The sequence below is a fragment of the Paraburkholderia sp. BL21I4N1 genome, assembly GCF_002973525.1.
In the GTDB taxonomy this organism is placed as follows: Bacteria; Pseudomonadota; Gammaproteobacteria; order Burkholderiales; family Burkholderiaceae; genus Paraburkholderia.
In genome coordinates this window covers 173,014-230,684 of sequence record NZ_PVEN01000010.1, presented here as the reverse complement: position 1 = coordinate 230,684, position 57,671 = coordinate 173,014, and the positions used below count along the sequence as shown (strand labels likewise).

Sequence of the window (57,671 nt, the reverse complement as noted above, 5' to 3'; positions counted from 1 at the left end):
AAGCCGCCCAGCGAAGCCCCCGGCCAGATCAGACTCCACAGTCCGCCGAGCACAATCGCGAGCAAGGCGCCATTCGCGAGCCCCGGCGTCAGCAGACCGCCCTCGGCACCCGCGCGCAAACTGCTGACGGTAATCACGACCTTCAGCACCAGCAACATCGCGGCAAGGCCGATCGTCAAGCCACCGTCGAACGCGAGGCCCGCCGGCCCTTTGCCGTTGCCGAGCAATTGCGGAAAATGCATGGCCAGCACGCCGACGATCGCGAAGTTCAGCAGCGACAACACCGGCAGACGCCAATCCTTCGGTGCCGCCGCGCGCGAACGCTTCGTGATCTCGGTGAACCCCCACGCCGCCGCGCCGAAAATCGGCCCGCACACCGCCGACCACACCACCAGCGACGCGCTTAGCGTCAGCGACGGCACCAGGTACTGATGCTCGTTGCCCAGCCCCGCCTGCGCGACCAGCGCGGCCACCGCCGACGTCACGATTGCCGGCACCAGCGCCGTCCAGCCGAACGTGCCGAGCAGCACTTCGAGCACGAACACCGCGCCGCCGAGCGGCACGTTATAGACCGCGGCGAGACCGGCGCCCGCGCCGCACGCCACCATGATGCGGCTCTGCGCGACCGACAATCCCGCGCGCCGCGACAACCAGCCGGCCAGCATCGAGCCGATTTCGCGCGGCGCCACCTCGCGGCCGAGTGGCGAACCCAGCGCGACCGTGACGATCTGCAGCACGGCGTGCACGCTCGTGCTCAACAGCGGCATTTGCGGATCGTCGGATTTGACAGCTTGGCGGATGCTGACGAGCGGGCGGCCGAAACGGTACAGCGCCCACCAGCCGAGCCCCGCCACCAGTCCGCACAGCGTCAGCACGAGTACGCGACGTTCGGGCGTCGCCGCACTCACGCCCTGCAGAAAACTTTCGCCGCTAATCAGGTGCGTGATGCTGTAACCGTAGGCGAGATGCTGAATGCCGTGCAGCAGCAATGCGAGCAGCATGCCGCCAAGACCGGCGCCGAGACCGGTGAGCAACGTGACCACGGCCAATGCCGGCAACGAACCCCGTTCGCGGCGCACCGGCTGTGAAATGATGGATTTGACGGACATGGCGCGTAAGCGGAAGCAAAGTGGAGAGAATCTCGCCATACTATTTCGCAACGCAACATGAGTCCAATTGATTTTTAATCTCGACTAATGCGTTCCACGCATAGATAAAACGGCCTGCTTTGCCCGCCTCGTTTCGGTGACGGCACAGGCCGCCTCGCCGAAACAACGCACGTCCCGGTCGATCTCAGTGCACGCTCAGTGCGCCGACACAAAGAACATCGACACCACGCACGCCACGCCGGCAAGCCACGCCAGCGAACGCAGCGACGCCAGGTTCGCGACATAAAAAACGCCATGCAACACACGGATGACGACAAACGCAATCGCCAGCGCGTTGACCCACGGGTTCGTCCCGCCCGTCTGCCCGGCCACGACGATCGCGGCGGTGAACATCGCCAGCGCTTCCCAAGCGTTCTGATGGGCGGCTTGTGCACGTGCGCGCCAGCCCTCGAGACCGGCGAGATACGCCCGCGGCGCACGGTTGTCGTAGCGCTTGCTGCCTTTCGCGAGCATCGTCCACGGCAACGGCAGCAGCGCAACGATCAGCAGGCATAGATGCGGAGTGGTCATGAGTTGTCGGTCTCCTCGGTCGATGCGGTCAAAGCGACGCGGATGCCGCGAGCCGTTGTTATACCTGTCGCCCTCGCCCGCCGCAAACCGGCATCACGCGAGCGGGGCTTCTACCCGCGATGCCCCGCACCGCCCTTTCGCTGTCGAATCGAGCGTTTCCCAACTCAAACCGGCATCAAATTCGCTTTACAAATACCCCACTTAAAATCAGACAAAATTACTACAATAATTACATTAAGCAAACATAAAGCCTGCATTGCAATGCGGCATCAATTCCGTTCCAGGGATTAATACGGATAAAAGTGCGTTCATCCATGCAAGCGCTTAACGCTCGGCGTACACTCGCTCGAAGCCCATGCCACGGGGCTGCGGGGCTGCAGAGCCGCCCGTCGTGAAACGCGGGTTATTAGAGACTCAGGAGAACAATCAATGAGCTGGACACGGGAACAGAGAAACGTCACGATCGCCGCCTATCTGGGCTGGACACTGGACGCATTCGATTTCTTTCTAATGGTGTTCGTATTGAAAGATATCGCGGCGGAGTTCAATACGAAAATCCCGGCGGTCGCCTTCGGCATCATGCTGACCTTGATGATGCGTCCGGTCGGCGCATTGATTTTTGGCTGGCTTGCCGACAAATACGGCCGCCGTCCCACGCTGATGGTCAACATCGCGTGCTTCTCGCTGCTGGAATTGCTGTCCGGCTTCTCGCCGAATCTGACCACCCTGCTCGTGCTGCGCGCATTGTTCGGTATCGCGATGGGTGGCGAATGGGGCGTCGGCGGCGCCTTGACCATGGAAACCGTGCCGCCGAAATCGCGCGGCTTCGTCTCCGGTCTGTTGCAGGCCGGCTACCCCAGCGGCTACCTGCTCGCGTCGGTGGTGTTCGGCGTGTTCTATCAATACATCGGCTGGCGCGGCATGTTCTTCGTCGGCGTGCTGCCCGCGCTGCTCGTGCTGTATGTGCGCGCGCACGTGCCGGAATCGCCCGCGTTCCAGACGCTCGAAAAGAAAGCCCGTCCGGGTCTGGTCGCCACGCTCAAGCAAAACGTCGGCCTGTCGATCTACGCGATCATTCTGATGACCGCGTTCAACTTCTTCTCGCACGGCTCGCAGGATCTGTATCCGACCTTCCTGCGCGTGCAACATCAGTTCGACGCGCACACGGTGTCGTGGATCACGATCACGTTGAACGTCGGCGCGATTTGCGGTGGCCTGTTCTTCGGCTCGTTGTCGGAGAAGATCGGCCGCAAACGCGCCATCTTCATCGCCGCGTTGATCGCGTTGCCGGTGCTGCCGTTGTGGGCGTTTTCGAGCACGCCGATTCTGCTCGCGCTCGGCGCCTTCCTGATGCAGATCTCGGTACAAGGCGCATGGGGCGTGATTCCAGTACACCTGAACGAAATCTCGCCCGATGAAATCCGCGCCACGTTCCCCGGTCTCGTGTATCAGCTCGGCAATCTGATCGCGTCGGTGAACGGCCCGCTGCAAGCCAGCGCCGCGGAAGCGCACGGCAACAACTACGCGCTCATCATGGGCACGGTGATCGGCATCGTCGCGGTGGTGATCGCGGTGCTGATTCCGTTTAGCCGCGAACGTCGCGGCATCGACATGACGCAGTCGGCGAAAGAGGTCGCGGCCTAAAGATTCAAGCGTTCGAACTAAACAGCGATTTTGCTGGCCCGCTCGCGGTCGCATTAGGGCACAATAGGCGCACAGGCGGCTCGATCCGCCACGACGTGAAGCCAGCGTCGCCTACAGAATGCAGCAGTAAGCCGGGCCAAACAGAGTAGCAATGCCATACGAGGCCGTTCCGATTTCTATCGGAACGGCCTTTTTTATTTCCGCGCGTTTTGACGCACCGCGCAAACCGGGAAAGCCAGGCCTTCGTCAGGTCTTCTAGAGGAGTTAGTCCATAGCGGACACTTGATCGCAGTCCTCATCCTTCTTATCCTGAAAAAAACGGCTGTTTCAAATAAACATTTGAATCGCTTGTTTGCGGGCCGGACGCCCGGCAACTGGGAGACGCAACATGGCAGTTCGCACAACGGGCCGGCACGCCGGCGATACGAAGTCCCGCATCCTCGACGCCGCCGAAACCCTGTTTATCGAATGCGGCTACGAGGCGATGTCGTTGCGCCAGATTACTTCGCGAGCCGAAGTGAATCTCGCGGCAGTCAACTATCACTTCGGCAGCAAGGAATCGCTGATTCACTCGATGCTGTCGCGCCGCCTCGACAAGCTGAATCAGGAGCGCCTCAAGCTGCTCGACCGCTTCGACGAGATGCTCGGCGCGCGTCTGACCTGCGAGCACGTGCTCGGCGCGATGTTTATTCCGGCACTGCGTCTGTCGCGCGATCCGCGCGTGGGCGGCAAGGCGTTTCTGCGCCTGCTGGGACGCGCATACACGGACCCGTCGTCGTTCATTCGCGACTTTCTGAACGCGCATTACGAGTCGGTGGCCGTGCGCTTTTTCGACGCGTTCCAGCGTGCGTTGCCGCATCTGCCGCGCGAGGAACTCGGCTGGCGTCTGCACTTCGCGATCGGCGCGTTGTCGGGTGTGCTGGCCGGCACCGATACCGACAGCCTGATCTCCGAGTTCTCGCAGGGCAAGTCGATGAACGACCTGCAATTGATCGCGCGTCTGGCGTCGCTGATGGTCGCCGCACTCAAGGCGCCGCTGCCCGACAGCACGCAACTGGCCGCGTTCGCCGCGGTACTGGGCGACGCGACGGAGAGCGGTGCGGACTGTCCGCTGGAAAGCGCCGCGCAGGCGGCGAGCCCGGCCGGCGCGACGCAGTCGTCGGCGCAAGGCGCGGTGCAATCGACAGAATCGGAGGCAACGGATGCGCGAGACGGCGAACATCGCGGCGGCGCCATGGACGCCGGTTCGTTTCAGCACGCGCTGCACGGCACGGCTTGACCGCAACCCACCTGCGGAGCAAGGCGAAAAGCAACGCACTACGTCGAGCAGTTCAACGTGGACGGCACCGCGACGGTCCGTCCACGCGCAACCCGGAATGAAACGTGCTCATGACAAACCCAGAGTCGAACGGCCCGTCTAAAACCCGCACCTAAGCGACGTTGCGGTGTCGAACCGAGACACGACACCGGCAACGTCGCCCGCGAATCGAAGCAACGGAATCAACAGAACGCGAGCCCGTCCGCGCCCCGTGGAGGCGTTCGCACGCACCATCGAAACAGGAGGAAACGTCATGCCGTGGTTCATCCTAGTGCTCGTCATTGCCGCCCTGGCGCTCGTCTACGTTCAGGCGCGCGCCGCCTGGTGGCTGGCCTTCCTGATCGTCTGGGTCGCGGCCGCGCACGTCAGCGGCGCGGCGGGCGCGGTGGCGACGACGTTGCTGGCAATCGTGTTCGTCCTCCCTGCCCTCGTGCTCGCGGTCAGGCCGCTGCGTCGCGCGTGGCTCACGAAACCGGTGCTCGACGTGTTCCGCAAGATCCTGCCGGAGATGTCGCCGACCGAGCGCGACGCGATCGAAGCCGGCACGGTCTGGTGGGACGCCGAACTATTCTCCGGACGCCCGCACTGGGACACGCTGCTCGGCTACGGTCCCGCCACGCTGACTGCGGAAGAACAATCCTTCCTCGACGTCGAATGCGAACAGCTCTGCGATCTCGCGAACGACTGGGAAACGACCATGGTCTGGCAGGACCTGTCGCCGCAAACCTGGCAGTACATCAAGGAACGCGGCTTTCTCGGCATGATCATTCCGAAGCAGTACGGCGGCAAACAGTTCTCCGCCTACGCGCATTCGCAGGTCATCATGAAGCTCGCCACGCGTTGCTCGGCCGCCGCCGTTTCGGTGATGGTGCCGAACTCGCTCGGCCCCGCCGAATTGCTGATGCACTACGGCACCGAAGAGCAAAAGAACCACTATCTGCCGCGCCTCGCGCGCGGCGAGGAAATCCCCTGCTTCGCGTTGACGAGTCCGTACGCGGGTTCGGACGCGGCGGCGATTCCCGACGTCGGCATCGTCTGCAAGGGCACTTTCGAAGGCCGCGAGACGCTGGGTTTTCGCGTCACGTGGGACAAGCGCTACATCACGCTCGGCCCGATCGCCACCGTGCTCGGTCTCGCGTTCCGCGCGCTCGATCCGGACCACCTGCTCGGCGCGAACGATGAACCCGGCATTACCTGCGCGCTGATTCCGACCGACCATCCGGGCGTGAATATCGGCCGTCGTCACTGGCCGTTGAACGCGGTGTTCCAGAACGGCCCGAACTCGGGCAAGGACGTCTTCATTCCACTCGACTGGGTGATCGGCGGCCGCGCGCAGGTCGGCAACGGCTGGCGCATGCTGATGGAATGTCTCGCGGCGGGCCGGGCGATTTCGCTGCCGTCGTCGAATGTGGGCATGGCGAAAATCGCCGTGCGCGGCACCGGCGCTTATGCGGCGGTGCGCCGCCAGTTCCGCACCGCCGTCGGCAAGTTCGAGGGCGTGCAGGAAGCGCTCGGCCGCATGGGCGGCAACCTGTACGTGATGGACGCCGCGCGGCGTCTATCCGCGCATGCGGTCGATCTCGGCGAAAAACCGTCGGTGATTTCGGCGATCGCGAAGTATCACATCACCGAGCGCGCCCGCATGGTCATCAACGACGGCATGGATATCGCCGCCGGCAAGGGCATCTGCATGGGGCCGTCGAACTTTCTGGCGCGTGCCTACCAGCAGGTGCCGATCGCGATCACCGTGGAAGGCGCGAACATTCTCACGCGCTGCCTCATCATCTTCGGCCAGGGTGCGATTCGCTGCCATCCGTACGTGCTGAAGGAAATGGCCGCGACCCGCGAAACCGATCACGCGAAAGCCTTGCGCGATTTCGACGACGCGTTCTTCGGCCACGTCAGCTTCACGCTCTCCAACGTGGTGCGCAGTCTGGTCTACGGCGTCACGGGCGGGGCGGTGATCGCCGCACCGCGCTCGGCGTACGCGCCGCTGCACGCGTACTACCGCGCGGCGACCCGTCTGTCGACCGCCTTCGCGCTGCTCGCCGACGTCTCCATGTTCGTGCTGGGCGGCGACCTGAAGCGTCGTGAGCGCATCTCGGGGCGATTGGGCGACGTGCTGTCGCAGCTCTACCTGATTTCGGCAACGCTCAAGCGTTTCGAGGACGAAGGCCGTCAGCAGGACGACCTGCCTTTGGTGCGCTGGGGTGTCGAGGACTCGCTGTACAAAGCGCAACACGCGCTCGACGGCGTGCTCGCCAACTATCCGAACCGCCTCGCCGCGGGCCTCGTGCGCGTGCTCGCGTTCCCGTTCGGGCTGCCGTACCGCGAGCCGTCCGACAGTCTCGGCAGCGAGATCGCGGAGTTGATGCAGACACCCGGCGCGGCACGCGACCGTCTGGTATCGGACTCGTACGTGCCGCATCCGGACGTCGACGCGCTCGGCTACGGCGAGCTGGTGTTCCAGTTGAACCCGCGCTTCACGCAGATCGACCAGAAGCTGCGCGAGGCCGTCAAGCAGGGCCTGCTCGAACCGATGCCGCAAAGCCTGCCGCAACTGGCCGCGTGGACCGACGCGGCGCAGCGTCAAGGCCTGATCGACGCCGAGGAGCGCCGCGTGCTGGACGACTACGCGCGCTATGGCGCGCACGTCGTAAAGGTCGACGACTTCCCGGCCGACTTCGATATGTTCGCGAGTTTGCAGAAGCGCAAGGAGTCGCTCGACAAGGCGTTGGAACTGGCGGCCTGAGCGCGGATGGAACCGTATGAAAAAAACATCCTCGGAGGGCGCACCCGTGGCGCCGAACTCAGTGCACACTGACACACGTTTGACGTCCCCCAGGGGCGCTTCCTTAGGGGTGCACCTCGAAGCGGCGCGCAACGCGGCATGCCCCCATGGCGCAAGCCGCGTTGCGCCCGCCGGGAGAAGCGCGTACGGGACGTGGCCAGCGGAGCAAATCACTCTATGAACGACTCATACCTGAACTTCGTCAATTCGCCGTTCGGCGCGCGCCTGGCGCGTTCGCTCGGCTTGCCGAAGCCCGAGGTGCTGCACCGCTATCGCGCGGACCAGCCCGAATTCGGCGGCATGGTGGCGCTCGGCGCGGGCCGCGAACCGCATCTGCTGGAAGCGCTCGCGAATCTCGTGGCGAGCATCGGCGTGACCAGCGTCGCACATGAAAGCGCGGGGCTGTGGGTGCCGCTCGCGAATCGCCGCGGTTTGATGACCGGACGCTTCGAAGCCGCCGATGGCGGTTCGCACGGCCGGCTCGCCGCCCTGTTGTTCGATGCCAGCGGCATCGAGGACAGCAGCCAGCTCGAACCGCTGCATGGCTTCTTTCACGACACGCTGCGCTCGCTCGGCAAGTGCGGTCGTATCGTCGTGCTGGGGCGGCCGCCGGAAAGCTGCGCGAATCCGCGCCAGTGGACCGCACAGCGCGCGCTCGAAGGTCTCACGCGCTCGCTCGGCAAGGAGGCGCGGCGCGGCATCACGTCGAACCTCGTTTATGTCGAGCGCGGCGCTGAAAGTGGAATTGAAGCGACCTTGCGATTTTTTCTGTCGCCACGCTCGGCGTATGTGTCGGGTCAGGTGGTGCGGATCGGCTGCGTGAACGAAAGCAGCACCGCCAACAGCCCCGCCTTGCCTTCATCCGCCTTCGACTGGGCCCAACCCCTCGCCGGCCGGCGCGCGGTCGTGACGGGCGCGGCACGCGGCATTGGCGCCGCGATTGCAAGCGCATTGGCGGCCGAAGGCGCGCACGTGATCGGCGTCGACATTCCGTCGGCACGCGACGCGCTCGAGGCCACGTTGCGTCAACTGAACGGCACCGCCCTCGCGTTCGACATCGCCGCACCCGAAGCGCCCGCGCAGATCGCCGCCGCGCTCGACGAACAGGGCGTCGACATCGTCGTGCACAACGCCGGCATCACGAAAGACAAAACCATCGCGAAGATGACCGATGCCGCGTGGCAACACGTCATCGACATCAACCTCAGCGCGCAGGAACGAATCGACGACGCGCTGCTCGCCGCCGGCATTCTGCGCGACGGCGGCCGGATCGTCACGGTATCGTCGATCAGCGGTATTGCGGGCAATCTTGGCCAGACCAATTACGCGACATCCAAAGCCGGCGTGATCGGCCGGGTGCAGAGCATGGCGCCGCATTTGCGCGCGCGCGGCATCACGATCAACGCGGTCGCGCCCGGCTTCATCGAGACGCAGATGACCGCGAAGATTCCGCTCGCCATCCGCGAAGCCGGCCGCCGCATGAATTCGATGAGCCAGGGCGGCCAGCCGGTCGACGTCGCGCAGACCATTGCGTGGCTCGCGCATCCGGGCTCGGCTGGGGTCAGCGGCCAGATCGTGCGCGTGTGCGGCCAAAGTCTGATTGGAGCGTGAGCATGGCGGAGCCAGGCGATCCGTTCGACGACAGCGGCGCTCCCGGCGCGTTCGGCGACCCGCGGAACGACGCGGTGCGGCCGAAAACCGTCGTCGTCGAGCCGCTGCCCGCGCCGGCCAAACTCTATGCGCGCGCGTTGTCCGGCATCGTCAAACGCGGCCGGCCCACGCAATTGCCCGCGCTGCGCCTCGTGCGCCCCGCCGTTGCGCTCGATCCGGGCACGGTCTGGCGTTATGCGCGCGTGTGCGGCTTCATCCCCGAGCACGGTGTGCCGCTCACCTATCCGCATCTGCTGGCGTTTCCGTTGCATCTGCTGATGCTGACCGATCCCGCGTTTCCGTGGCCGGCGCTCGGGCTCGTGCATCTGGCCAATCACGTGCGCCTGCGCCGCCCGCTCGCGTATAAAGACCTGCTGCGCGTGGAAGTCGAATTCGGCGCGTTGCTGCGTCACGACAAGGGGCAGGCGTTCGTCCTGCACACGCGTCTGTACCGGCGCGGCGAAGCGGTGTGGGACGGCGACAGCGTCTATCTGAAACGCGGCGTGCCGGCGACCGGAAGCACGCTCGCGCCGCTCGAAGCCGGGTCCGACGCGCTGCAGCGCATCGCGCGCTGGCAGTTGCCGTCGCAACTGGGCCGCGACTACGCGAAAGTCTCCGGCGACTACAACCCGATTCACCTCAGCGCGCTGTCCGCGAAAGCGTTCGGTTTTCCGCGCGCGATCGCCCACGGCATGTGGACGCTGGCACGCGCCGCCGCCGCGCTGCAACCGCCCAAGCCGCTCGCCGAAGGCACGCTCAGCGCCGAATTCAAATTGCCGATGCTGCTGCCCGGGGAAGCCACGTTGTGGAGCGCGTCGGCTTCGCTGATCGAACGCGATATCGAAGTGCGCGATATCCGCGGCGAAAAACCGCATCTGCGTGGCCGCATGCAGTGGAAACTGCTATGAGCCGCCTCATCACAACGAGAACCTCAAGGAGCCGAGCATGACTCACCCGCAGCCAGCCGTGCGCCGCGTCGCCATTGTCGGGGGCAACCGGATTCCGTTTGCCCGCTCGAACACCGCGTACGCGACCGCGTCGAATCAGGACATGCTGACCTTCACGCTGCAAGGCCTGATCGATCGCTACAACCTGCACGGCGAGCGGCTGGGCGAGGTCGCGGCGGGCGCCGTCATCAAGCATTCGCGCGACTTCAATCTGACGCGCGAAGCGGTGCTGTCCACCACGCTCGCGAAGGAAACGCCCGCCTACGACGTACAGCAAGCCTGCGGCACGGGTCTCGAAGCGGCGATCCTCGTCGCCAACAAGATCGCGCTGGGACAGATCGAAGTGGGTATAGCGGGCGGTGTGGATACGACCTCGGACGCGCCGATCGGCGTCAACGAACGGATGCGCAAAATCCTGCTCGAAGTGAACCGCAGCCGCAGCACGGGCCAGCGCGTCGGCGCGCTGACCAAACTGCGGCCCGGCATGTTCTTCAAGCCGCTGTTGCCACGTAATGGCGAACCGCGCACCAATCTCTCGATGGGCGAGCATTGCGAGCTGATGGCCAAGCGCTGGAACATTTCGCGCGAAGCGCAAGACGTGCTCGCGTACGACAGCCATCGCAAGCTCAACGAAGCGTACGCACGCGGCTTCGTCAACGATCTGATGACGCCGTATCGCGGTCTCTCGCGCGACAACAATCTGCGCGCCGACCTCACGCTCGAAAAACTCGCGAGCCTGAAGCCGGTGTTCGATCGCGACGCCGGCACGCTGACCGCCGGCAATTCGACGCCGCTCACCGACGGCGCCTCCGCCGTGCTGCTCGCGAGCGAGGACTGGGCGGCTCGACATGGCTGGCCGGTGCTCGCGTATCTGAGCTGGTCGGAAACCGCCGCGGTCGACTTTTTCGACAAGAAAGAAGGCCTGCTGATGGCGCCTGCCTACGCGGTGCCGCGCATGCTCGCGCGCGCCGGTCTCACGCTGCAGGATTTCGACCTGTACGAAATTCACGAAGCGTTCGCGGCACAAGTGTTGTGCACGCTCACCGCGTGGCAGGATGACGAGTATTGCCGCACGCAGCTCGGCTTGCCTGGACCGCTCGGCGCGATCGACCGCACCAAACTGAACGTGAACGGCAGCTCGCTCGCTACCGGCCATCCGTTCGCCGCGACTGGCGGTCGCATCGTCGCCGGTCTCGCGAAGATGCTTGCGCAACTCGACACACCGGCCGGTACCGCGCGCGGGCTGATCTCGATCTGCGCGGCGGGCGGCCAGGGCGTGGTGGCGATTCTAGAGCGCTGAGCCGGCGCGCCTCGTTCGCCTCACCGACTAGTGTTGCTTCACGAAAGATTGCTGCAAACTTTGCTTTGGATTGCTTCGACGCACGCCCGGATGACTGGCCACACGACCAGCACACAAACAGATGAAGCCACCGCTTCTGGAGACGACCGATGACCCAGCCCGCTCAAACCCCGCTCCCGTCCGCCGATCAGGCGTCGGCCGCCGTGAATGCCGCTAACGCCCGGAGCGCCGCGCCGAACACCGACGGCATCTGGTACGCGTCCTACCCATCCGATGTGCCGCATGACATCGATGTCGGGCAATACGAATCGATCGTTCAGTTCTTCGACGAGTGCATCGCGAAGTTCCGCGAACGGGTCGCGTATGTGAGCGTGGGCGCGAGTCTGACCTACGGCGAACTCGGCCGCAAGGCCACGGCGTTCGCCGCGTATCTGCAAAGTATCGGCGTGAAACCCGGCGAGCGTATCGCGATCATGCTGCCGAATACATTCCAGTATCCGGTGTCGCTGTTCGGCGTGCTGAAAGCCGGCGGCGTGGTGGTCAACGTCAATCCGTTGTACACCGTGCGCGAGCTCGCGCATCAGTTGAAGGACAGCGGCGCGACCACCATCATCGTGTTCGAGAACTTCGCGAAGACGGTCGAAGACGCGCTGCCGGGCACCAAGATCCAGAACGTGATCGTGACGGGTCTCGGCGATCTGCTCGCCGACGGCCTGAATCTGAAGGGACGCCTGCTCAACTTCATGCTGCGTCACGTGAAGAAGATGGTGCCCGCGTACACCCTGCCGCAAGCGGTGCCGCTGCTCGGCGCGCTCGCGACCGGCTACACGCGGCCGGTCACGCCCGTGCGTCTCGCGCACAACGACATCGCGTTTCTGCAATACACCGGCGGCACCACCGGCGTCGCCAAGGGCGCGATGCTCACGCATAAGAACATCATCGCCAATCTGCTGCAGGCGAAGGCGTGGTCCGAAACGCAATTGACCGGCGAGATCGAAACCGTGCTCACGCCGCTGCCGCTTTATCACATCTACTCGCTGACAGTGAACGCGCTGATCTTCATGGGACTCGGCGGGCGCAACATTCTGATCGCCAATCCGCGCGACATGAAACGCGTGATGATGATTATCCGGCACGAGAAATTCACCGGCATGACCGCCGTGAACACGCTCTACAACGCGTTCCTCGACAACGAGGAATTCTGCAAACGCGACTTCTCGAACCTGAAACTCGCCATGGCCGGCGGCATGGCCACGCAAAAATCGGTGGCCGAGCGTTTCAAGGCGGTCACCGGCAAACCGATTATCGAAGGCTACGGGCTCACCGAATGCTCGCCGATCGTCTCGATGAATCCGGTCGACCTGAGCAACATGCGCGACTTCGAAGGCTCGATCGGCCTGCCCGCGCCGTCCACCCAGGTGCGCTTCCGGAAAGACGACGGCAGTTGGGCCGGCATCGGCGAAGCGGGCGAATTGTGTGTAAAGGGCCCGCAGGTGATGAAAGGCTACTGGAATCGCCCGGACGAAACCGCCAAGGTGATCGACGACGAAGGCTGGCTCGCCACCGGCGACATCGGCGTGATGGACTCGCGCGGCTTCATTCGCCTGATCGATCGCAAGAAGGACATGATCCTGGTGTCGGGCTTCAACGTCTATCCGAACGAAATCGAAGACGTGATCGCCGCGCATCCGGACGTGCGCGAAGTGGCCGCAATCGGCGTGCCCGACGAAGCCCAGGGCGAGCGCGTGAAGGTGTTTATCGTCAAGCGCAACCCGTCGCTGACCGCGGAACAGGTGATCGCCCATTGCCGCAAGAATCTGACGGGCTACAAGGTGCCGAAGCTCGTCGAGTTCCGCGACGAGTTGCCGCAAACCAATGTCGGCAAGATTCTGCGCCGCGCGCTGCGCGACGAGGAACTCGCGAAGCAAAAGGCTGCCTGACAGGCAAGGCGCTTTGCGTCGCTTACCTTTCGGAGAGATTCATGAAGCACCGCCTGTCCGCACGCTCACGCCGCTCCCCGGCGGCCACGGGTCTCGTCCGGCGCAGCGCATGGCGCATGACCGCGCCGCGCGCCCTGCTGGCCGGCGCGTTGGCGGCATTGGCCTTCGGTCTCGCCGCGCCGTCCGCGTTCGCGCAAAACGACGACACCCCGCCGCCGCTCGACACGGCCTCCAGCGTCAAGGCGCCCACCACGCCGTCTTCGCAGGTCGGCAAGCTGACGCTGGACCAGCAGGTCAAATGGCTGCGCGCCGCGCAACAGAGCGGCGCGCTGGAAAAGCTCGACGACGCGCAACTGGTCGCGCTATTCCAGTCGCTCGATCCGCTGACCTTGCCGCGCTATATCAAGGAAGGCCCGAACGGCTACCCGTCGTACGAGTTCACGATGGCGCGCTCGGAACGCATTCACGGCCAGTGGCCCGACAAGCCCGATCACATGCTGGTGCGTCTCGCGCACGACCCGCTGCGAATCTACGCGAAGTGGCTGCCCGACGGCGCGCATGCGGGCCAGGAAATTATCTACGACGAGTCCAAACGCACGGACGAAATGTACGGCCACCTGGGCGGCATCATGAACGTGATGCCGTTGTGGACCTCGCTGAACGGCGCGCTCGCTCGCGCGCAATCGAATCACCAGGTGCGCGATCTCGGCACCGAGTACGTTGCCGCGCAGTACCTGTCCGAAGGCAAGAAATATGTCGAAGCCGGCTTGCCGCGCTCGACTCAGGTGGAAGTCCAGACGATCGACGGCGTCCGCGTGGTCGCGTTCACCTTCGAAACGCCGACCGGCCAGCCGCAGTTCTACGCGAAGAAGGAAACGCTCGGGCTCGACCTGCGGCATCCGTATTTCCGCACCGTCGAGTCGTATAACAACGACGGCAAGCTCTTCGAGAAGATCGTGTTCGAAACCATCACGCCAAAAACCTTCGACGACTCGACCTTCGATCCGAAGAACAAGGCATACAAGTTTTAGCGTTGCGGGTGGGCGGTGAATGTGAAGGCGACGTAAGCTAACCGCGAGATTGATGCCGTGCTTCGCTCGCCGCGCGCCTCGACCCGATACCCTGCGCGTATGGCGAGTTGCTTGAGCACGAAGTAATCGGAAGCACGCGTGAGGCCGATCAACGATGGCTGCGTGAGCAACGAAGTTCGCTCATCGAGCAGCGGCGCAAGTGTCGTGTACCAGAGCGCGCCGATGTCGTCGCCCGGTTCGAACAGCGGAAGCTTAAGACGGCTAGCGTATTCGGCGACTGCGAGGCCGTGTGCCATGCTGGTGTCGACAATCGCCAGCGTATGGCGACGCGCGTCGGCATGCACGAGCGACGGCCACGCCCCACCCGCTGCCGCGCTCGACAACCACGCGCCGCTCGTCATGAAAGTGCGTCGGTCCATTGCCTGATCCTGTCGCCGCGATTCGCGCACCTACGCGGCACGCTTACGTATAGCCCCGCCGATCCCGCCATTTCTCCGGCCAGATCCCCTGCTTGCCCGGCGCGAGAATCCCGTTCGGATCGAGCGCGTCCTTGATCGTTTCCGACAGCCGCAGCAACGCGCCATCGTTGAATCCATACTGCGCGGCCGCGAAATCCATATACGCCAGATGCGCGCGATACTGACCGTAACCCGCCGCGCGCGCATCGCTCATTAGAGAACGCAATAACGCGCCGGCCTGCTCGAGCTGGTTCGCGTCGTCACGATCGAAAATCGCCGCGAAAATGTGATGCAGATGGCGCACGCCCGCCGTAAAACCGCCGTAGTAGTCGAAGCCGTATTCCGCGGCGCGCGTCTTTATCATCATGTATTGGCGCAATGCGTCGCGCCCGCTCGCCGGACACACCGGCGCGAAGTCTACATGCGCGCCCGCGCCGCCGCGCCAGTCGAGCATGCGAAACGCGCTCATCGCCGGGATGCCGGCGAGGTTGCGATCGCCGCCCGCAACCGGCTGCGCATCGCCCGTATAGCGTGTGGCCGACAAGCTCGCCCGCGGCACGCGCGCGAAGGCACGCTGCACGATCGCGTAGCGCGCGTCGATCAATTCCGGCGTGCCGTAAAGGGCGAAATGCAGATTCCAGCGTCCTATAGCCAGTTTCTCCAGCATGGCCGTCACCGCATGCTCGGGCATTGCGCCGGCGCCTGCGTACCACTGGGAGCGCGAAGAGAGTCCCGCCGCGCGGCGCAAACCTCCTTCGATCACCGCGTTGTTGCGGATCGTGTCGTCGAGCCGCAATGGCCGCAAAATGTCGACGATCGTCTCGAGATCCGTTTCGTGCTGAAACTGGATTTCGCCGAGCAGATACGCGGGCGGCGCGGGCTTCAGCCAGACCCCGAGCTTGGTGACGATGCCGTAATTCGACTGCGTGAACATCGCGTCGAACGACGGCCCATAGCCCGGCCGATACAACTGCCATGCAGTGCCAATATCGATCCCGCCCATGCCGGTGCGCAACACGTCGCCGTTGGCAAGCACCACCTCCATGCCGCATTGCGTCGCCGCGTGATCGCCGTAGTCGGTGTAGCCGAAGCCGCGTTCGAGCGTATTGCCGACCACGCTGCCCCAACCCGCCGCGGGCGGATCGACCCATAGCCGGTAACCCTTGTCGCGCAGATACGCGTGCAGATCGAAGTAACTCACGCCCGGTTCGACCAGCGCATAGGCGAGCGTCTCGTTCACTTCGATGATGCGGCTCATCCGTTGCAGGTCGAGCACGACCGATCCGGACAAACGCGGCGCGGCGCCGCCGTAGGCGAAATTGCGGCCGGTCGAGACCGTCCAGAGCGGAATGCGGAATTCGTTGGCAATCCGTAGCACGGCGCGGATTTCATCGACGGAGGCCGGCAGCAGCGCCGCACTTGCCGAAAACGCCGTGGGCTCGCCGGGCGCGAACGGATCGAGATACGCGGCGAGTCCCGCCGCCGACGTCACCACGTGCGACTCGCCGACGCTAGCCCGCCAACCGGCGAGCGCGCGGTCGAACTGCGCGGCGGATACTTCGGGCGGCAGGCTGCGGGTCAAGATGTCTCCCCGGCCGGTGACAACCGCGGCGCGCTAACGACGCATGCCACCACCCATATGCGCCCCACCGCCCCACACATGCACGGACGACCCGCCGTGCCAGCCGCCGCGCCCACCCGCGCCATACGATCCACGCACATAGCGGACATGATCCATGTGATGAAAATGATGAAACCGGTCGACGAAAATAACCGACATGCCGACCCCGAACACCACCGGCGGCCCCCAGTACCACGGATCGTAGTAATAGGCCGGCGCAAGCGCGCCGGCGTCGTCCTGAACGATCTGCCAGCTGCCGTCCGGTTGCAGACACGCGCGTCCGCTGACCTGCTGCATGACGCCGTCGATTTCCGCCTGACCCACCACGAACCGGCACGTCGACGTATCGACCAACGACGCGTCCGCGTCCGTTTGTGCGCCGGCTGGTGCGGCGCAAAGCGCACTCAGACACAGACAGGCTACGCCGGAACCGAGCCGCGTGCCGAACCGATGAAATGTGAGCATGATGTCGCTGCCTCGACGCGTCGGCGTTGCGACGCGAAGGACGCGTCGACACCGTAAAGACCCCGTCGGTTTGCCTTGCCCGAAATCCCGCGATGAAGTTGCGCATGCATGCATCGGGGCATGCGCTTGCAGGATCCGGCAACGAGTAAACGAAGCGTCGCGCGATGCTATTCCGGTCGTATGAGCGAAGCGCGGCGAATTTCTGTTACCACGTGTTGCAGCGCGAGCGGCCTGTGCTGGACCCGCGCGTTGATATCGTTCAAGTCGTACCGCGAGAGCTCACGCAACATGCGGCGCACGGACCCGCTTGCAAAATTACTGCCACGTCTCCGGTTTGCCGCCGAGCGCGCTGCAGACATCGACGGCAATGGAGCGCAGCTTGCCCTCCGCGATCGGTCCTGACAACGCGTAGCCCATGCCGTCGCTGATCCAGTAGAAGGTGCGCCGGTTGCCGTCGCGGAACAGGCGGAACGCGGTCTCGTCGCGCGCGGTGCCGGTCACGTACAGCGTGAGCCGCGCGCCGCCGGCGTTTTCGTACATGAACTGCGCCGCCGGCCCCGCCTCGCCCGGCAACAAACGCCCACCGACGAGCGAGTAACCGTACTCCTGCAACGACGGCACCGACAGCGGCCGGTTCAGGCGTTTGGAAAGCCAGTTGATCAGATGTTCTTCGTCGCTCGCGGCCACTTCCACGGGATGACGCCGCTCCGGCGTGTACACCGCATAGGCGACATCCGCCCGCTCGGCGAAGCTCGGCGGCTGGCCGCCCAGGCCGCCCCATGCGCCGCCCGTCAGGCGCGGCGCGAGCGGCCCCAAAGCCAGCGCGATTCCTGCTCCAGCGACCAGCCAGCACGCCGCGAGGCCGACACGCTGCCACCACGGCGCCGCACGACGCACGACGATGAAGGCGGGCTCCGGAGTAACGCCGAAGCGGCCGCCGGGTTCGCGGCGGTCGCGGTCGCCGCGCTCCTCATGTTCGCGAAGCTCGCCACGTTCCGTACGGTAGCTACGTTCGGCGCGGTCGCCGGGTTCGGCACGTTCGCCACGCTCGGCGCGCTCGCCCCGTATCGGCGCCCCACACAACGCCCGCAGCGCAGCCTTCTGCGCGCGCCACGCCGCCACCCGCGCGGCGGCCTGCGGATGCTGCTCGAGTTTGGCTTCGAGCGCGGCGCGTTCGGCAGCGGGCAATTCATCGTCGACCAACGACGACAGCGCTCGCAGATCGAGGCCGTCGGGCAGGCCGGCTTCGTGGTCGTCGTTATTCATCACGGATTTCTCACCACTTTCAACGGCGGAGTTTTGCGCGCCGGCTCCTGAGCCGGCCCTTCCGTCAACAACACGCGCAAATGCTCACGCGCGCGCGAGAGCCGCGACATCACCGTGCCGACCGGCACGCCGAGCGCACGCGACGCTTCCTGATAGGACAGTTCCTCCACCCCAACCAGCAACAGCACTTCTCGCTGCTCGAGCGGCAGGCAGTACAGCGCGCGCTGCAAATCGCGCAACACCAGACCGTCCACCTCGCCCTGCGGCGCTTCGAGATTGCGCCACGGCGCGCTGTCGTCGTCGACGGTAATCTCGCGGCGGCCGCGCAGTTGATCGATATACAGATGCCGCAAAATCGTGAGCAGCCACGCGCGCAGATTGCTGTTCGGGCGGAACGCCGTCCAACGGGCGAGCGCGCGCTCCGCCGTATCCTGCACGAGGTCGTCGGCCCATGCGCTGTCGCCCGTCAGCGCGCGCGCGTAGCGGCGCAACTGCGGCAACCAGGAGATTACTTCCGCTTCGAAGTTCATCCAGTCCGCGACGCTCCCAGGAAATGACCGGGCCGTGCCAGCTTGAACGGGCTGCGCCCGGAAGAACTCGCGCGACATGCCAGGTTAATGCGCACCCGGAACACGTGTGGCACTCGGGCCATTCAATACCCGCCGCCGCTGCCGTTACCGCTGCTGCTCGACGCACCGGTGTCGGTGGCCGAGGTGCAGGCGCTCGTCGCAAGCGAACCTAGCGCAAGCGCGAGCAGCACGAAAATGGCGGAAAGAACGCGGGACGATTTCATGTTGAGTCTCCTCACTGCCGGCGACCGGCGTCAGCCTGGCATCCAGTCGGCCTCGCGCACCATGCGACGCTGCCCTACCTGTCTTAACGCACACGAGCGATGATTTATTCCGCTCGCGGCCTCGTCGCGCGCTATCTTTTTCCCGCCAACGACGCCCCGAACAGCCGGGCATGGCGGAACAATGCGCCATTCATCGGCAGATTCGTAACGCAACGTTACAGCCAGGCGTTATCGGATGCTTATGTGCGCACAAGCCGTTATAGTGGACGGAGTTCGCCCGCCGACGCGTTCCGCCCTGACACAGGGTAGAATCGCGGCGAACAACCGTCTTTCTAACCTGAATTGTCCATGGCTTCCGCAGAATCGCATCCGCAAAACGACTTCATGAACGCAGCGCGCAAAGAACGAAAGCGCGTGGAGATTTATCTCGTCAACGGCATTCGCCTGACGGGGTGCATCGAGTCGTTCGATCAGTACCTGGTGATGCTGCGCACGCCTGTCGGCCTGCAAGGCATCTACAAGCGCGCGATCTCGACGATCCAGCTCGACACCGGCACACGTCCGGCGCCGCGCACGGGGCGCCCGTCACATGGCGAGCACACCACGCGGGGTCCGCACGGTTCGCGTGAGCCACGTGACCATCGTGAGCCGCGCGAACCGCGTGAACCGCGCGAGTCGTATGGCGCACCGTCGTCGGACCGGCCCGCACCCGATCGCAGCGGCAGCACGTCAGACGGCCCGGTGGTCGTCACGCGCCGCCGGCGTCTGTTCGGCACGGGCGGTGGCGACGGTGGCAACCACGGCGGCGGCAATCACGGCGGTCATGGCAGCAACGGTGGTAATGGCAACAATGGCGGCAACGAGTAAGCAGCCGCTTCGGCGCTCGGCTACTCCTTAGGGTGGCCGAGCCGCATCAAGATTTTCTCCAGGCGCAGTAACTGCTGCTCTGTCAGTTCGAATCCACATTTCACCGCCATCACGCGGCGACGCCAGTACCCGGCGTCCAGCATGCGTAGCGCCGGTTGTCGCGTGGCCCAATCCAGGTGTTCCAGTTCTGCTTCCACGACGTGCAACGCGTTGAAGCGTGGCCCGCTCGCGGGTTTTTTCCGGTTCATGTCAGTCGCTGCCTGGTGATTCGCGAGGCTGCGCGGGGTTCAGCTTGCGTGCCTGCCGATGGGACACTGCCGGTTCATGTCGTGCGGCAGGGTGTGAGCGCCGGCCCACGCGGCCGGTGAATGTCGCCGCCCTTGCTTGCCGTTGATGCCGGGCGACGACACACGGAAAACGAGTCGATGCCGGATGATTTGAAGTGGTGTTGGGCCGATGCTCGTCGACGGCCGCCATGCGCTATGCTGGGGAACCGCCTCTCTTCGAACGGAGCCTGTCATGACCAGCAAGAAGCATCCCGCCGCGCATCCCGCGCCAGCGCAGCCGCCCGTCGAGTCGGACGACAGCCGCCTCGACGAGGCGCTGGACGAAAGCTTTCCCGCCAGCGATCCGATCGCCGTCGACACGACCGATCCGCACCACTCGTCGGAAAAGGAAACTTCTTCGCAGGGAAAGAAGCGGCATTAGCGATAACGCCACCGCAGAACGCGGCCGCCGAGGGAGACCCACAATGCATCAGGCGGCCCGAAAGCCGCCTGATTATGTCTGCATAGATAACGGCTCGAAGACAATGGTGATGCAGTCAACCCGCCTCACCTTCCCGGCAAACCACGCAGCGCGATCACACCGCCCTACCGGTCTGCCAGGTCTTCAGACCGTCGCACTCAGTGCAACGGCAAGCCGCTTTCCAGTTGACGCTGCAGATCGCGCACCTGGCGTTGCGCGGCGCGCAACTGGTCTTGCGCGGCAGCCTTCTGCTGAGCGAGCGCCGAGGCTTCCGCACGGCTCTGCTGCTGCTGGCTCGCCACGATGCTCTGCTGCTGACGCGCCACGTCGAGGTCGGCCTGCAGACGATTCGCGCGGTCCTGCGACAGCGCGATCATGCGCTCCGTGAAGGCCTTCTGCGCTTCGAGCTGCGTGCGGCGAATTTCGACGTCCGACAGTTGCAGTGTCTGGCGCACGAAATCCTTATAGATCATGTCGGCCCGCGTGGCGTCTTGCGTCTTGATGACGCGCCAGAAATTCTTCTGTTGGAACAACGCCACGTAGTACGTCATTTCCTTGCCATAAAACAGCAGGCTCGCGCCGTAACTGCCGTTGTACGTGGTGCGCAATTCCGCCAGATCCGAGCCGTGGATCATCTGCTGCAATTCCGCGACATTACCCGCGGCGGATTGCTTCGCCTCGTCCGGCGTCAAAGCGGTGGTCTGGGCCGCTCCGGTTTGCGCTGTGGCCGGCAACGCGGTCGTCGTGCCCGGCTGGGAAACGACGCCAGCACCGCCGCCAGCACTCGCACTGCCGTCCGGCAGAGCTTGCGCATACACGCCTTGCACGGCCCCCAACGCGATGAAAGCGGCCAGGGTGATCTGTCGTAGTTTCGACTTGTGGTCCATGTAATTCCTGCTTAAACAGTTTTTGTTTTAGTACAACCGTCTCATTATTACTCACTTTCGCGGGTTTCGGGCTCTTCGTCGAAAATTTGGTACTTGCGCATCTTCTCCCACAAAACCTTACGGCTAATGCCCAGATAGAGCGCCGTATCCTGGCGACGCCAACCGTTTGCGTCGAGCGCGGCGAGCACGCGGTTGCGCTCCGCCATGTCCCATTTGCTGCGGTCCACCAGCACCTCGGCCGCGCTCTCGGCGGGCACCGACTGCGTGCTGCGCGCCAGTGCCAGCAACCGCTGCAGGCGGGCCGCGTCCCACGCGCCGATCTGGCGCACCGTCACGCCGATCCGCTCGGCGAGATTGCGCAGTTCGCGCACGTTGCCGGGGAAGTAAGTGTCGGCGACCGCATCGGCGAGCCAGTATGGCAAATCGGGTAACGCCGACAGACGCTCGTTGCCGACCACCTGCGCAATGAACGCCTTGAAGATCGCGATCTTGTCGACCGCGCCGCGCTCTTCCAAAGACGGAATCTTCAACTCGATCACCGCCAGCCGGTAGTAAAGGTCCGCGCGGAACGTGCCGTCCTTGACCAGTTGCGGCAGCACCTTGTTGGTGGCCGCCACCAACCGGAAATCGAGCTTCACCGGCGTGGCCGACCCGATCCGCGTGACCGCGCTGTCTTCGAGCACACGCAGCAGCTTGACCTGCTGGTAGAGCGGCAGGTCGCCGATTTCATCGAGGAACAGCGTGCCGCCGTCGGCCTGCTCGAAATAGCCTTTATGCGCGACGACCGCACCGGTGAACGAGCCTTTCGAGTGGCCGAAGAACAGCGATTCGAACAGCCCGTCCGGAATCGCGCCGCAGTTCACCGCGACGAACGGGCCCTGCCCGTAGCGGGTGTGTTTTTCGTGCAGCAGTTGCGCGATGCGCTCCTTGCCCACACCGGTCTCGCCATGCACCAGCACGCTCGTGTCGCAGTCGGCGAACGTGTCGACCTCGTGCAGCAGCGCCTGCATGCACTCCGAGTTGGCGATCATCGCGTCGGATTCGTGCGTCTTGGCGCTGTGCGCGCGAATCTGCGCGACCAGCTTCATCACCATGCCGCGCAGCTCGGCGCAGGTGAAGTCGAGCGGCAGGATGTGCGAGTACTCGGACGGATAGCTGGCCGGATCGTGGTCGCGCGGCGCGGCGCCGACCCACACGACCGGAATGCCGTGCGCGGCCTGCCAGTCGCGCAGAATCAGCGCGCCGCTGTCGATCACCGAAACGCTGATAATCGCGAGCGACGGCCGCATCGCGGTCCGTTCCGGCGAGATCGCGATATCGTCGGCGCGGATCACTTCGACGTCGAAGCTCGCCATGCAGCGCGCGACCCGGTCGACGATATCGGCCTTGCCCTCCCAGACGTAGATATCGAGTTCCTCGATTTTGGTGGTGGTTCTCATCGTGGATAGGCTAGTTGACCAGTTGCGGGACGCCGCATGTCAGCGACATGTTGTGGACGGTGGCCGTGCCGACCTGAATGCCGAGCAGCGAGAGCGTCGGGACAATGACCGTGTCGAGCAGGGCGAAGACAGGTTGCAGCAGAGGGGTCAAGGCGCTCGTCACAGCGTCGACGATCGGCGTGAGGAGCGACGAAATATCGATCAGATTGTTTAAAAGCGACACCTTGAGTAGGGTGCCCAGACTGCCGAGCAATTGCGTGGTCAACACCGAACCATCGCTGCCGAGCGCGTTGGAGTTCGCACTCTGGCTGTAGTCGAAGCTCCCTGACGAGCCATTGAAGACCAGCGGCGTAGTCGTACCGGGATTAACCGGCACGCGCACGTTGTTCAGGACGACATTGGCGACCTGCACGGTGAGACCGAGGAGCGTCGCCGTGACCGTCGCCACGTTGACCGGTTTACTACACGACGCATCGCCCGCAATGCAGGCGTTCAGAATGCTCGGCGCCACCTGAATCGTCGCGGTGGTGGCCGCCTTGGTGCTTTCACAGTCGACCGGGTTCAACGTCGCGGTACCAGAGGCCACGCCCAGCGTCACCACGAGCGGCGTATTCAGCGTGGCGATCGACGCAGATACCAACGGCGGCACACCCACCGTCAGCGTCGGCAACAACGCCGGTAGCAGGTTGATGGTCACGTTCGCCACCGCCGTGCGCGCCATCGTACGGCCCGTGGTCACACCATTGACCGTCGTCGTCCCGCCCTCGCCGACCGCCAGCACCGGCGGATTGATGATCTGCAACGAAATGCCGGCCACCCCGAGCAGTCCCGTCGTCACGTTGATCACCGGCCCCGTGCCGTTCGGGTTGCTCTGCGCGATCTGCGCGGCGACCATCACCGCATCGAGCGCGTCGATCGTCGCGGTCGCCGCGGCGTTCGGGTTGGACAGGCCCAACGCGAGCAGCCCCGGCGCGCTCTGCCCGTTGTCCCCGATGGTGATGTTCTGTCCGCCCGGCACCGTGACAGCCAGCGTCTGCAGGATCGCGGCATCGACGGTATCGCCGCCCGCCTGCAGCGCCTGGACCATCGCCAGCATCAATTGCTGATAACTCACGGTGGTCGAAAGCAGGCCCTGCATCGACGAAGCACCCAGCGCCACCATCAGATCCGACAGCTTGATTGTCGCCCCCGCGAGACTCTGGAAATTACCCACGGTCAACGCCACACTGGTATTCAGCAAACCACCGAGAATCGCGTTGAGCAACGCCGACTGTTGGGTATTGATCGTGGCGATGCCGGTGCTGAGCGAGAACGCGTCGATGTTGGATGCCAGCGCGGTCGCCGTGGCCGCGACGGTGCGGCTCGGTCCAAGGAAAAAATACGGGATCACCTGGCTCGTCTGCACTTGCACCGCGTTCAACGGATTGCCGGTCGTGCCGAAGTAGGTATTGGTGCTGGTGTCCCAGCGTCCGCAGGTGGTGGCGATCGTCGTTGTGCCGCCAACGCTGAAGCCGTTGGCCGCCGCGTTCTGTTGCGCGGCGGTGGTGGCGGCCGTGCAGCCGCCTGACGAGCTGATCATCTGCACCGCCGCCAGCGCCGCCAGATCGGCCGTGCGCTGCAAGGACCGGCGCGCGAAATACACGTTGCCGACGTCCAGCACGCCGAGCGCCGCGATCGCCACGCTCAGCCAGATCACCGCGAGTACGGCGATCGCGCCACGTTGACCGTGCATGCGCGTGCCGGCGCGGCGCACCGCACGCGGGTGCGCGCAGCGGCCGGAGCGAGTCACGGACGACGGACGGCCACGCATATCAGTTCGCGCCACCGCCGGTCGCGGCACCCGACCCGCTGCCGCCGCTGCCACCGCCGCTGCTGTTGAGCATCGAACCGTACAAATCGGGAATTTTGCTCTTGAACGATTCCATGTACCGCCGGTAGGCGAGGCCAGCTTCCGCGCCGAGCATCGGCAGTGCCGGCGCCGCTTGCGCGTTGCTGCTCTGCAGGTCGAGCCACGTGCGCGTGCTATGTCCCACTTCGCTGGCGCGCACCGGTTGTTGCATCGTCGGCGAAGGCTGAGCGGCCTGCGCTGCGTCGTCCGTCTGCGCAAGCGCACCGACGGAACCGCCGATCGACGCCGCCAGCGCGGCGCCCATGCCCAGCCGCCGCGCCACCCCACCCCATGTTCGTGTTCTGTCTGTCATGTCCGCCCCCTGATTTTCCGACCGGCATTCGTGCGACGCTCGCATTGCCATCGCTCGGTCACTGCGCGAACCGCTGCAGCAAACGCGGCGCCGGTTCGATACCCTGCACGCTCGCCACGGTCCCCATCTGTCCGGCTCGTGGCTGCGCCGGCGCTGGCGCGCCGCGCGTCTGAACCCGCCCGGCCGCCGCCACCTTCGCCGCGTCGCTGCGAATCGCAGCGCGCACGTCCGGCGTCAATTTCTGCTGATTCATCACCGCCAGCGCCTGTGCCTGCTCGCCATTGGCGAGCAGATAAAGCACCACGTTGCTAACGATCTTCGGATTGTTCTGATCGAGCTCTCCCGCTTTCATCAGTGGCACGCGCGCGCCATCCACATCGCCGTTACGCAGTCGCGCATAGCCGAGGTCGGACAGCGTCACCGCGTCGGTCGGCTCGAGTTGCGACGCCTGCTCCAACGCTTGCGCGGCGCGCGCGAAATCGCCGCCCGCACCGGCGATCAACCCCAGCCCCCGGTAGCCGCGCGCGGCCAACGGCGTCTTCAGCAGAAGACCGTATGCCTGCGCCGCCGCGTCCGGCTGATCGGTCATGCGCAGCGCGTCGGCACGCAGCAGATGGGTGTCCGGACTCGCGCCATACTGCTTTTCGTACGCGTCGATATGCGCGAGCGACGCGAAGTAGAGCCCTTGCGCCTGCATCTTGTCGATCAGGCCGAGATACACGCCGGGCGTGTCCGGCGCGGGATCGCGATTAGCTTGCTGCTGAGCCATCGCCGCCCGCTCGGCCTGCGGCCCGACGCCGTAACCTGTCAGCACTTGCGACGTGCAAGCGCCAAGCAGCATGCAAGCGGCGACAGCCGGCGCGTAACGCAACACGCGCCGGGTGAGATCGAAAGGCAGACACTGAACCATGGAGCAATCCTTACTGATGCACCGAATGAAACGAACGCGTGACGGCCAGCACGCCAGGACCCGCAGTGACAATCATCAGCGCGGGCAACAGCGTCACGATCATGACGCCCGTCATCTTCACCGCGAGCCGGCCGATGCGTTCGCGCAGCATCGCGCGACGCGTTTCGCGCAGACGGTCGCCGAACTGCTTGAGCGGCTCCTGCACCGCGCCGCCGTGCCGGTCGACCTGCACCAGCAGGCGGATGACCGCGCGCAGATCCTCGTTGTCGTAGCTGCTGGCCAGCCGGTTAAGCGACTGCTCGCGCGTGCGGCCCGTGGCGAATTGGCGCTGGGCGATTTCGAGCTCGTTCGAAAGCACCGGCAACACGCTGCGAAAATCGTTGACCATCACCTGCAAACTTTGATCGAGCGACAGACCCACGCCTTGCAGCAGCCGCAGCAAATCGACCAGCAGCGGCAACTCATCGACCACGCGACGGCGGCGCTTGCCGGCGCGGCGCTTCAGCAGGATCTTCGGCAGCATGAAACCCGCCATCATCGCGATGACCACCAGCACCACGTAGCGCGTGCCGTCCACCTGTCCGCGCGCCAGCGTACCGGCCACCACGGGCGCCACCAGCGCGCCCAGCAGGCGCGACACCAGGAACAGTCCGCGCGTGCGCGTATCGACGAAACCGCACTGTTCGAGCAGGCGCCGATCTTCTTCGGCCACCACTTGGCGTCCGAACGGCGTATCGAGCCAGCGGATCCCTACATGCACGAGATGCTCGAACAAACCTTTGAGACCCGTCGGCCGCGCGGCGCGCACTGTCGTCTTCGACGCGGCGGGCGCGCCGTCCGTGGCGCGAGCCGCCGCGGCAGTCAGCGCCGCCGCCTGCAATGCGCGTTCGTCGAGCGCATGACCCAGGGTACGTTCCGTGCGCCGCTGCGCGGCCACCCGCGCGAGCACCAGACCGGCGACCAGCAGCAACGCGAGCGCCGCGAGCGCCAGCGCGAGTGCAAATAGTTGATGGGCTTGCATCGTCAATCCCTCAGGCTCGCCATGCGGTACAGCAGCCAGGCGCCGACCACCTGCAACGCGAACGCCAGATAAACCAGTTGCCGCCCGCTCGGATCGAACCACATCGAAGCGAAATAGGAGGGGTTGGAGACGATCAGAAAACCGCCGATGCCCACCGGCAACGCCCCCAGCACCCAGGACGACAGCCGTGTCTCCGACGACATCGCCACGAGTTCCCGTTCGGCCTGTTCGAGATCGCGCATGAACGACGCCATCCGGTCGAGCATCACGTCGGCGCGGCCGCCGTACTTCACGGACAGACGCAGCACGGAGCCCACCAGTTCGAGTTCGCGCACGCCGTAGATCAACGAAACCTGATAGAGCGCGCGATCGATTTCGACGCCCGTGCGCAGCATCCGCGAGACGTTGTCCAGGCATTCGCGCAACGGCGTTTCGGTGGTTTGCAGCGCGGCCTGGAACGCGGCCGGCACGCTATTGCCGAGCGTGATCAGACGCACGATGCCGTCGAGAAACAGCGGCAATTGCCGCACGATCAACTGTCGACGCTTGTTCACGCGCATCGTCAGAAAAAAATACATCAACAGGCAGCACATCGCGAAAACCACCAGCGCGGCGAGCACGCCACGGGCGAGCCCCGCCCAGCCGCACAACAGCAGCACGATCGCCGCGCTGGTGGCGAACGGCCGTTTGGCGTCGACGATCCCAGCACGCTCCAGCATGTGGCGCAGCATGAAGCGCGCGCGCGCCAGCAGGTAGCGGCAGGAAGCCAGCCAGCCCGCGTCGGCGGGCGGCGCTTGTGGCGCGATCGCGACCTGCGCCCCGACACGGGCGGGTGCGACACGCGGGCCGCCAGCGAGGCCGGCCGGTCCCGCGACGCCCGGCATGGCCGCCGCCATCCGGCTATCGATAAAACGTTCGGTACTCACCTGGCCTTTGCGTTGCGCGCTGCGTTGCCACAGCAGCAACGCCAGCGCCGCGCACAGAAGCGCGAGCGCCGCAACGACCAGCACCGCGCTAGACATTGAAGCCCCCGCCGAAGCCGCCGTGGTTGCCGCCGCCAAACCCGGCGTTGCCGAACCCGCCGCCCTGCTGCTGCCCACCACTCAACGCCTGACGGAACCGCACCAGCTTCGGCGAATGCGGATGAATGCCGAGCGATACCCAGCTATCCAGCTCGTCGCCCTCGGCGGTCATGACCGGCTCGTAGCGATACAGCTCCTGGGTCGCGATGATGTTGTCCGACAGCCCGGTGACTTCAGTGATCGACAGAATCCGGCGCCGGCCATTCGAGAGCCGGCCGATCTGCACAATGAAGTCGACCGCGTTGGCGATCTGGCGGCGCAAGCTCGACTCGGTGCCCTGAAAGCCCGCGAAGCCGGCGAGCATTTCGAGCCGGTACAGACATTCGCGCGGCGAGCTGGCGTGCACGGTGCCCATCGAACCGTCGTGGCCGGTGTTCATCGCCTGCAGCATTTCGAGTACTTCGCCTCCCCGCACTTCGCCGACGATGATGCGATCCGGCCGCATCCGCAGCGTATTGCGCAGCAGATCGCGGATCGTCACCACACCCGCGCCGTCGAAACCGCCCGGACGGCTTTCGAGCCGCACCACGTGCGGGTGGTTCAGCGACAGTTCGGCCGTGTCCTCGATCGTCACGACCCGCTCCGGCTCGGGAATGTGAAACGCCAGCGCGTTCAGCAGCGAGGTCTTGCCCGAGCTCGTACCGCCCGACACCAGCACGTTGCAACGCGCCGCCACCGCGGCTTCGAGCAGCGCGCCGATTTCCTCGTTGTAAGTGCCGTTGCCGAGCAGATCGTCTGGCCGCATCGGATCCTTGCGGAATTTGCGGATCGACACGATCGGGCCGTCGATCGACAGCGGCTCGATCACCACGTTCACCCGGCCGCCGTTCGGCAGACGCGCGTCGACCATTGGATTCGACTCGTCCAGACGCCGCCCGATCGGCGCGAGAATGCGGCGGATGATCCGCAGCAGATGCGCGTTGTCGGCGAAGCGCACCTGGATGCGCGTCAGAATGCCGTGCCGCGACACGTACACGTCGTTGTAGCCGTTGATCAGAATATCTTCGACGGCCGGATCGGCGAGCAGGTCCTCAATCGGCCCGAAACCCGCCAGCTCTTTCGTCAGCGCCTCGGCGATCAGGCGCACCTCGCTCTCGTTGATCGGAATGCGGCGCAGCCTGACGAAGCTGTCCATCTCCAGATCCACGAACTGATTGATCGCGTTACGCGACCAGCGGCCGAACTCGGAGCCGAGTTCCTCGATACGCGTCAACAGATGTTCGTGCGCAGCGTTCTTGATGTCCTGGAACTGCTGGCTGTGCGCGAACGAAGGCGCGTCGTCGGCAAATTCGATCTCTTTTGCCATCGTCTATGACCGCTTGTGAGGGGTTGGAATGAAACGCTTGAGCGCGCCAAGCGCCGATTTACCGTGCGCCTGCGCGGCCGCGCGTTGCGCGCCGCCGAGGCGCTCGATCAACGGTTCGAGCGCGCGCGCATACGGATCGCGCGCGGCGACGTCGACCAGCAGATGTCCCTGATTGACCGCCTGGCCGAGCGCGACGCGCCGCTCCGGCAAGGTGGCGAGCAACGGAATGTCCAGACGCTGCGCGATCTGCGCGGCGGCGAGGCCGAGATCGGCGTCGAACTTGTTGACGATCAGGCGCACGTTCGCGGTATCCACGCCCTCTTCGCGCAGCGCGTCGAGCACGCCCACGGCCGACACGATCGACGCCACGCCCTGGTCGCACAACAGCCAGGTTTCATCGGCGGCCTGCACCACGTGCGCGATGAATTCGCTATTGGCAAAGCCGCCGAGGTCGATGATCTGCTGGTCGAAAAACGCCCGCAGCCGGTTCAGCAAACCGATCGACGACGAGTACGAGACCTCGCGCATGTCGGCCAGGTTCGGTGGCAACGTGGTGAGCGCAAGACCGCTCGTGTGATGCGACAGCGCGGTCGACACGAAGGTCTGATCGAAGCGGCGCAGATTGCGCACGGCTTCGACGAAATTGAATTCGCTGCGCGTGTTCAGCAGCAGCGAGCCGTCGCCGGCCGGCAGCCCGAGATCCAGCAAGGCCGCCTGGCGTCCCTGCGCGACGTCGCGCCGTTGCAGCATCACGGCGAGGTTGGCGGCCAGCGTGCTGACGCCCATGCCGATGCGCGCGCCGAGCAGCGCGGTAACGTGGCCATGACGGCTGACCGGCTCGACCTGGTTGTCGAGCACCTGGCGCGTGATGCGCAGCGCGTCTTCGGCCGGCGCGGACATGTCGATGAAATCGCGCACCCCGGCGCGCAACGCGGCCAGCGCGCTTTCGGGTTCGGCGAGCGTGCCGAGCGCGACGATCTGCATGCCCGGATAGGCGCTGCGCACGGCACTCGCCGCCGCACTCGCCGCGGCCGCGCGGCCGCCCGAAAAGTCGACGAACACCAGCGACGCATTGAGCGTCGCGATGCGCTGCATCAGCATGGTCGGATCGAGCGTGGCAGACTCGACCACGCCCGCGCCTACCAGCGTATCGGTAAGCCAGTGCACGTGTTCGTCGGCAAGCGACGCGAACACGAAATAGTCGGTGACCGCCCGTTCAGTCAATGAATGCGTTCTCGCGTTCATGGGGAACATCCTCATGCGGCATGGGCTGCAAGGCCGCCGCTTCGTCCTGCTCGCCGGCGGACGTGCGCTGATCGCACGCCCTGCGGCTTGCTGCTTCAATCCACCGGCGCGGCGCCCACGCGCGCGCCGCATTCATTTCGAGAAACCTGGCGCGGCGTCACGCGTCACCACGCCGCCGATCAGCGAACGCCACACCGGCGCGTCGCGCTGTTCGGACTGCTCGCCGGGCGTCGACGGCAAGACCGCACCCTTGGCCAGCGGCGACACCAGATGCGGCGTCACGATGATCACCAGCTCCTTCTCGTTCTGCTGGTAGTTCAACTGCTTGAAGAAGGTGCCGATCACCGGCAAATCGCCGAGCAAAGGCACCTTCGACACGTTCGACGCGGTCTCGCGATCGATCAACCCGCCGATCACGAAGCTCTCGCCGTCGCCGAGTTCGACGGTGGTGTCCGCCCGCCGCGTCGTGAATGCGGGCACCGATACGCCGCTAATCGTCACGGCATTCGTGAAGTCGAGCTGGCTCGCTTCGGGTGCGACTTTCAGCGCGATGCGCTGCGGGCTCAGCACGGTCGGCGTCAACGTCAGACCGACGCCGTACGGCTTATAGACGATCGAGGTCGAACCCAGCGCCTGTGGCACCGGCACTGGGATCTCACCGCCGGCGAGGAAGCTCGCGCTCTGTCCGGACAGCGCCACCAGCGTAGGCTCGGCCAGAATGCGCGCGAGGTTGTTGTTCTCCAGCACGCTCAGGTTCGCGAACAGCCCATGGGTGGCAGAGTTGAACAGCAGGTTGAACGCCGATGTAATGGGCGTCGTACTCGTCACCTGCGGCTGCTGCCCCGCCGTTGCCGACACCGAGGTCAACGCCGACGGCGCGTACGAGCCGAACGAAAAACCGTTGTTCTGCTTGAAGAAGTTGAAGCCCAACTCTTTCAGCACCGTGCGGCTGAACTCGACCACCCGCACATCGACCTGCACTACCGCGCGGCTCGCCACCGTCGACGTGTCGAACACCGAGCCGTCCTTGCCGAGCGACCCCTCCGCCGCGACCACGGCGCGCTGATGCGCTTCCATCGTCGCCGCCGAACCGGACACCACCGCCGTGCCGCCGAGCACCTTCAGGCTCGGCGTGTCGGGCCCCAGCAGCGCCGCGGCCGCCGGCGTGATCACGTTGACCGTATAGGTCAGCGGCGCATCGCGATCGCGTTCCCACACCATCAGACTGGTGGTGCCCGCCGCCTTGCCGACCAGCAGCACGCCGCCGCGCTTCTCCCCCTTGATGACGAGCACGTCGGCCACCGCCGGATCGCCGATCGCCACCCGCTGCAGCGCGTGGCCGCCGGCAATCGAGCGCTGCGCGCCGACTGTCAGCTCGACGGTCGGCGCGGCCGCGCCTGGAAGCGGCGTCGCTGCCTGCGTGGACTGGCCCCGCTGTACCACCACCGGTCCGGCCGCATCGGTCGCCACCGAGACCGCCAGCAGCGTCAGCCCAAGGCAGGCGGTCATGCCAGATACAACAATCCGTTTTGTCATGTAGTCATGGACGAGTCAGGCCGCCCGCTCTCTAAACCGCTTACCAGGCGACCGTTTCGGCGCGCCCACCCCGTATCACTTCGATACCGCTCTTTGTCGTGTTCGTACTGGCCGTGACGCGCGTCGCCGGCAACGGCATATGCGACGGCAGCGACGGCAATGGCGGCCGCGCGTCCGCCGGGCCGCTGCTGCCGGACAACGTATCGAGCGCCACGCCGGCCGCAGCGCGGGTCGAATCCTGCAACGGCTCCGCGCCCGCGCGCAGCGCGGTCTTCAGCACGCCCGGATAAGCCGGCAACGCGCTCTGATCGGCGACTTCGGGATCCTTGGCATTACGCAACGCGAAGATCAGACGGCCAGCGCTTTCGGCAAGCATCAGACGATCGACGTCGGCGACCGGCACCGCCAGCACCGCCGTGCGCACCATGCCGTTCGGGTCGCCCGCGCTGTCGCCGCTCGCGGTCGCGTTGCCGAACGTCAGCACGCGCACTTTCGACATCAACAGACGCGCCTGAGTACGGTCGATTTCGCCGTTGCCTCCCATCGAGCCGTCGCGCTTGAGCGTAAAGAACACGTCGACGAAATTGCCGGGCCGCAGCCGGTTGCCGACCGCATTGCTTTCGTCGACCCGCACGGCGAGAGCCCGTTCGCCAGGCTCGACGCGCTCGGCCAGCCCCGACGTCAACTGCGTCTCCAGAATCGGCGAATCCACGCCGATATCGGCGTTCGGCACGCGGCCGGTCAGTTGTGCGGGATCGGTGAACGTGCCGTTCGGATTGATCGGCAGCGACTGCACGCGCAGTTCGTCGGCCGTGATCGGCTTGCCGGCCTGCAGCACGCGGGTCGCCACGACCACGGCGAAGCTCGCTTGCGGCGCGGCCGTGACCGTGGTCGGCGGCGGCCGGCGCGACAACGTCCACGCCAGGATCCCCAGCAGCAGCGCGAGCACGATCAGCACACCCGCGAGAATTTTGGTCAGATTCGGCATGAGAACTCACTGCGTCGGTTGAACGATGCATTGCCGTGCGAACAGCCACGCGCGCGCTCGAATTCAAGCGCCTGCGCATGGGCAGCGACGGAAAGGCGTGGAGCCGGCGCGTGCGTCACTGGATATTCTCCGGATTGAGTTGAACGGTGGCGAGGCTGCTCAACGTGCTGGGCAGCACGTTCTGCATGATCGGCAAAGCCGGCACAAGCGGCTTGCTCGCGTAGTTGTAGGTCAGCGCGACATTGATACATTGCATCGCGTTACCGGCCCCGCAAGGCGCGGAAGTCGGCGTGCAGGTGATCGCAGTGCCCGCCAGCTTCGCGAGCGAGGCCGTCAACTGATTCGCCGCGCTACACGCGTTATTGCCGCGATTGGTCAGCGCGCTTTGCAGCGACGTGTTGCTGGTCCAGTTCAAGGCGGCGCGTGCGCCTTCTTCGGCGGCCAGTGTCATGATCTGCTGGGCCAGCATGATCAGACTGAAACTGACGATGGCGTATAGCACCGTGAAAAACACCGGAAATATCAGCGCGAATTCGACGGTCATCGTGCCGCGCTGTGCCGCGCGCCGCGGCCGGGACAGGCGAACGCGTCGGGCCGCCGCTAACGGAGCGCGAGCGTGAAGGCGCGGCGGGTTCATCGCAGGCCTCCGCTCAGCATCTGCAGCACGAGCCAGCCACTTGCGGCGACCGTCAGACACGCCGCAAAAGGCGTGGACGCTTTGCCTGCTAACTCGAAGGTCGGGCCGCTGTCGCGGCCGAGGTCTGCCAGCCGGGTGCGCGTCGCCGTCAGCAACCACAGCGCATGAATTCCTGCCGCAAGACTCGCCGCCATCCACAAGCCGAGCAACGCATGCATACCGCACCACGCTCCCAGCGCCGCGAACACTTTGACGTCGCCCGCGCCCATTACGCCGAGCGCGAAAAACGGCAATAGCGCGACGAGCCCGATCAACGCGCCGATTAATGCTTGTGTAAGGGAAACACCGAATGGGCCGAATTGCACGAGCGCGCAACCTAATGCCGCCACGAATCCAGCCACGACAACGGAATTGGGAATACGTCGCCGGCGATGGTCGCACACTGCGACCACCACGGCCCACGCCACAAATGTCACGATCCCGAGAAAAACTTTCATTTCGCACTCGACAGGCGAAGCAAAGCCATGCGAATTGCCAGGCAATCCGCATTAACCATAATGGCTATGGCATAAAAAGGCCGCGAAACGAGCGGACGCTGAATTGCCAGCTGTTCCGCGGGACTTTCAGCGTTGCTTTACGCCGCCGGGACGGTTATTTGCCCGGCAATCGCAGTCAGCACGGTTTTGAGATTGCCGCCGATGGTCCCGACGCTGGCCGCGATGACCAGCACGATCAACCCCGCGATCAGCCCATATTCGATAGCCGTGACGCCCTTGTTATCTCTCAGGAAGCGTTGTGTGAACTTTTTCATTTTTACCCTCGGACTTCATCTATTTCGTTTGTTTACCAGCTGCCTCGAACCGCAATTTCTTTAGCGCTACGGACCATTGAGCTCTCATTCATGATCCGGTTTGTTGCGCCGCGGTAACACTCGCCTTGCAGCCTGCTTCAATAAAACGCGTGAGTGTTAGCTGTCTGTTCGATAACGCACCTCCCTCGCCAATCTGTACTGCTTTCGGGTTTTATAGCCGAACAATCTTATTTAAGCAATTGTCCGCTTCCCTGATCCCTATAGCCTATGCGTTTTAAGGCTTCACTCAGGTTAACGGCAGTTCGTGCGTTGCAGCACATAGTAGTAACCATAAGTTAGATTCGCTGCACTAATTATTTGTTTGAACAGAACGTTTCAAGCGCGCCACACGCCGCTTTGCACTTGCGTTACGCCGTACACCGTAACGGCGCGCGCGGCTCGTTACGTTACGCAGAGGTCGTTAATGCGAAATGCATCGCTATAAATAGCGTCCTTCTGATTTAGCGCCTACTCCATCAAAACATCGGAGAGCCTTATTGCGTGTGGCTCAGCGGCACGCGGCAAAAAAATCCTTCGGATTGCGCGGATGAAATGGCACGGCTCGTGCAGAGATAGGCACGCAGCAGCACCCAACAACCACATGCGATGCGAGGGCGACATGAACATTCAAACGACCAACACGACGGTACGGGCAACCCTGATGGCGGCAAGCATTGCCGCGATGCTGACGCTGGCCGCCTGCGGCGGCTCCGGCAGCCTCAGTTCCGGCACCGGCAGCAACGGCAGCGGCTCCGCCGGCGGCACACTTTCCACCAGCGGCAGCGGCTCGATGGGCTCGGGCGGCTCCGGCACCAGCGGCACCTCGGGCACCACCGTCGGTTCGTCCGGCACGAGTGGCACGTCGGGCAGCTCCGGCACCAGCGGCACCTCGGGCACCAGCGGCACGACCCCGGTCGCCAACGCGCTCGGCACGGTGGTGGGCAATGGCGGCGGCATCATCGGCGATGCGGGTCAGACGGTGTCGAGCATCGGCAGCGTGATCGGTTCGCAAAACCTGCCGGGCGTCAGCTCGCAAACCACGCAAGCCGCCGGCGGCATCGTGCAGCAAGCCGGCGCTGCGGTATCGACGCTCGGTAGCGGCGTCTCGCAAGGCCTCGGCCAACTCGGCACCGGCGGCAACGCGGTCGGCACGACTGTGTCGAGCCTGGGCGGCGTCGTGGGTCATGTCGGCGGCGCGGTGACGGACGCCGGCAGCCTCGTGACGAGCCTCGGCAGCGGCCCGCTCGCGCCGTTGTCGGCGATCACCTCGCCGCTCGGCGGCGTCGTATCGACGCTCGGTGGCGCAGTGACCAACGGCGGTAGCACGCTCACCAACGCGCTGTCGACCGGCCCGGTCCAGCAAGTCACGCAAACCCTCAGCACCGCGATCACGCCGATCACGACGATGGTGGCGGCCACCACGCAAACGGTCGGCAACACCACCGGACTCGGCGCACCGCTGAACTCGCTGCTGTCGAAAGTGGGCGGCGGGCTCGGCACGGCCGGCGCCCTGTTGACCGCGACCGGCGGCAACCCGATCACGGCCGCGCTCGGCCACACGGTGACCGACACCGGCACCACGGTCGCCTCGGTGGGCGGCCTGCTCACCGGCGGCAGCGGCGGCAACCCGCTCGCCCCGCTGACCAGCGTGCTCGGTGGCCTGGGCGGCGGCACGGGCAGCGGCCCGCTCGCCCCGCTCACCAGCGTGCTCGGCGGCCTGTCCGGCGGCAGCGGCAGCGGCCCGCTCGCTCCGCTCACCAGCGCCCTCGGCGGCTTGACCGGCGGTGCCGGTAGCAGCCCGCTCGGCGGTTTGACCGGCGCACTCGGCGGCGCAACCGGCGGCACCAGCCCGCTCGCGCCCGTCACCGGCTTGCTGTCGAGCGTGACGGGCGGCCTGTCCGGCGCAGCCGGCGGCAGCAGCGGCCCGCTCGCACCGGTCACCGGCCTGTTGTCCGGTGTCACCAACGCGCTCGGCGGCGTTACCACCACGGCCGCCGCCACGCCGACCTCGACGACCACCGCCGCCACGACCAACTCCGGCGCCGGCCTGTCGCTGTCGACCACCTCCGGCAAAGGAACGGGCAGCAACCCGCTGGCGCCGGTCACCTCGCTGGTCGGCGGACTGCTCGGCGGACTGGGCAAGAAGTAAGCCGCCGCGCGATTCGCAGGCGGTCACACCGTACCGACAGCACACGCACTACATGGAATGGCAATCCGGAACGCGGCCTACCGGCCGCACCGGGTTGCCCGACCTCGGCTGAACTGGGCCGCGTCGCTCAGAACCTCGTTGCAACGGCGCACTTGACCAACGCACACACGACACACCTAAAAGACACAGAGGAGCACCATGTCCACTCATCGTTTTTTTACTCTCCATGCGGCGTGCGCGACTGTGTCGTCGTTGCGCGCACCGTTGATCGCCGTCGCGGTCGCCAGCGTACTCGCCGCGTGTGGCGGCAGCACCGTCAGCGCGCCGCCGACTACCTCAGGCACCGGTAGCGGCGGCGGCTCGGGTTCGGGCGGCAGCGGCTCCGGCACCGTCGCGACCACCAGCACCAGCGGCCTCGTCACCAGCGCCGCGCAAACCACCAGCGACCTCGGCAACACGATCGCCTCGACGACGATTCCCGGCCTCAGCCCGCAAGTCACGCAAGGGCTGGGCAACGCGGTGTCGAGCACCAGCGGCACGCTCAACGCGGCCGCCAACGCGGTCAGCAACGGCCTCGGCCAGATCGGCACGAGCTCCAATCCGGTCGGCGCGACGGTGGGCGGTCTCGGCGGCGTGGTCAGTTCGACGAGCGGTGTCGTGCAAGGCCTGAGCACCGCGGTCGGCGGTCTCGGTACCGGCAATCTCGCGCCGCTGTCGCCGCTCACCACGCCATTGGCCGGTGCGCTCGCCACCACCGCCGGCGCGCTGAACGCGGGCGGTGCGACGCTCGGCAACGTGGTCAACTCCGGGCCGGTGCAACAGATCACGCAGCCGCTCAGCACCGCGATCACACCGATCGTCACGACCGCCGGACTGGTCACGCAGACGGTCGGTACGCAGACCGGGCTCGGTGCGCCGCTGGGCGGCGTGCTCGCGCAAGTGGGCGGCGCGTTGAGCTCGGCCGGCTCGCAAGTGGGCTCGGCGACCAGGAATCCGGTCGGCGCGGACCTCGGCACGCTGGTCGGCTCGCTCGGCAATACCGTGACGAATGCCGGCGGCCTCGTCAATCCGAACGGACCGAATGGCGCGATGCCGATTCCGGGGCTGATCACGAGTCTGGTCGGCAGCACCAATGTGGGCGTGGTCAATGGGCCGCCGGCGAACAGCAGCCCGCTGGCGCCGCTGCAAAGCTCGCTGGCGAGTCTCGGTCTCGGCAGCAACCCGGTCGGCTCGCTGTCGACGCTGCTCGGCGGCACGCCGCTCTCCGGTCTGACGTCGGCGCTCGGCGGCACGCCATTGGGCGCGCTGAGTTCGGGATTGAGCGGCTCACCGCTGAGTTCGCTGACGTCGGTGCTGGGCGGCACGCCGCTGGGCTCGTTGACGTCCGCGCTGGGTGGGGCGGGTAGCGGCGCGGGTCCGTTGTCGTCGCTGACGGGCGCGCTGGGCGGCGTCACCGGCGGCGCAAGCGGCAGCGGCCAGACGCTCGCGCCCGTCACCGGACTGGTCGGGCAACTGACCAGCACGCTGAGTTCGGCGGCCGGTTCGACGAGCGGCTCCAGCAGCCCCGCGGGCGGCCTGACGACACTGCTCGGCGGTCTGCTGCCGGCGAGCCATAAGTAGTCGACCTAACGGCATCGATGAATGCCGCGCGCAACGGTAGTCCGGCGAGACGCATCTCAAGGTACGTCTCGCCGGAGCGTGGAGACCAGATACACGGGCATAGGAAAGAACAGTTTAAGCAACACGCATAAGTAGTCCGATTCATCGCGTGCCCCGCGCTTGCGCCGTCGACGCTCAAGCTCCACGGAGCGCGTGACGTAATACAAGCAAGCATGGCAGTATGCGTCGAGCCACAGATAAGCGATCGCGACCCGCCCGGCCAGGCGGCACGCCGCAACACAAGAACGGCATACGAGGAAAATCCGATGAAACTCGGGTACGGCAGCAAATGGACCATCGTGCTCGCGGCGCTCGCGGCGAGCGCCATGCAGGTGGAGGCACAAGCCCAGGCGCGCCCGGGCGGTGCGGTCGGCGGCAATCCGCTCGACTCGCTGCCGCAGATCAAGGCCCCCGACAAAGGACCCAACGTGACCGTGCAGGTCGCGCCGCAAGCGCCCCAACTTCAGGAACTGCTCGCCCGCCATCTGACGCCGTCGCGCGTGCAGGTCGAGGGCGTGAAGTCGATTCCGTTCGACGAAGTCGCGGCGCGCTTCACGCCGCTCGTCGGCAAGGACACCACGATCGGCGATCTGATCCAGGTCGCCAACGGTGTCACCAAGCTCTACCAGGACCGCGGCTATGCGCTCTCGTTCGCGTTCATTCCGGCGCAGACCTTCGAAGGCGGCGTGGTGCGCGTGACCGTGGTGGAGGGCTACGTGTCGGCGGTCAAGGTGACGGGCAAACCCGGCGCGGTCGAAGACAAGATCCGCGCGATTGCCGACCACATCGTCGCCGACCGGCCATTGCGGCGCGCCACCTTCGAACGCTATATCAACGTGCTCGGCCTGCTGCCGGGCGTGAAGGTCGCGGCGAACGTGCCGCCGCCGCAGAACACCGACGGCGCCACCACGCTCGAACTGAACGTGGACCGCAAGCCGTTCGACGTCAGCATGGGGATCGACTTCAATCACCCCGGCGTGCAGGGATTGCTGACCGCCACGGAAAACGGCCTGACCGCGCTCGGCGAACAGTTGAGCGTATCGGCGTTGCTGCCGAAGGGTCGCGACAACGTCACCTATCTCGCCGCGCACGCCGCGGTGCCGATCGGCAGCAACGGGCTGATCGCGAAGATCGACGCGACCCACTATCGCGGCAATCCGGTCGACAACCCCGGCCTGCCCTCTTACATCGGCCGCACGGTGATCAACGACAAGGTGGGCGGCTCGCTCGCCTATCCGATCCTGTTGAGCAATACGCAGAGCGTGATCGGCACGGCGTCGGTGTATGCGTCGCACGACGAGGATCGTTACAACAATACGGAAACGGGTGCGCAGATCGGCTTGCGTTCGCAGGTACGCGTCATGCAACTGCAGGCCGATTACACCAACGTGCAAACCGGCCAGGTGCGGCGCGCGAGTATCAACGTGGCGAAAGCGTTCGATATTCTCGGCGCGTCGAAAGCGGGTGACTCGAACGTGCCCGGCTCGCCGGTCACGAACCCGGCGTCGATCACCTTCGTGCGCACCGGCGCAAGCTTCTCGCAAAGCAACGAATGGCCGATGAAGATCGGCACCGCGGTGTCATTGACGGGCCAGTACAGCGCCGTCTCGCTGCCGACCTCGGAGCAGATTTCGTTCGGCGCGCAACGTTTCGCGCAGGGCTATCAACCGGGTGAAGCGTCGGGCGATTCCGGCTGGGGCGCGATGTTCGAAATCAATCGTCCGTTCACGCCGGGCTTTACGTATCTGCGCACGCTTACGCCGTACGTGTCGTTCGATATGGCGCGCGTCTATCTGCATGCGGGCACGCCGTCGCCGTCGCGGCTTTCGTCGATCGCGTTCGGCTTCCGGATCTCCGATGCGAAGTACTACAGCCTGGATCTGTCGGTGGCCAAGGCGATCGGCGATGCGCCGGTGGAAAGCGCATCGCGCGCGCCGCGCATCAACGCGACATTTTCGTATCAGTTGAATTGAGCCGCGCGCGATATGCGCTTTGAGCGATGATCGATCGATGCTTGAGCGATACCCGAGCCATGAAAGTGCCGCGTCCTGATTAGAGGGTCCACTATCAAACGACGCGCGCAGTTTCACGTATTCTGCGCTGACGATGTGCGGCCGGCGACGCGCAACCGCGCGCCGCCACCCAAGCGAAACAGAGAACCTGAGGGGCCGTACAAGGCATCACGGCGGCAGAAACCAGCAAGCCGCCCGAGATGCCGATAACGCCGCGCGACCATGATCGCGCTGTCTTTAATCAAGGAGGAAGACAATGCTGCAATTCACACAACGCGCGCGTGCCATCACGCTTCGCACCGCCAAACAGGCCGCGCTCGCCGGCGTATTGCTGGCCAGCGCCATGACGGCCATGGCGCAAACCGATAGCCCGGTCGGCATGTGGCAAACCATCGACGATCACACCGGCCAGCCCAAGGCGCTCGTGCAGATCGCCCAGGACGGCGGGGGTTCGCTTAGCGGCAAGGTAGTCAAGGGGCTCGGACCGAACGACCAGCCGGATCGCCGCTGCACCGCCTGCACCGACGGACGCAAGGATCAGCCGATTCTCGGTATGACCATCATCAACGACATGAAGAAAGACGGCGACAGTTGGGATCACGGGCAGATTCTCGACCCGGAAAATGGCAAGCTCTACAAGTGCAAGATGCACCTGGAAGACGGTGGCAACAAACTGGTGGTGCGCGGCTATATCGGCATCTCGCTGCTGGGCCGCTCGCAAACGTGGGTGCGTCAGCAGTAAGGCAGCGCGAGGCCGCTTTGGCGCGGCCTCGATTGAAGCATAAAAAAACGGCCGACGATCGCCATCGTTCGGCCGTTTTGTTGATAAGAAGTGAGTGGGATCGGTATCGTCATGCAGCGTGCTTGAAAGGCGACCCGAACGCGAAGGGCGAGACCGGTAGCGGTGTCGTGGGGGCCGGCTTGTACACGGCCGGCGCGACAGTACGGGTGGGGTCGCCGTCGACACGCTTCTGTTCCGCGCCCAGGTGCGTTCGCATGCGCGCTTCCATCAAACTGCAAAGCTCTTCGCTCGCACTGCCGAAGAGTTGCTCCGTCACCCGCTTGAGCACACCCGACGCATACCACGCCTTGAAGCGACGATGGCAGGTCTGGTACGACGGATATTTGCGCGGCATGGCGGACCAGGTGGCGCCGCTGTACATGACCCACAGCACGCCATTCAGCACCGAACGGGTATTGGCGAGAGGCCGGCCGCGCAGTTCGGCACGTGGCCGCAATTCGGGGAGCAACGGTGCAACACGTTGCCATTCTTCGTCATTGATATCGCGGTAGGGATCCATGGGTTTCTCCTTCGTCAGAACCTCGACAGAAGATATCCAGTCGTCCGCAGCCGGAATATAAGATCAATCCGAATCTTGAAAATACGTCGGCGCTCGTCGCCTGTTCGGTGAGCGGAGCGCGACCTATCGTAAAAGAATTGCCCGGCTAGTTGACGCGCGCGCTCAGGTCAGCGACGTATCCACGATCCGACGCGGGGTATCGAGGTACTCCTTCGACTGCATTTCGACGATGCGCGAGACCGTGCGTGTGAATTCGTTCGCCATCGGACCGTCAACATACAGCTCTTCCGGCGGCACCGCCGCCGACATCAGCAGCTTGACCTTATGGTCGTAGAACACGTCGATCAGCCAAGTGAAGCGGCGCGCTTCCGACGCCATGCGCACCGACATCTGCGGGACGCCGGAAAGCACCACCGCGTGAAAGCGGCTCGCCAGTTCGAGGTAGTCGTTCTGCGAACGCGGGCCGCCGCAGAGCGTCGCGAAATCGAACCAGACGACGCCGTCGGCTTTACGCAGCGCCTTCAGCTCGCGCTTTTCGATGCGCAGGATCGGGCTCTCGTCGGGCACCGCGGCGAGGCGCGCGAATGCGTCGCGCAAGGCTTTATCCGACGCAGCGCCGAGCGGCGTGTGATACACCTCGACCTGCGCCAGCGTGCGTTGCCGGTAGTCGATGCCCGCATCCACGTTGACCACGTCGAGCTTGCTCTTGATGAGTTCGATCGCCGGCAGCATACGGTCGCGATGCAGGCCGTCCGGATACAGCGTGTCCGGATCGTAGTTGGACGTCATCACGAACTGCACGCCGTTCTCGAACAGCTTGTCGAGCAGACGGTAGAGAATCATCGCGTCGGCGATATCCGACACGTGGAATTCGTCGAAACAGATCAGCCGGTAGCGCTTGGCAATCCGGCGCGCGAGTTCGTCGAGCGGATCGGCCGTGCCTTTCAGCTCTTCCAGTTCGCGGTGCACCTCGCGCATGAACTCGTGGAAATGCAGCCGCGTTTTGCGCTGCACCGGCACGATCATGTAGAAGCTGTCCATCAGGAAGCTCTTGCCCCGCCCTACGCCGCCCCACATGTAGACGCCGCGCGGCAGATCCGGGTGAATGATCAGCTTCTTGAACGCATTCGAGCGGCGCGATTTGTATTCGACCCACTCCTCATAGCACCGCTGCAGGCGGTCGACCGCCGCGAGCTGCGCCGGGTCCGATTGATAGCCCCGCGTCTGCAGTTCTTTTTCGTAGTATTCGGTGACGTTCATTGTGTTGCTGCAAAAAAGAAAGGCGGGAGGGAATGAACCCGCCCGCCTTCGTGGTGATGCCGAATTACGTTCAGTCAGGCGTGCGCGTGATTACATGTTCAGCGCGCGCTTGTCCACGGCAAGAGCCGCTTCGCGCATGACTTCCGACAGCGACGGGTGCGGATGGCAAATGCGGCCGAGGTCTTCCGACGCCGCCTTGAATTCCATCGCCACCACGGCTTCCGCGATCAGGTCCGATGCGTTGGCCGAGATGATGTGCACGCCGAGCAGTTCGTCGGTCTTCGCGTCGGCGATCATCTTGACGAAACCATCCGCCTTGTTGATGCCGAGCGCGCGGCCGTTCGCCATGAACGGGAACTGGCCCGTCTTGACTTCGCGGCCTTCCGCCTTCAGTTGCTGTTCGGTCTTGCCGACCCACGCGATTTCCGGTTCGGTGTAGATCACCCACGGAACGCAGTTGTAGTCGATATGCGGCTTCTGACCGTCGATGATCTCGGCCACCAGCACGCCTTCGTCTTCCGCCTTGTGCGCGAGCATCGGGCCACGCACCACGTCGCCGATCGCGTACACGTTCGGCACCGCCGTCGCGCAGTGGTCGTCGACATCGATGAAGCCGCGCTCGTTGGCCTTCAGGCCGATCGCTTCGAGGCCGAGGTTGTCCGTGTTCGGCACACGGCCGATCGACACGATCAGACGGTCGGCTTCGAGCGATTGCGCGTTGCCGTCCTTGTCCGTGTAAGCGATCGTGACGTTCTTGTCCGTTGCCTTCACTTCGCCGACCTTCACGCCGACGTGAATGTCGAGACCCTGCTTCTTGAACTGCTTGGCGGCTTCCTTGGCCAGCGACTGGTCGGCCGCGCCGAGGAATTCCGGCAGCGCTTCGAGCACGGTCACGTCCGCACCGAGACGACGCCACACCGAACCGAGTTCCAGACCGATCACGCCGGCGCCGATCACGGCCAGCTTCTTCGGCACGCTGTCGAACGTCAGGGCGCCTTCGTTGTCGGCGACGATCTTATTGTCGACCGGAATGCCCGGCAGATGACGCGCCTTCGAACCCGTGGCGATAATCACGTTCTTTGCCGTGACGACTTCCGTCTCGCCTTCGCCGCTCACTTCGATCTGCACGCCGGCGTCCGCCTTGCCGGTGAACTTGCCGTGACCCTTGAGCCAGGTGATCTTGTTCTTGCGGAACAGGAATTCGATACCCTTCGTCATCTTCTCGACGATGCTTTCCTTGCGGGCCAGCATCTTCGCGATGTCGACCTGGACGTTTTCCACGGAGATGCCGTGGTCAGCCAGGTGATGCGATGCGTTTTCAAATTCTTCCGACGACGCGAGCAGCGCCTTCGACGGAATGCAACCCACGTTCAAGCACGTGCCGCCGAGCTTCAGCGCGCCGGCCGGGTTCTTCCACTTCTCGATACATGCGACGGTCTTGCCGAGCTGCGCTGCGCGAATGGCGGCGATATAACCGCCGGGGCCCGCGCCGATCACGACGACGTCAAATTCTTTGGACATGACAATCCTTTTGATGGCGGAACGGCGCGCGGCCACGCTTCGAGGCGCGCGGCGTTCCTGTGCTGCGGAATGCTGGAAAGACGTAGTGCTTATATGGCGTCGACTTGCGCGATGACAAGCCGACGCCGGCCCAACCCGACGGGTGCTTACAGGTCGAGCAACAGACGCGCCGGATCTTCCAGCGCGTCTTTCATGGCCACCAGCGACAGCACCGCTTCGCGACCGTCGATGATGCGGTGGTCGTACGACAGCGCCAGGTAGTTCATCGGGCGGATCACGATCTGGCCGTTTTCAACCACAGCGCGTTCCTTGGTGGCGTGCACGCCGAGAATCGCGGATTGCGGCGGGTTGATGATCGGGGTCGACAGCATCGAACCGAACACACCACCGTTCGAGATCGAGAACGTACCGCCAGTCATTTCGTCGATCGACAGCTTGCCGTCTTTCGCTTTCTGACCGAATTCGGCGATCTTCTTCTCGATTTCCGCGAGGCTCAGCTGATCCGCATTGCGCAGGATCGGCACCACCAGGCCGCGCGGCGAACCGACCGCGATACCAATGTCGAAGTAGCCGTGATAGACGATGTCGTTACCGTCGATCGACGCGTTCACCAGCGGGTACTTCTTCAGCGCGTGAACCGCCGCCTTGACGAAGAACGACATGAAACCCAGCTTCACGCCGTGTTCTTTTTCGAACTTGTCTTTGTACTTGTTGCGCAGGTCCATGACCGGGGCCATGTTCACTTCGTTGAACGTGGTCAGGATGGCGTTGGTCTGCTGCGACTCGAGCAGACGTTCGGCGATACGCGCACGCAGACGCGACATCGGCACGCGTTGTTCCGGACGGTCCTTCAGCCACTGGTCGGCCGAGGCCGGGCCCTTGACTTCCGGCAGCGACGGCTTGGCCGCCTTCGGTGCGGCAGCGGCCGGAGCCGGTGCGGCCTTGGCCGCCGGGGCGCCCGCGCTCAGCACGTCGCCCTTGGTGATGCGGCCGTCACGGCCCGTGCCGGCGACGTCGCCCGCCGCCAGACCCTTCTCGGCCATCAGCTTGCCGGCAGCCGGCGAAGCCGCGGTGTTCGCACCCGTTGCGGATGCGGCCTGCGCGGCCGGAGCAGCGGCTTGTGCCGGCTCAGCGACCGGAGCCGGCTTCACTTCGGCTTCGACGGCGGCGGCGCCAGCCTTGCCTTCGGTGTCGATCTTCGCGATCACCTGGTCGGCGGCGACGATGTCGCCGTCGTTCGAGATGATTTGCGCGAGCACGCCGGCCGCGGGTGCCGGCACTTCGAGCACGACCTTGTCGGTCTCGATTTCGATGAGAATTTCGTCGATCGCGACAGCCTCGCCGGGCTTCTTCTTCCACTGCAGCATCGTGGCTTCCGAGACCGACTCGGACAGCTGGGGAACCTTGACTTCAACAATAGCCATTATGAATATCCTGAATACGTATCGGGTGACGGCGCGGTGAACGACGACCGCCTGCGAACCATGCCTGCCGTTTGTGAACCTGGTGATGAACCCTGGTTAGTCCAGTGAGGGCGGCACGGGAAAGCGCACGGCGCTTTCCCGGTTCGTCTGTTTTTGCTTATTTAGCGATCGACGAGCTCTTGAGACGGCCGAACGCGCCTTCGACCAGCGCCTTCTGCTGCTCGTAGTGCTTCGCGTAGTAGCCGACTGCCGGCGAGGCCGAAGCCGGACGGCCGCTGTACGCCAGCTTCTGCCCGTCTTTCATGCCTTCCTTCAGGTGATGCTCGATGTAGAACCACGGGCCTTGATTCTGCGGCTCGTCCTGCACCCAGACCACTTCGGTCGCGTTGTCGTACTTCTTCATTTCCGCTTCGAACTGCTTATGCGCGAACGGATAGAGCTGTTCGATACGGATGATGGCGACGTCATACTGCTTCGCTTCGCGGCGATGTGCGACGAGGTCGTAGTACACGCGGCCCGAGCAGGCGACCACGCGCTTGACCTTCTTCGCGTCGACGGCTTCGTCCACTTCGCCGATGATCGGCTGGAACGCGCCCTTGGCCAGTTCCGACAGATCCGAAACGGCTTCCTTGTGGCGCAGCAGCGACTTCGGCGTTGCGACGATCAGCGGCTTGCGGAACAGGCGGATCATCTGACGGCGCAGCAGGTGGAAAATCTGCGCCGGCGTGGTCGGTTGAACGACCTGCATGTTGTGATCCGCGCACAGTTGCAGGAAACGCTCGATACGTGCCGACGAGTGTTCCGGACCCTGGCCTTCGTAACCGTGCGGCAGCAGCATCGTGAGACCCGAGACGCGGCCCCACTTCACTTCGCCCGACGAGATGAACTGGTCGATCACGACTTGCGCGCCGTTCACGAAGTCGCCGAACTGCGCTTCCCACGCGACGAACGTATTCGGTTCAGCGGTCGAGTAGCCGTATTCGAAGCCCAGCACCGCTTCTTCCGACAGCACCGAGTCGATCACGTTGAACTTCGCCTGACCTTCGGCGATGTTCTGCAGCGGCACGTACGTGCCGTCGTTCCAGCGTTCGCGGTTCTGATCGTGCAGCACCGCGTGACGGTGCGTGAACGTGCCGCGGCCCGAGTCCTGACCGGTCAGGCGCACGGCATAGCCGGACGCGACCAGCGACGCGAATGCCAGATGCTCGCCCATGCCCCAGTCGAGCTTGGCTTCGCCACGACCCATTGCACGGCGGTCGTTGAGAACGCGCTCGACCAGCGGGTGAACCTTGAAGTTTTCCGGCACCGTGGTGATGCGTTCGGCGAGGCGCTTCAGTTCCGCGAGCGGCACGGCCGTGTCGGCTGCGTCGGTCCACTTGCGGTTCAGGAACGGCACCCAATCCACCGCGTACTTGCTCTTGTAGTTCGACAGGACCGGGTCGACCGTGTGGTGACCTTCGTCCATGGCCTTGCGGTAGGCCTTGACGAAATCGTCGCCTTCTTCCGCGGTGATCACGCCTTGTTGCACCAGCTTTTCAGCGTACAGCGCGCGCGTGCCCGGATGCTTGGCGATGGTCTTGTACATCAGCGGCTGCGTGACCGCCGGCGTGTCCTGCTCGTTGTGACCCAACTTGCGGAAACAGACGATGTCGACGACCACGTCTTTGTGGAACTGCATCCGGAAGTCGATGGCCAGCTGCGTAGCCAGCACGACCGCTTCGGGATCGTCGCCGTTCACATGCAGCACCGGCGCTTCGATCATCTTGACGACGTCCGAGCAGTACAACGTGGAGCGCGAATCGCGCGGGTCCGACGTCGTGAAGCCGATCTGGTTGTTGATGACGATGTGCAGCGTGCCGTGCGTGCCGTAACCGCGCGTTTGCGCGAGGTTCAGCGTTTCCATCACGACGCCCTGGCCTGCGAAAGCCGCGTCGCCGTGGATCTGCACCGGCAGCACTTGCAGGCCGCTGTCGTCGCCGCGACGGTCCATACGGGCCTTCGCCGAACCTTCGACCACCGGGTTGACGATTTCGAGGTGCGACGGGTTGAACGCGAGCGACAGGTGAACCGGGCCGCCTTCGGTCGAGACGTCCGACGAGAAACCCTTGTGGTACTTGACGTCGCCAGCCGGCAGGTCGTCGACGTGCTTGCCTTCGAATTCGGCGAACAGGTCCGCCGGCATCTTGCCCAGCGTATTGACCAGCACGTTCAGACGGCCGCGGTGGGCCATGCCGATGACGATTTCCTGGACGCCGTTGGCGCCGCCGTGACGCACGACTTCGTCCATCGACGCGATGAAGCTTTCGCCGCCTTCGAGCGAGAAGCGTTTCTGGCCGACGTACTTGGTGTGCAGGAAGCGCTCGAGGCCTTCAGCAGCCGTCAAACGATTCAGGATGTGCTTTTTCTTGTCGTTCGAGAAATTCGGCGTGGAACGGATCGACTCGAGCTTCTCTTTCCACCAGCGCTTCTGTTCCGGATCGCTGATGTACATGTACTCGGCGCCGATCGTGCCGCAGTACGTGTCACGCAATGCCTTGACGATCTCGCGCAGCGACGCGCGCTCGAAACCGAAATACAGGTTCGTGGCGCTGAACTCCTGGTCCAGGTCGGCTTCGGTGAAGTCGTAGAACGCGGGTTCGAGTTCGGGGATAGCGGGACGTTCGCGGCGCTTCAGGGGATCGAGATTGGCCCATTGCGAGCCGAGGAAGCGGTATGCGCCGATGAGGGACTGCACATAGACTTGCTTGCGGGAGGTAGCGAGGTCTTCGCCGCCGGTTGCCGCGCGCGGGATGAAGGCGTTAGCCTTGGCCCGTTGAGCAAACGATTCGACGATCGGGCCATGGGCCACGTCGTTGGCATTGCTGCCGTCCGATGCAGGAACATTCTGCAACGCGTCGAAATAGCTGCGCCAGTTCTCGGGCACTGACGCCGGATTGTCGAGATACGCTTCGTACATTTCTTCTACGTACGGAGCATTGCCGCCGAACAGATAAGAGTTCGACTGGAATTGCTTCATCATTTTTACGCTCACCTTTCTTCGAGTTTCTCGAGAAATAGCGGGTTACAGAACCTTCCGCGACACGGCCTGACCGTTTGGCGGATTGCGCGAATCAAGTCTTGCTTGGAAGGACCTAAAACTTTGCACCCGGGGAGCATATCACAGAACCGATACTCCAGATAGCAGACGGATTGCCGCTCAAGCCTTTTCCGACGGGGCTTTCGGGCAACTTTCAGGATGGACAACAGTCTTCTGCGGCAAACGGGGCCAATTGACTGCCAACTAGCATCAGACTGCGTCAGGTTGCATTGGGCGCAGAAACGGCAAAAGCCACCCAAGGGTGGCTTTTGCCTGGTAGCGAAGCGGGATTGCGCTCGGTTCGCTGCGTGCTCAGTGCACTGCGCTGCTTAGTCCACTGCGCCCTTACGGCTTGCGCTGCGGCGCTCGTGTTCCTTCAGGTAACGCTTGCGCAGACGGATGGATTGCGGCGTGACTTCGACCAGTTCGTCGTCGTCGATGAACTCGACCGCGTATTCCAGCGACATCTGGATCGGCGGCACGAGGCGCACCGCTTCGTCGGTACCCGACGAACGCACGTTGGTCAGCTGCTTGCCCTTGATCGGGTTCACGACCAGGTCGTTGTCACGGCTGTGAATGCCGATGATCATGCCTTCGTACAGCGGCTCGCCCGGCGACACGAACATACGGCCGCGATCCTGCAGCTTCCACAGGGCGTACGCGACAGCCGCGCCGTCGTCCTGCGAAATCAGCACGCCGTTGCGACGCTCGCCGACCGCGCCTTCCTTGACGGGCTGATACGAGTCGAACGTGTGGCTCATCAAACCCGTGCCGCGCGTGAGCGTGAGGAACTCCGACTGGAAGCCGATCAGGCCACGCGCCGAAATACGGTACTCGAGACGCGTACGGCCACGGCCGTCCGACGCCATGTCGAGCATTTCGCCCTTGCGGCGGCCCAGCTCTTCCATCACGCCGCCCTGGTGGCCGTCTTCCATGTCGACCGTCAGGTTTTCGTACGGCTCGTGCTTCACGCCGTCGATTTCCTGCATCACCACGCGCGGACGCGACACGGCCAGCTCATAGCCTTCGCGACGCATGTTTTCCACCAGAATGGTCAGGTGCAGTTCACCGCGGCCCGCCACTTCGAACGTGGTTTCGTCGCCGGTTTCCTTCACGCGCAGCGCGACGTTGTGGTTCAGTTCCTTCATCAGGCGGTCACGAATCTGACGGCTCGTGACGAACTTGCCTTCGCGGCCGGCCAGCGGCGACGAATTGACGAGGAAGTTCATGGTCAGCGTCGGTTCGTCGACGGTGATCATGGGCAGCGCTTCCGGTTGCTCCGGTGCGCAGATGGTCACGCCGATACCGATTTCCTCGATACCGTTGATCAGCACGATGTCGCCGGCTTCAGCCGACTCGACCTGCACGCGCTCCAGACCCTTGAACGACAGCACCTGGTTGATCTTGCGGTTCAGGATCGCGCCGTCGGGGCCCGAACGAACGGCGACCGACATGCCCGGCTTGATCGTGCCACGCGTGATACGGCCCACGCCGATACGGCCGACGTACGACGAATAGTCCAGCGACGTGATCTGCAGTTGCAGCGGCGCGGCCGGATCGGCCGGGCGAACCGGCACGTGCTTCAGCACGGCCTCGAACAGCGGACGCATGTCGCCTTCGCGCACGTCGGCGGTCAAGCCCGCGTAGCCGTTCAGGCCCGACGCGTAGACGATCGGAAAGTCGAGTTGTTCGTCGGTTGCGCCCAGCTTGTCGAACAGGTCGAACGTCTGGTTGATCACCCAGTCGATCCGCGCGCCCGGCCGGTCGACCTTATTGATCACGACGATCGGCTTGAGGCCGAGCGCCAGCGCTTTCTTGGTCACGAAGCGCGTTTGCGGCATCGGGCCTTCGACCGCGTCCACCAGCAACAGCACCGAGTCGACCATGGACAGCACGCGCTCCACTTCGCCGCCGAAGTCGGCGTGGCCCGGCGTGTCGACGATGTTGATGTGCGTGCCTTCGTATTCGACCGCGCAGTTCTTCGACAGAATCGTGATGCCACGTTCTTTTTCGATGTCGTTCGAGTCCATCACGCGCTCGACGACCTGCTGGTTGTCACGGAACGTGGCGGTCTGACGGAGCAGTTGGTCGACGAGCGTAGTCTTACCGTGGTCGACGTGGGCAATGATGGCGATGTTGCGTAGGGCGCGGGTCATAGGAAACCTGGAGACAGTTGGAGTGCGCCGCTTGCTTATGCCGGTTACTTATCGGTTGCCAGATAAACCACGAAACCACGACAAGCCCAAAGCGCACTTTTGGGAACCCAACATTATAGCACGCAGAAATGAAGCTATCTCGTATTCCCTGATTGCGCGACAGGCCTTGGCGCAACCGGGCGCCCATCACCCTGCCCGCGCCGATCGGCGCAACACTACGCAAAACCGCGCGCATCATGCCTTGAGCGGTAATGGATCCTTGCCTAAGCTGTAATAACGCTTGCCGCGTCAACCAACGGACCTCTATACTCCTGCCTAGTCAACCATTGCATTCGCACGAGAATCATGACGGAGCATTCTCCTACTCCCACGCCGGACCTCAGCCAGTATCAGCTCGGCGAAAGCGTCGGTTATCTGCTGTCGCGCGTGAAATCGACCATGTCGAATCTGATCACGCAGCGCAGCATGGCCGAACTGGGCATCACCAGCCAGCAGGGCAGCATCCTGTTCATGGTGGCGAGCGGCAAGTGCCTGCTGGCGGCCGAACTGGCGCGCGAATACGGCATCGACGCAAGCGCCGTCACGCGTCTGGTCGATCGGTTGGAGAAGCGCGGCCTGCTGACCCGGGTACGCAGCAACGAAGACCGGCGCGTGGTGCGCCTCGCGCTGACGCCGGAGGGCCACGCGATCGCAGCGAAAATGCCGGCCATTTTCAACGGTGTGCTGGACGACCTGCTGAACGGCTTCACGGCCGAAGAAGTCGGTTTTCTGAAGAGCATGTTGCGCCGTGTGCTCGTCAATTCCGGTGAACAAACGGGACTAACCCGTGATGCAGCAAGCAATTTCGACAGTAAATCGCAGTAGATTGCTTGCAGCGTCCATCATTACATTCCACTCAAAGAGTCGAGCGATGAAATCCCTTTCCCTGTCCGCGTCCGCGTTCTCGCGCCGGACCGCTGTCGCCGCCGCGGTGACGGCGCTCGCCCTCACGGGGTGCGCGAACTACTTCGGTATGAAAAGCGACAAGCAGATCTCGTCGCCGGCTCAGTACGAGTCCTCCCAAAGTCTGTCGGGCCAGGGCGGCCAGTGGCCGTCGCTCGATTGGGCCAACCAGTTCGGCGACCCGCAGTTGCCCAAGCTGATCGCGGAAGCGCTGGAAGGCAGCCCGTCGATCGCGCAGGCCCAGGCGCGGCTCGCGAAGGCGTCGTCGTATATCGAAAGCTCGCGCTCGGCGCTCTATCCGAAGGTCAACGGCAGCTATTCGTGGACCCGCGAACTGTTCTCGGGGAACGCGCTCTACCCGCCTCCGTACGGTGGAACCTGGTATAGCGAGAACAACGTGCTCGCCAGCGCGTCGTGGGATCTCGACCTGTGGGGCAAGAATCGCCAGCGCCTCGGCCAGGCCGTGTCGCAGGAAAAGGCTGCCGAGGCCGACATGCAGCAGGCGCGCGTCACGCTCGCGGCATCGGTGGCGAGTTCGTACAACCAGCTCGCGCAGCTGTATGCGTTCCGCGACATCGCCGCGCGCGAAATCGCCAACCGCCAGGACATCGGCCGCATTACGAACGGCCGCGTGGCCGCCGGCCTCGACACCAATGTCGAACGGCAGACCGCGAACGGCAATATCGCGACCAGCCAGTCGAATTTGACCGACCTCGACGGCCAGATCACCGTGGTGCGTTACCAGCTGGGCGCGCTGCTCGGCAAGGGGCCGGATCGCGGTCTGCAGATCGCCCAGCCGGTGCTGACCAGCGGCAACGTGGTGGCGCTGCCGGATAACCTGCCCGCCGACCTCGTCGCGCGTCGTGCGGATATCGTCGCCGCGCGCTGGCAAGTGGAAGCCGCCATGCACGACGTGAAGGAAGCCAAGGCCGAATTTTTCCCGGACGTGAATCTCGCGGCCGGCGTCGGCTTCGACGCGTTCGGCTGGGGCCGCTTCCTCAAATCCGGTAGCCGTCAGATGCAACTCGGCCCGGCGATCCATCTGCCGATCTTCGACGCCGGCGCGCTGCGCTCGCAGTTGAAGGGCCGTTTCGCCGATTTCGACCTGGACGTGGCGAACTACAACCAGACGCTGATCGGCGCGCTGTCGGACGTCGCGACGCAAGTCTCGTCGATCCGTTCGATCGACCAGCAGTCCGGCGACGCCCAGCGCGCGCTCGACGCGTCGACCAAGGCGTACCAGCTGGCCGTGATCCGCTACAAGGCCGGACTGTCGCCGCAGTTGCAGGTGCTGACCGCCGACCAGAACCGCCTCGCCGCCGAGCAGACGGTCACCAGCCTGAAAATGCGCCGCCGCGATATGCAGATCGGCCTCATCAAGGCGCTCGGCGGCGGTTTCGACGCAACGCAAACCGGCCTCGTGGTGCCGACCGATGCCCCGGCATCGGCCACCGCCGCGACCGCCGCGGCGAACTGAGCGCACGCACCGCACGACGCCACGCACAAACACGCAAGAACATCCGAATAAACGACGACGTTCAAGAGAACCCGGAGCACATCAATGAGCACCCCCCAGCAGCCCGCGGCTAACACCCAACCGGCCCAACCGGCGAACAACGGCAAACGCAAGCGCATGATGACGCTGCTCGTCATCGTGATCCTGATCGCCGCGATCGCCTACGGTCTTTACTACTTCCTCGTCGCGCGCTTCCACGAAGACACCGACGACGCCTACGTGAACGGCAACGTGGTGCAGATCACGCCGCAGGTCACCGGCACCGTGGTGGCCGTGAACGCGGACGACACGCAAACCGTCAAGGCCGGCGATCCGCTGGTCGTGCTCGATCCGGCCGACGCACGCGTCGCGCTGGAACAGGCCGAAGCGAATCTGGCGCAAACGGTGCGCCAGGTGCGCGGCCTGTTCGCCGACGACAACCAGTACGAAGCGCAAGTCGCTCAGCGCCAGTCCGATCTGTCGCGCGCTCAGGACGACCTGAAACGCCGTCTGGCCGTCGCGCAGACCGGCGCGGTGTCGCTGGAAGAAATCTCGCACGCCCGCGACGCCGTGAAGAGCGCGCAAGCCTCCGTCGACGCCGCCCAGCAACAATTGGCGTCGAACCGCGCGTTGACCGCCAACACCACGATCGCGAATCACCCGAACGTGCAGGCGGCCGCCGCGAAAGTGCGCGACGCGTACCTGAACAATGCGCGTAACAACCTGCCGGCGCCGGTCACCGGCTATGTCGCGAAACGATCGGTGCAGGTCGGCCAGCGCGTTTCGCCGGGCACTCCGCTGATGGCGATCGTGCCGCTCGGCGGCGTGTGGGTCGATGCGAACTTCAAGGAAGTGCAACTGAAGTACATGCACATCGGCCAACCGGTCGAACTGACGGCCGACGTGTACGGTTCGTCGGTGGTGTACCACGGCAAGGTGGTCGGCTTCTCGGCCGGTACGGGTTCGGCGTTCTCGCTGCTGCCCGCGCAAAACGCGACCGGCAACTGGATCAAGGTGGTGCAGCGTCTGCCGGTGCGGATCGCGCTCGACCCGCAGGAACTTGAAAAGCATCCGCTGCGCATCGGCCTGTCGATGCAAGCCGACGTCAGCATCAAGGATCAGAGCGGCGGCCAGCTCGGCGAAGCGCCGAATACGGTCTACCAGACCAACGTGTTCGAGAAGTACGGTGACCAGGCCGACGCCGAAATCGCCCGCATCATTTCGGAAAACGCCGGCCCGAACGGCGGCACGCCGAAGCCGGCTCAAGCAGCCGCGGCGGCCCCGGCCAAGCCCGCTGCGAAACTGATGTAAGCGGCGCGACGATTCATACAAGGTTTCTTTAATGGCTCAGGCTCAGGCGCAAGTCCCTCACCCGCCGCTCGAGGGCGCGCAACTGGTGATCGGCACGATCGCGGTGTCGCTCGCCGTGTTCATGAACGTGCTCGACACGTCGATCGCGAACGTGTCGATTCCGTCCATTTCGGGCGACCTCGGCGTGTCGTCCGACCAGGGCACGTGGGTGATTACGTCGTTCGCGGTCGCCAACGCGATCTCCGTGCCGCTGACCGGCTGGCTCACCCAGCGGTTCGGCCAGGTGCGTCTCTTCATGGCGTCGATCATTCTGTTCGTGATCTCGTCGTGGATGTGCGGCCTCGCGCCGACACTGCCGTTCCTGCTCGCCTCGCGCGTGCTGCAAGGCGCGGTGGCCGGCCCGATGATTCCACTGTCGCAAACGCTGCTGCTTGCCAGCTATCCCCGCGCCAAGGCGCCCATGGCTTTATCGATGTGGGCGATGACCACACTGATCGCGCCGGTGGCCGGGCCGATTCTCGGCGGCTGGATCTCGGACAACATCTCGTGGCCGTGGATTTTCTACGTCAACATTCCGGTCGGCGCGATCGCCGCCGGGGCGACGTGGATGATCTTCCGCAACCGCGATTCGGAGATCCGGAAAGCACCGATCGACGGCGTCGGTCTCGGGCTGCTGATCCTCTGGGTCGGCTCGCTGCAGGTCATGCTCGATAAGGGTAAGGATCTCGACTGGTTCTCGTCGACGACCGTCGTCGTGCTGGCGCTCACCGCGGTGATCTCGCTGGCGTTCTTTATCGTGTGGGAGTTGACGGCCGAGCATCCGGTGGTCGATCTTTCGCTGTTCAGCCGGCGCAATTTCACGAGCGGCACGATCGCGTTGTCGATCGGCTACGGACTTTACTTCGGTAACCTCGTGTTGCTGCCGTTGTGGCTGCAAACCGATATCGGCTACACCGCCACCGAAGCAGGTCTCGTGATGGCGCCGGTCGGCCTGTTCGCGGTGCTGCTGTCGCCGATCACCGGCAAGGTGCTGCCGCGTACCGATCCGCGTTATATCGCGACGCTGTCGTTCCTCGTGTTCGCGCTGTGTTTCTGGATGCGCTCTCGCTATACGACCGGCGTCGACACTTTTTCGCTGCTGGTGCCCACGTTGATTCAGGGGATCGGCATGGCCGGGTTCTTCATCCCGCTGGTGTCGATCACGCTGTCGGGCTTGCCGGGCAACCGGATTCCGGCGGCGTCGGGTCTGTCAAATTTCGTGCGGATCATGTGCGGCGGTATCGGCACGTCGATCTTCCAGACGGCGTGGGATCACCGCACGATCATGCATCACGCGCAACTGGCGGAGCAGGCGAGCGCCTACAACCCGGTCTTCGATCAGTCGATCCGGCAGATGGGCGCGGCCGGTTTCAGTCAGCCTCAGGCGTATGGTCTATTCAATACGATGGCCACGCAGCAGGCCGCGCAACTGGGCGTGAACGATCTGTTCTTTGTGTCGGCGGGAATTTTCGTCGCGCTGATCGCGCTGATCTGGATGGCGCGCCCGGAACGCGCGGGTGGCGATGCGGGTGCGGCGGCCGCGGCGGCGCATTGAGACTCGGGTTGGTTACCGCACGTTAGAGACCACGTGGTCGTGATGTAAAAAAGGCGGGACCGCTCTCAAGCGGTCCCGCCTTTTTGTTCGTGGCGCGTGTGTCGGGTTATTGAGGTCCGCCGCTTAACTCTCCGCGGTGACCACCAGCCGTTCGGGCGCCAGCACACCCTCACCCGGCTTCGCGACGCCAAGCAGACGGCCTTCCGCTGCATACACTCTGACGCGCGGCGCATTCGCCGCGTCGCTGCTGATGCTCAACTCGGACAGCTTCAGCCGCTGACCGTGCAGGAAGCGGCGCGTCGCGTCTTCATTCAGCTCGACAGACGGAAACGTCGACAACAACGCATCCACCGGCTGCAGCCATGTATCACGCTCAGCTTCCGTGGCGTCGGACAACGCGTCGAGCGTCACCGAATTCTCCAGCGTCAGCGCGCCCACGCCCGTACGCCGCAACGCGACCAGATGCGCACCGCAACCCAGCGCCTCGCCGATATCTTCGGCCAGCGTGCGCACGTACGTCCCCTTGGTGCAAGTCACCCGAAACGTTACGTCAGGGAGCGCGCAGGCGAGCAGATCGAGTTTGAGAATCGTCACCCGACGCCCTTCCCGCTCGACCGTCTGGCCGGCGCGCGCGTATTCGTATAGCGGTTTGCCGTCGCGCTTGAGCGCCGAATACATCGGCGGAATCTGGGTGATCTCGCCGAGAAAGCCGCTCATGGCCGCCACAACCGCAGCCTCGTCGCACGTTACGGCGCGCGTGTCGATCGCTTCGCCTTCGGCGTCGCCGGTGGTCGTGCGAACGCCGAGGCGCATGGTGGCCTCGTAGGTCTTGTCGGCTTCGAGCAGGTCCTGCGAGAACTTGGTGGCTTCGCCGAAACACAGCGGCAGCAAACCGGTGGCGAGCGGATCGAGCGTGCCGGTATGGCCCGCCTTTTTCGCCAGATAGAGGCGCTTCGCGCGAATCAGCGCGTCGTTGCTCGACAGGCCGAGCGGCTTGTCGAGCAACAGCACGCCGTCGAGCACGCGACGCGGCACGCGGGGACGTTGAGGTGCGGTCATGTCAGAAAGACGGAGTCGATGGATACGAAAAATGGCGCTGGTTGCGGCGCGGGATGGTGTTTTCGGCATTGCGCCGAAAACACCCGCGGCCGC

At 64.6% G+C, this 57,671-nt stretch carries 47 protein-coding genes and 1 pseudogene (1 of these 48 running past the window's edge); 18 read left to right on the top strand and 30 right to left on the bottom strand.

Annotated features, from left to right (window positions below; translation table 11 throughout):
- Together B0G83_RS24365 and B0G83_RS24360 are read right to left on the bottom strand one after the other, a co-directional pair.
- Nucleotides 1-1,109: the 5' portion of a chloride channel protein gene (locus tag B0G83_RS24365; protein ID WP_105509957.1), read on the bottom strand. Its footprint begins 223 nt before the window's first position; the window shows 1,109 of its 1,332 coding nt (coding positions 1-1,109); the start codon lies at nt 1,107-1,109; its stop codon lies beyond the left edge, outside the window.
- Between the two features lie 195 nt (nt 1,110-1,304).
- Nucleotides 1,305-1,679 carry an MAPEG family protein gene (locus tag B0G83_RS24360; protein ID WP_105509956.1) on the bottom strand — a complete coding sequence of 125 codons (375 nt, stop codon included), beginning with the start codon at nt 1,677-1,679 and terminating at the stop codon, nt 1,305-1,307.
- 429 nt (nt 1,680-2,108) lie between these two features.
- Between B0G83_RS24360 and B0G83_RS24355 the strand changes: the two genes are divergently transcribed.
- The 8 genes from B0G83_RS24355 (at nt 2,109) to B0G83_RS24320 (ending at nt 14,300) form a co-directional block, all read left to right on the top strand.
- A complete protein-coding gene (locus B0G83_RS24355) occupies nt 2,109-3,323 on the top strand; it encodes an MFS transporter (RefSeq protein WP_105509955.1) in 1,215 nt (404 codons plus the stop codon).
- A gap of 388 nt (nt 3,324-3,711) precedes the next feature.
- Nucleotides 3,712-4,602 carry a TetR/AcrR family transcriptional regulator gene (locus B0G83_RS24350; RefSeq protein WP_105509954.1) on the top strand — a complete coding sequence of 297 codons (891 nt, stop codon included), beginning with the start codon at nt 3,712-3,714 and terminating at the stop codon, nt 4,600-4,602.
- A gap of 292 nt (nt 4,603-4,894) precedes the next feature.
- On the top strand, nt 4,895-7,393 hold the full coding sequence (locus tag B0G83_RS24345) for an acyl-CoA dehydrogenase (protein WP_105509953.1): 2,499 nt from the start codon (nt 4,895-4,897) through the stop codon (nt 7,391-7,393).
- 216 nt (nt 7,394-7,609) lie between these two features.
- A complete protein-coding gene (locus tag B0G83_RS24340) occupies nt 7,610-9,043 on the top strand; it encodes a 3-oxoacyl-ACP reductase (protein ID WP_105509952.1) in 1,434 nt (477 codons plus the stop codon).
- A 2-nt stretch (nt 9,044-9,045) separates the two neighbouring features.
- Entirely contained in the window at nt 9,046-9,990 is a 945-nt protein-coding gene (locus B0G83_RS24335) for a MaoC family dehydratase (protein ID WP_105509951.1), read from the top strand.
- Between the two features lie 37 nt (nt 9,991-10,027).
- Complete coding sequence (locus B0G83_RS24330) at nt 10,028-11,329, top strand: acetyl-CoA C-acetyltransferase (RefSeq protein ID WP_105509950.1); 1,302 nt, start codon at nt 10,028-10,030, stop codon at nt 11,327-11,329.
- A 149-nt stretch (nt 11,330-11,478) separates the two neighbouring features.
- Entirely contained in the window at nt 11,479-13,269 is a 1,791-nt protein-coding gene (locus tag B0G83_RS24325) for an AMP-binding protein (protein ID WP_105509949.1), read from the top strand.
- Nucleotides 13,270-13,310: 41 nt separating this feature from the next.
- Nucleotides 13,311-14,300, top strand: coding sequence for a DUF1571 domain-containing protein (locus B0G83_RS24320; protein WP_105509948.1), 990 nt, complete (start codon nt 13,311-13,313; stop codon nt 14,298-14,300).
- On the opposite strand, the gene B0G83_RS24315 is transcribed toward B0G83_RS24320, so the two are convergent.
- The 6 genes from B0G83_RS24315 to B0G83_RS38715 all read right to left on the bottom strand — a co-directional run bounded on the left by B0G83_RS24315 (nt 14,297) and on the right by B0G83_RS38715 (nt 18,903).
- Entirely contained in the window at nt 14,297-14,719 is a 423-nt protein-coding gene (locus B0G83_RS24315; RefSeq protein ID WP_105509947.1) for a hypothetical protein, read from the bottom strand. The two genes, B0G83_RS24320 and B0G83_RS24315, sit on opposite strands and share 4 nt — an antisense overlap.
- A 43-nt stretch (nt 14,720-14,762) precedes the next feature.
- Nucleotides 14,763-16,340 carry an FAD-binding oxidoreductase gene (locus tag B0G83_RS24310; RefSeq protein ID WP_105509946.1) on the bottom strand — a complete coding sequence of 526 codons (1,578 nt, stop codon included), beginning with the start codon at nt 16,338-16,340 and terminating at the stop codon, nt 14,763-14,765.
- Nucleotides 16,341-16,373: 33 nt separating this feature from the next.
- Nucleotides 16,374-16,844 carry a hypothetical protein gene (locus B0G83_RS24305; RefSeq protein ID WP_105509945.1) on the bottom strand — a complete coding sequence of 157 codons (471 nt, stop codon included), beginning with the start codon at nt 16,842-16,844 and terminating at the stop codon, nt 16,374-16,376.
- Nucleotides 16,845-17,159: 315 nt separating this feature from the next.
- Nucleotides 17,160-18,110 (bottom strand): anti-sigma factor, encoded by a 951-nt coding sequence (locus tag B0G83_RS24300; RefSeq protein ID WP_105509944.1) that lies wholly within the window; start codon nt 18,108-18,110, stop codon nt 17,160-17,162.
- Nucleotides 18,110-18,640 (bottom strand): sigma-70 family RNA polymerase sigma factor, encoded by a 531-nt coding sequence (locus tag B0G83_RS24295; protein WP_105509943.1) that lies wholly within the window; start codon nt 18,638-18,640, stop codon nt 18,110-18,112. Before B0G83_RS24295 ends, B0G83_RS24300 begins: the two co-directional genes overlap by 1 nt.
- Before the next feature lie 122 nt (nt 18,641-18,762).
- Entirely contained in the window at nt 18,763-18,903 is a 141-nt protein-coding gene (locus B0G83_RS38715; RefSeq protein WP_181157054.1) for a hypothetical protein, read from the bottom strand.
- A 348-nt stretch (nt 18,904-19,251) separates the two neighbouring features.
- Here B0G83_RS38715 and hfq point away from each other — a divergent pair, with 348 nt between their 5' ends.
- Nucleotides 19,252-19,770, top strand: coding sequence for an RNA chaperone Hfq (hfq, locus tag B0G83_RS24290; RefSeq protein WP_105509942.1), 519 nt, complete (start codon nt 19,252-19,254; stop codon nt 19,768-19,770).
- Nucleotides 19,771-19,790: 20 nt separating this feature from the next.
- On the opposite strand, the gene B0G83_RS24285 is transcribed toward hfq, so the two are convergent.
- Nucleotides 19,791-20,018: a hypothetical protein gene (locus B0G83_RS24285; RefSeq protein ID WP_105509941.1), complete on the bottom strand. Its 228-nt coding sequence runs from the start codon at nt 20,016-20,018 to the stop codon at nt 19,791-19,793.
- A 271-nt stretch (nt 20,019-20,289) separates the two neighbouring features.
- On the opposite strand from B0G83_RS24285, the gene B0G83_RS24280 reads away from it, so the two are divergent.
- Nucleotides 20,290-20,478 carry a hypothetical protein gene (locus B0G83_RS24280; protein WP_105509940.1) on the top strand — a complete coding sequence of 63 codons (189 nt, stop codon included), beginning with the start codon at nt 20,290-20,292 and terminating at the stop codon, nt 20,476-20,478.
- 197 nt (nt 20,479-20,675) lie between these two features.
- Here B0G83_RS24280 and B0G83_RS24275 read toward each other — a convergent pair whose 3' ends face one another.
- The 14 genes from B0G83_RS24275 to B0G83_RS24210 all read right to left on the bottom strand — a co-directional run bounded on the left by B0G83_RS24275 (nt 20,676) and on the right by B0G83_RS24210 (nt 34,580).
- Nucleotides 20,676-21,404 (bottom strand): DUF2968 domain-containing protein, encoded by a 729-nt coding sequence (locus B0G83_RS24275; RefSeq protein WP_105509939.1) that lies wholly within the window; start codon nt 21,402-21,404, stop codon nt 20,676-20,678.
- A gap of 47 nt (nt 21,405-21,451) precedes the next feature.
- Nucleotides 21,452-22,843 (bottom strand): sigma 54-interacting transcriptional regulator, encoded by a 1,392-nt coding sequence (locus tag B0G83_RS24270; protein WP_105509938.1) that lies wholly within the window; start codon nt 22,841-22,843, stop codon nt 21,452-21,454.
- A gap of 10 nt (nt 22,844-22,853) precedes the next feature.
- Complete coding sequence (locus tag B0G83_RS24265; RefSeq protein WP_258168182.1) at nt 22,854-24,575, bottom strand: TadG family pilus assembly protein; 1,722 nt, start codon at nt 24,573-24,575, stop codon at nt 22,854-22,856.
- A 79-nt stretch (nt 24,576-24,654) separates the two neighbouring features.
- Nucleotides 24,655-25,044, bottom strand: a complete 390-nt coding sequence (locus B0G83_RS24260; RefSeq protein WP_258168181.1) for a DUF3613 domain-containing protein — start codon at nt 25,042-25,044, stop codon at nt 24,655-24,657.
- Nucleotides 25,045-25,102: 58 nt separating this feature from the next.
- Entirely contained in the window at nt 25,103-25,954 is an 852-nt protein-coding gene (locus tag B0G83_RS24255; RefSeq protein WP_105509935.1) for a tetratricopeptide repeat protein, read from the bottom strand.
- Nucleotides 25,955-25,964: 10 nt separating this feature from the next.
- Nucleotides 25,965-26,975: a type II secretion system F family protein gene (locus tag B0G83_RS24250; protein ID WP_105509934.1), complete on the bottom strand. Its 1,011-nt coding sequence runs from the start codon at nt 26,973-26,975 to the stop codon at nt 25,965-25,967.
- Nucleotides 26,976-26,977: 2 nt separating this feature from the next.
- A complete protein-coding gene (locus tag B0G83_RS24245) occupies nt 26,978-27,997 on the bottom strand; it encodes a type II secretion system F family protein (RefSeq protein WP_105509933.1) in 1,020 nt (339 codons plus the stop codon).
- Nucleotides 27,990-29,363, bottom strand: coding sequence for a CpaF family protein (locus B0G83_RS24240; protein ID WP_105509932.1), 1,374 nt, complete (start codon nt 29,361-29,363; stop codon nt 27,990-27,992). The genes B0G83_RS24245 and B0G83_RS24240 overlap by 8 nt, the downstream gene beginning before the upstream one ends.
- A 3-nt stretch (nt 29,364-29,366) precedes the next feature.
- Nucleotides 29,367-30,608 carry a fimbrial protein gene (locus tag B0G83_RS24235; RefSeq protein WP_105509931.1) on the bottom strand — a complete coding sequence of 414 codons (1,242 nt, stop codon included), beginning with the start codon at nt 30,606-30,608 and terminating at the stop codon, nt 29,367-29,369.
- A 132-nt stretch (nt 30,609-30,740) separates the two neighbouring features.
- Nucleotides 30,741-32,144 carry a type II and III secretion system protein family protein gene (locus tag B0G83_RS24230; RefSeq protein WP_105509930.1) on the bottom strand — a complete coding sequence of 468 codons (1,404 nt, stop codon included), beginning with the start codon at nt 32,142-32,144 and terminating at the stop codon, nt 30,741-30,743.
- A 40-nt stretch (nt 32,145-32,184) separates the two neighbouring features.
- Complete coding sequence (cpaB, locus tag B0G83_RS24225) at nt 32,185-33,132, bottom strand: Flp pilus assembly protein CpaB (protein ID WP_105509929.1); 948 nt, start codon at nt 33,130-33,132, stop codon at nt 32,185-32,187.
- Between the two features lie 115 nt (nt 33,133-33,247).
- Complete coding sequence (locus B0G83_RS24220; protein WP_105509928.1) at nt 33,248-33,769, bottom strand: TadE/TadG family type IV pilus assembly protein; 522 nt, start codon at nt 33,767-33,769, stop codon at nt 33,248-33,250.
- The gene (locus B0G83_RS24215; protein WP_105509927.1) at nt 33,766-34,266 is read right to left on the bottom strand and encodes a prepilin peptidase; all 501 of its coding nucleotides are present in this window, start codon (nt 34,264-34,266) and stop codon (nt 33,766-33,768) included. The genes B0G83_RS24220 and B0G83_RS24215 overlap by 4 nt, the downstream gene beginning before the upstream one ends.
- 137 nt (nt 34,267-34,403) lie before the next feature.
- A complete protein-coding gene (locus B0G83_RS24210; protein WP_105509926.1) occupies nt 34,404-34,580 on the bottom strand; it encodes a Flp family type IVb pilin in 177 nt (58 codons plus the stop codon).
- Nucleotides 34,581-35,238: 658 nt separating this feature from the next.
- Between B0G83_RS24210 and B0G83_RS24205 the strand changes: the two genes are divergently transcribed.
- The 4 genes from B0G83_RS24205 (at nt 35,239) to B0G83_RS24190 (ending at nt 41,181) form a co-directional block, all read left to right on the top strand.
- Nucleotides 35,239-36,768 carry a collagen-like triple helix repeat-containing protein gene (locus B0G83_RS24205; protein WP_105509925.1) on the top strand — a complete coding sequence of 510 codons (1,530 nt, stop codon included), beginning with the start codon at nt 35,239-35,241 and terminating at the stop codon, nt 36,766-36,768.
- Nucleotides 36,769-36,966: 198 nt separating this feature from the next.
- Nucleotides 36,967-38,388: a collagen-like triple helix repeat-containing protein gene (locus B0G83_RS24200; RefSeq protein WP_105509924.1), complete on the top strand. Its 1,422-nt coding sequence runs from the start codon at nt 36,967-36,969 to the stop codon at nt 38,386-38,388.
- Between the two features lie 305 nt (nt 38,389-38,693).
- The gene (locus B0G83_RS24195) at nt 38,694-40,400 is read left to right on the top strand and encodes a ShlB/FhaC/HecB family hemolysin secretion/activation protein (protein ID WP_105509923.1); all 1,707 of its coding nucleotides are present in this window, start codon (nt 38,694-38,696) and stop codon (nt 40,398-40,400) included.
- A gap of 295 nt (nt 40,401-40,695) precedes the next feature.
- Entirely contained in the window at nt 40,696-41,181 is a 486-nt protein-coding gene (locus tag B0G83_RS24190) for a DUF2147 domain-containing protein (RefSeq protein WP_105509922.1), read from the top strand.
- A 109-nt stretch (nt 41,182-41,290) separates the two neighbouring features.
- On the opposite strand, the gene B0G83_RS24185 is transcribed toward B0G83_RS24190, so the two are convergent.
- The 6 genes from B0G83_RS24185 to typA form a co-directional block, all read right to left on the bottom strand.
- Nucleotides 41,291-41,740: a transposase gene (locus B0G83_RS24185; protein ID WP_105509921.1), complete on the bottom strand. Its 450-nt coding sequence runs from the start codon at nt 41,738-41,740 to the stop codon at nt 41,291-41,293.
- A gap of 162 nt (nt 41,741-41,902) precedes the next feature.
- A complete protein-coding gene (gene zapE / locus B0G83_RS24180; RefSeq protein ID WP_105509920.1) occupies nt 41,903-43,000 on the bottom strand; it encodes a cell division protein ZapE in 1,098 nt (365 codons plus the stop codon).
- Nucleotides 43,001-43,090: 90 nt separating this feature from the next.
- Nucleotides 43,091-44,521: a dihydrolipoyl dehydrogenase gene (gene lpdA / locus B0G83_RS24175; RefSeq protein WP_105509919.1), complete on the bottom strand. Its 1,431-nt coding sequence runs from the start codon at nt 44,519-44,521 to the stop codon at nt 43,091-43,093.
- A 146-nt stretch (nt 44,522-44,667) separates the two neighbouring features.
- Nucleotides 44,668-45,945, bottom strand: a complete 1,278-nt coding sequence (gene odhB, locus B0G83_RS24170) for a 2-oxoglutarate dehydrogenase complex dihydrolipoyllysine-residue succinyltransferase (RefSeq protein ID WP_105509918.1) — start codon at nt 45,943-45,945, stop codon at nt 44,668-44,670.
- Nucleotides 45,946-46,102: 157 nt separating this feature from the next.
- Nucleotides 46,103-48,964, bottom strand: coding sequence for a 2-oxoglutarate dehydrogenase E1 component (locus tag B0G83_RS24165; protein ID WP_105509917.1), 2,862 nt, complete (start codon nt 48,962-48,964; stop codon nt 46,103-46,105).
- A 386-nt stretch (nt 48,965-49,350) separates the two neighbouring features.
- On the bottom strand, nt 49,351-51,177 hold the full coding sequence (gene typA / locus B0G83_RS24160) for a translational GTPase TypA (protein ID WP_105509916.1): 1,827 nt from the start codon (nt 51,175-51,177) through the stop codon (nt 49,351-49,353).
- Between the two features lie 345 nt (nt 51,178-51,522).
- On the opposite strand from typA, the gene B0G83_RS24155 reads away from it, so the two are divergent.
- The 4 genes and pseudogenes from B0G83_RS24155 to B0G83_RS24140 all read left to right on the top strand — a co-directional run.
- On the top strand, nt 51,523-52,041 hold the full coding sequence (locus B0G83_RS24155; protein ID WP_105509915.1) for a MarR family winged helix-turn-helix transcriptional regulator: 519 nt from the start codon (nt 51,523-51,525) through the stop codon (nt 52,039-52,041).
- A 46-nt stretch (nt 52,042-52,087) separates the two neighbouring features.
- The gene (locus tag B0G83_RS24150; RefSeq protein WP_105509914.1) at nt 52,088-53,596 is read left to right on the top strand and encodes an efflux transporter outer membrane subunit; all 1,509 of its coding nucleotides are present in this window, start codon (nt 52,088-52,090) and stop codon (nt 53,594-53,596) included.
- Nucleotides 53,597-53,680: 84 nt separating this feature from the next.
- Nucleotides 53,681-54,925 carry an HlyD family efflux transporter periplasmic adaptor subunit gene (locus tag B0G83_RS24145; protein ID WP_105509913.1) on the top strand — a complete coding sequence of 415 codons (1,245 nt, stop codon included), beginning with the start codon at nt 53,681-53,683 and terminating at the stop codon, nt 54,923-54,925.
- Nucleotides 54,924-56,519: pseudogene (locus B0G83_RS24140) on the top strand (DHA2 family efflux MFS transporter permease subunit); the annotation flags it as partial. The gene B0G83_RS24145 and the pseudogene B0G83_RS24140, both read left to right, overlap by 2 nt.
- Nucleotides 56,520-56,642: 123 nt before the next feature.
- On the opposite strand, the gene truB reads toward B0G83_RS24140, so the two are convergent.
- On the bottom strand, nt 56,643-57,578 hold the full coding sequence (gene truB, locus B0G83_RS24135) for a tRNA pseudouridine(55) synthase TruB (RefSeq protein WP_105509911.1): 936 nt from the start codon (nt 57,576-57,578) through the stop codon (nt 56,643-56,645).
- Between the last annotated feature and the right edge of the window lie 93 nt (nt 57,579-57,671).

What these genes read in the sequence shown, in the direction of transcription:
- B0G83_RS24360 (WP_105509956.1), bottom strand. Translation starts at nt 1,679, where the DNA reads ATGACCACTCCGCATCTATGCCTGCTGATCGTTGCGCTGCTGCCGTTG.
- B0G83_RS24355 (WP_105509955.1), top strand. Translation starts at nt 2,109, where the DNA reads ATGAGCTGGACACGGGAACAGAGAAACGTCACGATCGCCGCCTATCTG.
- B0G83_RS24350 (WP_105509954.1), top strand. Translation starts at nt 3,712, where the DNA reads ATGGCAGTTCGCACAACGGGCCGGCACGCCGGCGATACGAAGTCCCGC.
- B0G83_RS24345 (WP_105509953.1), top strand. Translation starts at nt 4,895, where the DNA reads ATGCCGTGGTTCATCCTAGTGCTCGTCATTGCCGCCCTGGCGCTCGTC.
- B0G83_RS24340 (WP_105509952.1), top strand. Translation starts at nt 7,610, where the DNA reads ATGAACGACTCATACCTGAACTTCGTCAATTCGCCGTTCGGCGCGCGC.
- B0G83_RS24335 (WP_105509951.1), top strand. Translation starts at nt 9,046, where the DNA reads ATGGCGGAGCCAGGCGATCCGTTCGACGACAGCGGCGCTCCCGGCGCG.
- B0G83_RS24330 (WP_105509950.1), top strand. Translation starts at nt 10,028, where the DNA reads ATGACTCACCCGCAGCCAGCCGTGCGCCGCGTCGCCATTGTCGGGGGC.
- B0G83_RS24325 (WP_105509949.1), top strand. Translation starts at nt 11,479, where the DNA reads ATGACCCAGCCCGCTCAAACCCCGCTCCCGTCCGCCGATCAGGCGTCG.
- B0G83_RS24320 (WP_105509948.1), top strand. Translation starts at nt 13,311, where the DNA reads ATGAAGCACCGCCTGTCCGCACGCTCACGCCGCTCCCCGGCGGCCACG.
- B0G83_RS24315 (WP_105509947.1), bottom strand. Translation starts at nt 14,719, where the DNA reads ATGGACCGACGCACTTTCATGACGAGCGGCGCGTGGTTGTCGAGCGCG.
- B0G83_RS24305 (WP_105509945.1), bottom strand. Translation starts at nt 16,844, where the DNA reads ATGCTCACATTTCATCGGTTCGGCACGCGGCTCGGTTCCGGCGTAGCC.
- B0G83_RS24300 (WP_105509944.1), bottom strand. Translation starts at nt 18,110, where the DNA reads ATGAATAACGACGACCACGAAGCCGGCCTGCCCGACGGCCTCGATCTG.
- B0G83_RS24295 (WP_105509943.1), bottom strand. Translation starts at nt 18,640, where the DNA reads ATGAACTTCGAAGCGGAAGTAATCTCCTGGTTGCCGCAGTTGCGCCGC.
- B0G83_RS38715 (WP_181157054.1), bottom strand. Translation starts at nt 18,903, where the DNA reads ATGAAATCGTCCCGCGTTCTTTCCGCCATTTTCGTGCTGCTCGCGCTT.
- hfq (WP_105509942.1), top strand. Translation starts at nt 19,252, where the DNA reads ATGGCTTCCGCAGAATCGCATCCGCAAAACGACTTCATGAACGCAGCG.
- B0G83_RS24285 (WP_105509941.1), bottom strand. Translation starts at nt 20,018, where the DNA reads ATGAACCGGAAAAAACCCGCGAGCGGGCCACGCTTCAACGCGTTGCAC.
- B0G83_RS24280 (WP_105509940.1), top strand. Translation starts at nt 20,290, where the DNA reads ATGACCAGCAAGAAGCATCCCGCCGCGCATCCCGCGCCAGCGCAGCCG.
- B0G83_RS24275 (WP_105509939.1), bottom strand. Translation starts at nt 21,404, where the DNA reads ATGGACCACAAGTCGAAACTACGACAGATCACCCTGGCCGCTTTCATC.
- B0G83_RS24270 (WP_105509938.1), bottom strand. Translation starts at nt 22,843, where the DNA reads ATGAGAACCACCACCAAAATCGAGGAACTCGATATCTACGTCTGGGAG.
- B0G83_RS24265 (WP_258168182.1), bottom strand. Translation starts at nt 24,575, where the DNA reads ATGCACGGTCAACGTGGCGCGATCGCCGTACTCGCGGTGATCTGGCTG.
- B0G83_RS24260 (WP_258168181.1), bottom strand. Translation starts at nt 25,044, where the DNA reads ATGACAGACAGAACACGAACATGGGGTGGGGTGGCGCGGCGGCTGGGC.
- B0G83_RS24255 (WP_105509935.1), bottom strand. Translation starts at nt 25,954, where the DNA reads ATGGTTCAGTGTCTGCCTTTCGATCTCACCCGGCGCGTGTTGCGTTAC.
- B0G83_RS24250 (WP_105509934.1), bottom strand. Translation starts at nt 26,975, where the DNA reads ATGCAAGCCCATCAACTATTTGCACTCGCGCTGGCGCTCGCGGCGCTC.
- B0G83_RS24245 (WP_105509933.1), bottom strand. Translation starts at nt 27,997, where the DNA reads ATGTCTAGCGCGGTGCTGGTCGTTGCGGCGCTCGCGCTTCTGTGCGCG.
- B0G83_RS24240 (WP_105509932.1), bottom strand. Translation starts at nt 29,363, where the DNA reads ATGGCAAAAGAGATCGAATTTGCCGACGACGCGCCTTCGTTCGCGCAC.
- B0G83_RS24235 (WP_105509931.1), bottom strand. Translation starts at nt 30,608, where the DNA reads ATGAACGCGAGAACGCATTCATTGACTGAACGGGCGGTCACCGACTAT.
- B0G83_RS24230 (WP_105509930.1), bottom strand. Translation starts at nt 32,144, where the DNA reads ATGACAAAACGGATTGTTGTATCTGGCATGACCGCCTGCCTTGGGCTG.
- cpaB (WP_105509929.1), bottom strand. Translation starts at nt 33,132, where the DNA reads ATGCCGAATCTGACCAAAATTCTCGCGGGTGTGCTGATCGTGCTCGCG.
- B0G83_RS24220 (WP_105509928.1), bottom strand. Translation starts at nt 33,769, where the DNA reads ATGAACCCGCCGCGCCTTCACGCTCGCGCTCCGTTAGCGGCGGCCCGA.
- B0G83_RS24215 (WP_105509927.1), bottom strand. Translation starts at nt 34,266, where the DNA reads ATGAAAGTTTTTCTCGGGATCGTGACATTTGTGGCGTGGGCCGTGGTG.
- B0G83_RS24210 (WP_105509926.1), bottom strand. Translation starts at nt 34,580, where the DNA reads ATGAAAAAGTTCACACAACGCTTCCTGAGAGATAACAAGGGCGTCACG.
- B0G83_RS24205 (WP_105509925.1), top strand. Translation starts at nt 35,239, where the DNA reads ATGAACATTCAAACGACCAACACGACGGTACGGGCAACCCTGATGGCG.
- B0G83_RS24200 (WP_105509924.1), top strand. Translation starts at nt 36,967, where the DNA reads ATGTCCACTCATCGTTTTTTTACTCTCCATGCGGCGTGCGCGACTGTG.
- B0G83_RS24195 (WP_105509923.1), top strand. Translation starts at nt 38,694, where the DNA reads ATGAAACTCGGGTACGGCAGCAAATGGACCATCGTGCTCGCGGCGCTC.
- B0G83_RS24190 (WP_105509922.1), top strand. Translation starts at nt 40,696, where the DNA reads ATGCTGCAATTCACACAACGCGCGCGTGCCATCACGCTTCGCACCGCC.
- B0G83_RS24185 (WP_105509921.1), bottom strand. Translation starts at nt 41,740, where the DNA reads ATGGATCCCTACCGCGATATCAATGACGAAGAATGGCAACGTGTTGCA.
- zapE (WP_105509920.1), bottom strand. Translation starts at nt 43,000, where the DNA reads ATGAACGTCACCGAATACTACGAAAAAGAACTGCAGACGCGGGGCTAT.
- lpdA (WP_105509919.1), bottom strand. Translation starts at nt 44,521, where the DNA reads ATGTCCAAAGAATTTGACGTCGTCGTGATCGGCGCGGGCCCCGGCGGT.
- odhB (WP_105509918.1), bottom strand. Translation starts at nt 45,945, where the DNA reads ATGGCTATTGTTGAAGTCAAGGTTCCCCAGCTGTCCGAGTCGGTCTCG.
- B0G83_RS24165 (WP_105509917.1), bottom strand. Translation starts at nt 48,964, where the DNA reads ATGATGAAGCAATTCCAGTCGAACTCTTATCTGTTCGGCGGCAATGCT.
- typA (WP_105509916.1), bottom strand. Translation starts at nt 51,177, where the DNA reads ATGACCCGCGCCCTACGCAACATCGCCATCATTGCCCACGTCGACCAC.
- B0G83_RS24155 (WP_105509915.1), top strand. Translation starts at nt 51,523, where the DNA reads ATGACGGAGCATTCTCCTACTCCCACGCCGGACCTCAGCCAGTATCAG.
- B0G83_RS24150 (WP_105509914.1), top strand. Translation starts at nt 52,088, where the DNA reads ATGAAATCCCTTTCCCTGTCCGCGTCCGCGTTCTCGCGCCGGACCGCT.
- B0G83_RS24145 (WP_105509913.1), top strand. Translation starts at nt 53,681, where the DNA reads ATGAGCACCCCCCAGCAGCCCGCGGCTAACACCCAACCGGCCCAACCG.
- truB (WP_105509911.1), bottom strand. Translation starts at nt 57,578, where the DNA reads ATGACCGCACCTCAACGTCCCCGCGTGCCGCGTCGCGTGCTCGACGGC.